42 protein-coding genes (2 of these 42 cut by a window edge) are annotated in these 57,671 nt (G+C 67.9%); 25 read left to right on the top strand and 17 right to left on the bottom strand.

Going from position 1 to position 57,671, the window contains the following annotated elements:
* The 6 genes from ACFYRH_RS24135 to ACFYRH_RS24110 form a co-directional block, all read right to left on the bottom strand.
* Positions 1 to 17, bottom strand: the beginning of a protein-coding gene (locus ACFYRH_RS24135; RefSeq protein ID WP_387779353.1) for an alpha/beta fold hydrolase. 817 nt of this gene lie to the left of the window's left edge; the window shows 17 of its 834 coding nt (coding positions 1-17); the start codon lies at positions 15 to 17; its stop codon lies off the left edge, out of view.
* A gap of 27 nt (positions 18 to 44) precedes the next feature.
* A complete protein-coding gene (locus ACFYRH_RS24130) occupies positions 45 to 467 on the bottom strand; it encodes a DoxX family protein (RefSeq protein WP_387779350.1) in 423 nt (140 codons plus the stop codon).
* A gap of 103 nt (positions 468 to 570) precedes the next feature.
* A complete protein-coding gene (locus ACFYRH_RS24125) occupies positions 571 to 1,416 on the bottom strand; it encodes an ABC transporter permease (protein WP_387779347.1) in 846 nt (281 codons plus the stop codon).
* Positions 1,413 to 2,378 (bottom strand): ATP-binding cassette domain-containing protein, encoded by a 966-nt coding sequence (locus ACFYRH_RS24120; protein ID WP_387779344.1) that lies wholly within the window; start codon positions 2,376 to 2,378, stop codon positions 1,413 to 1,415. The genes ACFYRH_RS24125 and ACFYRH_RS24120 overlap by 4 nt, the downstream gene beginning before the upstream one ends.
* A 101-nt stretch (positions 2,379 to 2,479) precedes the next feature.
* Positions 2,480 to 3,073: a PadR family transcriptional regulator gene (locus tag ACFYRH_RS24115; protein WP_387779341.1), complete on the bottom strand. Its 594-nt coding sequence runs from the start codon at positions 3,071 to 3,073 to the stop codon at positions 2,480 to 2,482.
* Between the two features lie 461 nt (positions 3,074 to 3,534).
* On the bottom strand, positions 3,535 to 6,978 hold the full coding sequence (locus ACFYRH_RS24110) for a putative Ig domain-containing protein (protein WP_387779338.1): 3,444 nt from the start codon (positions 6,976 to 6,978) through the stop codon (positions 3,535 to 3,537).
* A gap of 244 nt (positions 6,979 to 7,222) precedes the next feature.
* On the opposite strand from ACFYRH_RS24110, the gene ACFYRH_RS24105 reads away from it, so the two are divergent.
* From ACFYRH_RS24105 to ACFYRH_RS24085, 5 genes are read left to right on the top strand one after another with little or no spacing between them, the layout of a single operon-like run.
* Positions 7,223 to 8,533 carry an ABC transporter substrate-binding protein gene (locus ACFYRH_RS24105; protein ID WP_387779335.1) on the top strand — a complete coding sequence of 437 codons (1,311 nt, stop codon included), beginning with the start codon at positions 7,223 to 7,225 and terminating at the stop codon, positions 8,531 to 8,533.
* Between the two features lie 37 nt (positions 8,534 to 8,570).
* Positions 8,571 to 9,536 carry a carbohydrate ABC transporter permease gene (locus ACFYRH_RS24100; RefSeq protein ID WP_387779333.1) on the top strand — a complete coding sequence of 322 codons (966 nt, stop codon included), beginning with the start codon at positions 8,571 to 8,573 and terminating at the stop codon, positions 9,534 to 9,536.
* Entirely contained in the window at positions 9,533 to 10,429 is an 897-nt protein-coding gene (locus ACFYRH_RS24095; RefSeq protein ID WP_387779330.1) for a carbohydrate ABC transporter permease, read from the top strand. The genes ACFYRH_RS24100 and ACFYRH_RS24095 overlap by 4 nt, the downstream gene beginning before the upstream one ends.
* Before the next feature lie 26 nt (positions 10,430 to 10,455).
* The gene (locus ACFYRH_RS24090; RefSeq protein ID WP_387779327.1) at positions 10,456 to 11,463 is read left to right on the top strand and encodes a hydroxyacid dehydrogenase; all 1,008 of its coding nucleotides are present in this window, start codon (positions 10,456 to 10,458) and stop codon (positions 11,461 to 11,463) included.
* Between the two features lie 55 nt (positions 11,464 to 11,518).
* Entirely contained in the window at positions 11,519 to 12,583 is a 1,065-nt protein-coding gene (locus ACFYRH_RS24085) for a LacI family DNA-binding transcriptional regulator (protein WP_387779324.1), read from the top strand.
* Between the two features lie 14 nt (positions 12,584 to 12,597).
* Here the strand turns inward: ACFYRH_RS24085 and ACFYRH_RS24080 are convergent, their stop codons facing one another.
* Positions 12,598 to 13,155, bottom strand: a complete 558-nt coding sequence (locus tag ACFYRH_RS24080; protein WP_387779321.1) for a TetR/AcrR family transcriptional regulator — start codon at positions 13,153 to 13,155, stop codon at positions 12,598 to 12,600.
* Between the two features lie 97 nt (positions 13,156 to 13,252).
* On the opposite strand from ACFYRH_RS24080, the gene ACFYRH_RS24075 reads away from it, so the two are divergent.
* Positions 13,253 to 14,161, top strand: a complete 909-nt coding sequence (locus ACFYRH_RS24075; RefSeq protein ID WP_387779318.1) for an NAD(P)H-binding protein — start codon at positions 13,253 to 13,255, stop codon at positions 14,159 to 14,161.
* A 43-nt stretch (positions 14,162 to 14,204) separates the two neighbouring features.
* Positions 14,205 to 14,411, top strand: a complete 207-nt coding sequence (locus ACFYRH_RS24070) for a hypothetical protein (RefSeq protein WP_387779315.1) — start codon at positions 14,205 to 14,207, stop codon at positions 14,409 to 14,411.
* On the opposite strand, the gene ACFYRH_RS24065 is transcribed toward ACFYRH_RS24070, so the two are convergent.
* Positions 14,398 to 17,049 (bottom strand): family 78 glycoside hydrolase catalytic domain, encoded by a 2,652-nt coding sequence (locus tag ACFYRH_RS24065; RefSeq protein WP_387780663.1) that lies wholly within the window; start codon positions 17,047 to 17,049, stop codon positions 14,398 to 14,400. The two genes, ACFYRH_RS24070 and ACFYRH_RS24065, sit on opposite strands and share 14 nt — an antisense overlap.
* 191 nt (positions 17,050 to 17,240) lie before the next feature.
* On the opposite strand from ACFYRH_RS24065, the gene ACFYRH_RS24060 reads away from it, so the two are divergent.
* Positions 17,241 to 20,996: a S8 family serine peptidase gene (locus ACFYRH_RS24060; RefSeq protein WP_387779312.1), complete on the top strand. Its 3,756-nt coding sequence runs from the start codon at positions 17,241 to 17,243 to the stop codon at positions 20,994 to 20,996.
* Positions 20,997 to 21,068: 72 nt separating this feature from the next.
* On the opposite strand, the gene ACFYRH_RS24055 is transcribed toward ACFYRH_RS24060, so the two are convergent.
* Positions 21,069 to 23,246 (bottom strand): alkaline phosphatase family protein, encoded by a 2,178-nt coding sequence (locus ACFYRH_RS24055; RefSeq protein ID WP_387779309.1) that lies wholly within the window; start codon positions 23,244 to 23,246, stop codon positions 21,069 to 21,071.
* Positions 23,247 to 23,449: 203 nt separating this feature from the next.
* On the opposite strand from ACFYRH_RS24055, the gene ACFYRH_RS24050 reads away from it, so the two are divergent.
* Both ACFYRH_RS24050 and ACFYRH_RS24045 read left to right on the top strand, forming a co-directional pair.
* On the top strand, positions 23,450 to 24,604 hold the full coding sequence (locus ACFYRH_RS24050) for an imelysin family protein (RefSeq protein ID WP_387779306.1): 1,155 nt from the start codon (positions 23,450 to 23,452) through the stop codon (positions 24,602 to 24,604).
* Positions 24,597 to 25,742: a Dyp-type peroxidase gene (locus tag ACFYRH_RS24045; protein WP_387779303.1), complete on the top strand. Its 1,146-nt coding sequence runs from the start codon at positions 24,597 to 24,599 to the stop codon at positions 25,740 to 25,742. The genes ACFYRH_RS24050 and ACFYRH_RS24045 overlap by 8 nt, the downstream gene beginning before the upstream one ends.
* Before the next feature lie 18 nt (positions 25,743 to 25,760).
* Here the strand turns inward: ACFYRH_RS24045 and ACFYRH_RS24040 are convergent, their stop codons facing one another.
* Complete coding sequence (locus ACFYRH_RS24040; RefSeq protein WP_387779301.1) at positions 25,761 to 26,465, bottom strand: NUDIX domain-containing protein; 705 nt, start codon at positions 26,463 to 26,465, stop codon at positions 25,761 to 25,763.
* Between the two features lie 69 nt (positions 26,466 to 26,534).
* Between ACFYRH_RS24040 and nadC the strand changes: the two genes are divergently transcribed.
* From nadC to nadB, 3 genes are read left to right on the top strand one after another with little or no spacing between them, the layout of a single operon-like run.
* Positions 26,535 to 27,410: a carboxylating nicotinate-nucleotide diphosphorylase gene (gene nadC, locus ACFYRH_RS24035; protein ID WP_387779298.1), complete on the top strand. Its 876-nt coding sequence runs from the start codon at positions 26,535 to 26,537 to the stop codon at positions 27,408 to 27,410.
* On the top strand, positions 27,392 to 28,411 hold the full coding sequence (gene nadA / locus ACFYRH_RS24030) for a quinolinate synthase NadA (RefSeq protein WP_387779295.1): 1,020 nt from the start codon (positions 27,392 to 27,394) through the stop codon (positions 28,409 to 28,411). The genes nadC and nadA overlap by 19 nt, the downstream gene beginning before the upstream one ends.
* Positions 28,408 to 30,000, top strand: coding sequence for an L-aspartate oxidase (nadB, locus tag ACFYRH_RS24025; protein ID WP_387779292.1), 1,593 nt, complete (start codon positions 28,408 to 28,410; stop codon positions 29,998 to 30,000). Before nadA ends, nadB begins: the two co-directional genes overlap by 4 nt.
* On the opposite strand, the gene ACFYRH_RS24020 is transcribed toward nadB, so the two are convergent.
* The 3 genes from ACFYRH_RS24020 to ACFYRH_RS24010 are packed head-to-tail and all read right to left on the bottom strand — an operon-like array spanning position 29,929 to position 32,899.
* Complete coding sequence (locus tag ACFYRH_RS24020; RefSeq protein WP_387779289.1) at positions 29,929 to 30,873, bottom strand: TAXI family TRAP transporter solute-binding subunit; 945 nt, start codon at positions 30,871 to 30,873, stop codon at positions 29,929 to 29,931. The two genes, nadB and ACFYRH_RS24020, sit on opposite strands and share 72 nt — an antisense overlap.
* Entirely contained in the window at positions 30,870 to 32,246 is a 1,377-nt protein-coding gene (locus ACFYRH_RS24015; protein WP_387779286.1) for a sensor histidine kinase, read from the bottom strand. The genes ACFYRH_RS24020 and ACFYRH_RS24015 overlap by 4 nt, the downstream gene beginning before the upstream one ends.
* Positions 32,243 to 32,899 (bottom strand): response regulator transcription factor, encoded by a 657-nt coding sequence (locus ACFYRH_RS24010; RefSeq protein WP_387779283.1) that lies wholly within the window; start codon positions 32,897 to 32,899, stop codon positions 32,243 to 32,245. The genes ACFYRH_RS24015 and ACFYRH_RS24010 overlap by 4 nt, the downstream gene beginning before the upstream one ends.
* A 267-nt stretch (positions 32,900 to 33,166) precedes the next feature.
* On the opposite strand from ACFYRH_RS24010, the gene ACFYRH_RS24005 reads away from it, so the two are divergent.
* The 7 genes from ACFYRH_RS24005 to ACFYRH_RS23975 all read left to right on the top strand — a co-directional run bounded on the left by ACFYRH_RS24005 (position 33,167) and on the right by ACFYRH_RS23975 (position 48,676).
* On the top strand, positions 33,167 to 36,445 hold the full coding sequence (locus ACFYRH_RS24005; protein ID WP_387779281.1) for a LamG-like jellyroll fold domain-containing protein: 3,279 nt from the start codon (positions 33,167 to 33,169) through the stop codon (positions 36,443 to 36,445).
* 52 nt (positions 36,446 to 36,497) lie between these two features.
* Positions 36,498 to 42,668, top strand: coding sequence for an RHS repeat-associated core domain-containing protein (locus ACFYRH_RS24000; RefSeq protein ID WP_387779278.1), 6,171 nt, complete (start codon positions 36,498 to 36,500; stop codon positions 42,666 to 42,668).
* Between the two features lie 164 nt (positions 42,669 to 42,832).
* Positions 42,833 to 44,851, top strand: a complete 2,019-nt coding sequence (locus ACFYRH_RS23995; protein WP_387780660.1) for a TRAP transporter permease — start codon at positions 42,833 to 42,835, stop codon at positions 44,849 to 44,851.
* Positions 44,848 to 45,825, top strand: coding sequence for a TAXI family TRAP transporter solute-binding subunit (locus ACFYRH_RS23990; RefSeq protein WP_387779276.1), 978 nt, complete (start codon positions 44,848 to 44,850; stop codon positions 45,823 to 45,825). The genes ACFYRH_RS23995 and ACFYRH_RS23990 overlap by 4 nt, the downstream gene beginning before the upstream one ends.
* A gap of 57 nt (positions 45,826 to 45,882) precedes the next feature.
* Positions 45,883 to 46,875, top strand: a complete 993-nt coding sequence (locus ACFYRH_RS23985) for a helix-turn-helix domain-containing protein (RefSeq protein ID WP_387779274.1) — start codon at positions 45,883 to 45,885, stop codon at positions 46,873 to 46,875.
* A gap of 122 nt (positions 46,876 to 46,997) precedes the next feature.
* A complete protein-coding gene (locus tag ACFYRH_RS23980) occupies positions 46,998 to 47,825 on the top strand; it encodes an SAM-dependent methyltransferase (protein WP_387779271.1) in 828 nt (275 codons plus the stop codon).
* Between the two features lie 71 nt (positions 47,826 to 47,896).
* Positions 47,897 to 48,676, top strand: a complete 780-nt coding sequence (locus ACFYRH_RS23975; RefSeq protein ID WP_387779268.1) for a class I SAM-dependent methyltransferase — start codon at positions 47,897 to 47,899, stop codon at positions 48,674 to 48,676.
* On the opposite strand, the gene ACFYRH_RS23970 is transcribed toward ACFYRH_RS23975, so the two are convergent.
* Both ACFYRH_RS23970 and ACFYRH_RS23965 read right to left on the bottom strand, forming a co-directional pair.
* Positions 48,666 to 50,042, bottom strand: coding sequence for a M1 family metallopeptidase (locus tag ACFYRH_RS23970; RefSeq protein ID WP_387779265.1), 1,377 nt, complete (start codon positions 50,040 to 50,042; stop codon positions 48,666 to 48,668). The two genes, ACFYRH_RS23975 and ACFYRH_RS23970, sit on opposite strands and share 11 nt — an antisense overlap.
* Positions 50,043 to 50,175: 133 nt before the next feature.
* A complete protein-coding gene (locus tag ACFYRH_RS23965; RefSeq protein WP_387779262.1) occupies positions 50,176 to 51,147 on the bottom strand; it encodes an LLM class flavin-dependent oxidoreductase in 972 nt (323 codons plus the stop codon).
* Positions 51,148 to 51,321: 174 nt separating this feature from the next.
* Here ACFYRH_RS23965 and ACFYRH_RS23960 point away from each other — a divergent pair, with 174 nt between their 5' ends.
* On the top strand, positions 51,322 to 52,341 hold the full coding sequence (locus tag ACFYRH_RS23960; protein ID WP_387779259.1) for an alpha/beta fold hydrolase: 1,020 nt from the start codon (positions 51,322 to 51,324) through the stop codon (positions 52,339 to 52,341).
* An 18-nt stretch (positions 52,342 to 52,359) separates the two neighbouring features.
* Here the strand turns inward: ACFYRH_RS23960 and ACFYRH_RS23955 are convergent, their stop codons facing one another.
* A complete protein-coding gene (locus ACFYRH_RS23955; protein ID WP_387779256.1) occupies positions 52,360 to 52,797 on the bottom strand; it encodes a ribonuclease H in 438 nt (145 codons plus the stop codon).
* A 60-nt stretch (positions 52,798 to 52,857) separates the two neighbouring features.
* Positions 52,858 to 53,610 (bottom strand): polyphosphate--glucose phosphotransferase, encoded by a 753-nt coding sequence (gene ppgK / locus ACFYRH_RS23950; RefSeq protein WP_387779253.1) that lies wholly within the window; start codon positions 53,608 to 53,610, stop codon positions 52,858 to 52,860.
* Positions 53,611 to 54,021: 411 nt separating this feature from the next.
* On the opposite strand from ppgK, the gene ACFYRH_RS23945 reads away from it, so the two are divergent.
* The 4 genes in view from ACFYRH_RS23945 to ACFYRH_RS23930 are tightly spaced (at most 20 nt apart) and all read left to right on the top strand, a layout consistent with a single transcriptional unit that may run on beyond the window.
* Positions 54,022 to 55,584: an ABC transporter substrate-binding protein gene (locus ACFYRH_RS23945; protein WP_387779250.1), complete on the top strand. Its 1,563-nt coding sequence runs from the start codon at positions 54,022 to 54,024 to the stop codon at positions 55,582 to 55,584.
* A gap of 20 nt (positions 55,585 to 55,604) precedes the next feature.
* A complete protein-coding gene (locus ACFYRH_RS23940) occupies positions 55,605 to 56,549 on the top strand; it encodes an ABC transporter permease (protein ID WP_387779247.1) in 945 nt (314 codons plus the stop codon).
* Positions 56,546 to 57,439, top strand: coding sequence for an ABC transporter permease (locus ACFYRH_RS23935; RefSeq protein ID WP_387779244.1), 894 nt, complete (start codon positions 56,546 to 56,548; stop codon positions 57,437 to 57,439). Before ACFYRH_RS23940 ends, ACFYRH_RS23935 begins: the two co-directional genes overlap by 4 nt.
* Positions 57,439 to 57,671, top strand: the 5' end (the start) of a protein-coding gene (locus ACFYRH_RS23930; protein WP_387779241.1) for a serine hydrolase domain-containing protein. It continues 913 nt past the right edge of the window; the window shows 233 of its 1,146 coding nt (coding positions 1-233); the start codon lies at positions 57,439 to 57,441; the stop codon falls past the right edge of the window. Before ACFYRH_RS23935 ends, ACFYRH_RS23930 begins: the two co-directional genes overlap by 1 nt.

The following is a 57,671-nucleotide window of genomic DNA, read 5'->3' as shown; positions in this document are numbered from 1 at the left end:
AAGGCCATCTCGTTCATCTCACATCTCCGTTCGAGAGGTTTGTCTCAGCGCCTGAGCAGCGTGCCGACGACGGCCTCGGTGCGCGACCACCGCGTCCTTGCGATCACGGCCGCCACGACGAGTAAGGCGAGCGGCAGCCAAGGGCTCTGCTCGAGCACGAACTGATCGGTGATCACAGCACCGGTCAGCAGTGCCGCCAACCCAAGACTGGCCAGGCCCGCCAGAGCCGGGATCAGAAGTCCAACGCCTCCCGCGACCTCCAGCGCTCCGACCAGGTACCGGAGCCACTGGCCAGCCCCGATGTCGGCGAACATGTCCACCATGACCGGGTCGCCGGCGAGCTTCGAGATTCCGCCGCCGGCGATTACCGCCGCCAGCACGACTTGCAGGATCCAGACCCCGATGCTGCTCGCCCGCCCGGGCGTGTGCGCAACGGTTTCCGAGTTGTTCTTGGGGATGGTGCTCATTCGGCTCTCCTTGTCGTGTCCGGGCCTGGTACCGGTGATGGCGCTGGCCGAGTGGGCCGGGTTGCCGGAGTTGATTTCGACCAAGTGCTCGCGGGAGCGGCATCTACTTCTTGTTGCGGTAGAGGACCATGGTGATGGGACCGAAGACCGCGACGAGCAGCGCTGACGAGACGAGCACCCAGCCGATTTCCCCGGCGGGCACCGAGCCGTGCATCAGACCGCGTACCACGGTCGCCAGGTGGGTGATCGGGTTGACCTCGACGACCGCCTGCAACCACGCGGGCATCGTCTTCGGGTCCACGAAGATGTTGCTCCCGAACGTCAGCGGGAACATCACCATCATGCTGACGCCCGCCACCGAGTTCGGCGTGCGCAGGATCAGGCTGAGCATCGTCCACAGCCACGACAGGCAGAACGAGAACACCAGCAGCAGCACCACCGAGAGCGCCACCCCGACGGCGCCACCCTCCGGCCGGAACCCGAGGACCAGGCCGAGCGCGATCACGATCGCCGACCCGATCGAGTAGCGCACCAGATCGCCGAGCAGGGCGCCGACCAGCGGGGATGGTCGCCACACCGGGAGCGACCTGAACCTGTCGAACACGCCCTTTTGAATGTCGGTGTTCAGCGTAATGCCGGTGTTCATGGTGATCATGACGTTCGCCTGCACCAGGATGCCCGGCAGCAGGAACTGCAAGTACTCCTGAGTCGACCCGGCGAGCGCGCCACCGAACAGGTAGGTGAACATCAGCGTGAACATGATCGGGAACATGGTCACGTCGACGAGCTGCTCCGGGACGTGTTTGATCTTCAGCAAAGCGCGCCAGCCGAATGTCAACGAGGTGCGCACCGGGCCAGGCCGAGACGGCCGCTCACCGGCCAACAGCACACTGCGCAGCGCGTCCTCGGTGACCGGCGCCGACGCCTGTTCCGCGGTCGTGGCGGTCATGCGGCATCCTCCTCGGGTGTCTCCTCGGCGGCGTGTCCGGTCAGGGTGAGGAACACCTCGTCCAGGCTCGGCTGACCGAGCGCGAACTCGGTGACGCCGATGCCGCTGCGGGACAGCTCGGCCAGGGCGCGGGCGACCCGCTCGGGGTCGGAGATCCGCGCGGACAGCGCGGCCGGGTCGGCGGACGGCTCGGCCGGCACCTCGAGGACGCCGGCGAGGACCCGCTCTGCCTCGGCCCGCTGCTCGGGCGCACGTAGCCGTACGTGCAGCGAGCCGGCGCCGACCGACGCCTTGAGCTCGCCGCTCGAGCCCTCGGCGATGACCTTCCCGTGGTCGATCACCGCTATCCGGTCGGCCAGCTGGTCGGCCTCGTCCAGGTACTGCGTGGTCAGCAACACGGTGGCGCCCTCGGCGACCACGCCTCTGACGATCTCCCAGACCTGGTTCCTGCTGCGCGGGTCGAGCCCGGTCGTGGGCTCGTCGAGGAAGATCAGTTCGGGGGTGACGACCAGGCTCGCCGCGATGTCGATGCGCCTGCGCATCCCGCCGGAGTACTTCTTCACCTGCCGGTCGGCCGCCTCGGCAAGACCGAACGCGTCGAGCAGGTCGGCCGCCCGCTCCCTGGCTCGGCGGCGTGAATAGCCGAACAGCCTGGCGAGGAGCAATAGGTTCTCCACCCCGGTGAGGTCCTCGTCGACCGACGCGAACTGCCCGGTGAGGCCCACCCTGCTTCGCACCGCCCGGGCGTCACGCACGACGTCGTAGCCGAGCACTTGCGCCTCTCCGGCGTCGGGGCGCAGGAGCGTGGCCAGCATGCGGATCGTGGTTGTCTTGCCCGCCCCGTTCGGACCGAGCACGCCGTACACGCCCCCGGCGCTCACGGCCAGGTCGACACCGGCGACCGCGTGGGTCGCGCCGAAGCTCTTCTTCAACCCTCTGGTCTCGATCGCGAGCTTTCCCATGGGTTCGATTCCTTCTCTCGGTGTTGCGAACGGATCGGTGAACTAGTCAAGTTTGACTACTTAGCCAGAGCAGGCGAGGTCGAAACATCTAGTCAAGTTGACTAGGCGCGCATCTTGAGGTGATCGGGGACCGTTCGCCACGAACCCGGATCATCGGCCATGGTGTAGGCGCCCTCAGACAGTCGTTTGCTCAGGCTCTTCGCCCACTCCAGTTCGATGCGTGCCTGTCCCGCCCACAGCTCGGCCTGATCGCGGACATGTTCGGGAATGTCGGGGTTCAGGTTCTCCCACCCCTTGGCCTGCCCTACGAGCTCCGCTTCCAGGCGCGCGGCCCGCACGTTGACCTGCGCGATGGCGTCCGTCCTGGTCAGCATGGGCAACATGGCGATGGACGCGTTGAGCATGTCCGGGTCGTGGGTGCGCCGCAGACCGTCGCGGACCAGTTCGACCATTTCGTCACGTCCCCGAGTTGTCGCGCGGTACAGAACGCGCTCCGGCCCAGAGTTGCCCGGCTCGGCGTGTTCGGTGAGGAGGCCATCAGCCGCCGCCTTCTTCAGCGCGTGATAAATCGAGCCGGGCTTGATCTTGGCCCACCTCTCCGCACCCCAGCTCTGCAGTTCGGACCGCACCTGGTAGCCATGCGCGCCGCCGGAGAGGTGCACGATACCGAGCACCAGGAGCTTCGTCGCCGACACGCGTCCACCTCCGCTCAACCCTCTCGTCTCGATCGCGGGCTTTCCCATGGGTCCGATTCCTTCTCCCGTGCTGCAAACGGATTGGCAGAGACTAGTCCAGGTTGACTACTTGGCCAAGGTACTCGAGGAAGAAACGTCTAGTCAAGGTTGATTAGGCGCGCATCTTGAGGTGATCGGGGACCGTTCGCCACGAACCCGGATCATCGACCATGATGTAGGCGCCCTCAGACAGTCACTTGCTCAGGCTGTTCGCCCGCTCCAGTTCTAGTGCCTACGGAGTCGGATCTGGCAGGTCCGGATCGAGGTCAAGGCGTGTGGTCAAGGTGCGTGTTCCTCCTCGGACACACTCTGCGGGAGCGAGCCTGTGCTCGCTCCCGCTTCTGCTTTGTTCGTTGCGATCCTCCTCACCGCGCCAGCTTCGCGACGTTCGCCCTGGCGGTCCTTGGGGAGGTTGAATCGGGCTATGCGTCGGTCTTGAGGTCGCCGTAGAGCTCGACCTCGGAGAGGTCGCCGAACCAGCTCGTGGCGTTGTAGATCCGCAGGTACCGGAAGTGGTTGTCACCCGAGGAGGGCTGGTCGCTCCAGGTATTCGCCAACGCTCCGGTGAGCGATTTGGTGAGGTCGGTCCAGGTTTGGCCGTCGGTCGACCCCTGGACGACGGTTCCGTTGGCGCGTTGCGGGTGGCTGGCCCGCGGTAGGAGCAGCACCTCCTCGGGGCGTACGGTCGCGTGTGCACCGAAGTCGAGGAGGTAGTAAGCGCCTGGTCCGCTGTTCAGGTCGCCGTACGTGTCGGGATTGCGGTCGAAGAGTAGGTAACCGACCTTGTCGGCCCCCAGTCCGGTGCCCGGCCACTGCTTGTCGGAGGCGGTGACGGTCGCCACCTTCGCAACGTCGATGAAGTGTGCCGGGTCGCCGGCGATGTAGAGCTTCGAGCCGTCGGTCGTTCCGTACGCCGTCGGGCCCGCCTTGCCGTTCGCATCGACGTAGTCGACCGCGACCTGAATGTTGCCGGCCGCAACCTTGTCCAGCTTGACCGAAGCCTTCCAGTTGATTCCGTCTGCCGAGGTCGCCTTCGCCGGCAGGCCCTGGACGACGACCGTCACCTGCTGGAGCGGCTTCTTCGCGGTGACTGCGACGTCGACGGTGTCGCCGGTCATGATCTTGCCTGCGATGGCTTGAGCGGACGTGATCGAGGTCGCCTTCACCAGGTTGCCGATCTCGTGCCGTTCGCCATAGATGTGGAACTCGGTCATCTCGAACACACCACGCACGATCCCGTACAGGACGTCCGGTAGCTGCTTGATCATCTGGACCTTCAGGTACCGGAACTCGGCGTCCTGAAGGTCCGTGGCGACGTCGAGGGTGTTGTAGTCCTGCGTGAACGCGGTCACCCCGGGAGTGAGACGAGTCCAGGTGACTCCGTCGTTGGAACCGAACACGGCCGAGTTCGCGAGCCGGTCGGCGAAGATGTTGCTCTGGAAACCGAACTTCGTCGCGGACACGCGATAGTCCGGCCCGAAGTCGAAGGTGTGCGACAGGTTCACGGCCTGCGGATAGACGGTGCCGGTCTGCTCGTCACCGTCGACCATGTTGACGATCCGGTCACCGGTGGTGGAGGAAGCGACGAGGTCCGGATAGTCGAGACTGCCGTCCAGAGCGACCTTCGGCGAGAGTGCGCGCAATCCGTCGACTGCTCTCACGACGGCGGCCAGTGCGGCCTGGCACTCGGCGTCGGATCCCTTACCGCACGCGTTGTTCGCGGCCGTGACAGCGTTACCATACGCGTCCTTGGTCGCAGACTCGTACGCCGTCCGGGGGCTGTACCCGTTCTTCGCGAAGACCAGGGCGTTCGTGCGGTCACCTGCCGCAGTGAGGGTGATGCGGCGGGCTGCCACGCTGGTGCCGTCGTCGGCGGCGACCGTGACGGTCCAGGAGCCGGCCCGGGTCGGCTTCCAGGTGAGGACGCCGGTGGCCGGGTCGAGCACGGCGCCCGGAGGAAGCCCGGTCGCGGTGTACGTCGTACCGTCCGCGGCCGTCGCAGCGAGGTCGATCTTGGCCTGCGCACCCAGCCAGCCGATGGCGCGGTTCGCCGCGCTGTCGGGGTAGACCGGCCCGGTGAGCTCGGCCGCGGCATTGATGTTGATGTGATCGAGGTCGACGGTTGCGCCGTCCACCGCGATGAAGAGGATGTCGTCCATCGGTCCGTCGGTCGTGACGTACCGCCACTTGCCGCCGGTGTTCGGCACGTCCACGGGATAGTCCTGTTTCAGGGTGCGGCCGTTCCTGGCCGTGTGCAGGTGCATCACCGCGGCGCCGTTGGTGCGAACCCGGAAGCCGAGTTTCGGCCGGTCGGTCGCGCCGTTGAGGTAGGCGATCTTCGAGCCGGGGGCCATCCGTACGTAGCCGTCGCCGGTCGTGACGTCACCTGCCAGGTGCGTGTAGCGGTCCTCGACCTCGTAGAGGTTGGGGTTGTTGCCCAGCGGCCGGGTCGACTCTCCCGCCGCCGCGGCAGGCGCGAACAACCACGAGTCGCCGCCGCCGTCGACGCCGTCCCAGTAGTTTCCGACCACGCCGCCGCGCGAGTACAGCGGCCCGGGACGCTTGGCATAGGCCTCCGCGTAGTAGGGCGCCATCGCCTTGACGTCCTTGCCGAGCGTGAACTTGTAGTAGTAGTAGATCTCCCAGAAGCTCGCGGTCACGTACCGGCCCCGGTAGCCGTCCGCGATGTGGTTGTAGGTGTCGCGGATCGTGCCGTCCGGCGAGATCGCGTACGCCATCGGAGTCCATGCCGTGTCGTGGCCGAGCATGAACCGCCAGAAGTAGTCGGCGGCGCCGAGGATCCGGTTGTTGAGGAACTCGTACGGGCCGACCGCGTTCGCCGCGCCGGAGACGGTGCCGGTCACGGGGTCCACCTTCGTGCCCTGCGCCAGCAGCATCCGGGAGATGATCACGGCGTTGGTCAGGTCGCCGCCGCCGTGCGCCTGGTCACGGCCCATCTCGGCATGCTGGACGTGCGGGTCCTTGATCGGTTCGCCGGTCTTGTCGTCGTGGTCGACCCAGCGGAACAGCCGCGCGACCGAGCCGTTGAAGCCCTGGTCCTTCGCAGTGGCGTTGACGGTGAACCACTCGACCGAACGCTTGTAGAGGGCGGTGTCGTCCATGAAGATCGCGCCGGCCATCGCGCCCATCAGCGGGTAGTTGTGCTGGTTCATGAAGTGGTTGTTGTCGTTCTGGAACGTCTCGATGACCGGGACGACAAGGTTGCGGGTGAACGACTGCGTGTCCGCGTCGGTCCATGGGTAGGCCTCGTCGGCGCATGAGGTGTAGCGCAGCAGTTCGGCGGCCGACACCATCCGGTTGAGCGGGACGCCGGTATGAATGTGCGAGTCCGTGAAGTACTCGTACTTCGCCGGGTCCATCTGCTCCCAGATGCGGATGATGTCGAGCGCGTTCTTACGGTAGATCTCGTCGCCGGTCAGCACGAAGAGGACAGCCTGCGTGTAGGACTTCAGACCGTCGGCGATGAATCGGCCGTTGAAACCTTGGCTGTTGAACGCGTCGGAGGCGGGCTTGGTCGGGTCCGCGCTGCTCCGGTTGGACGATGTGACGGCGGTCCCGGCCGCGGACGACTGCTGCATCGCCCGGAACGACGAGGTCCACGGTTCAGCGCCCACGGCGATCTGCTGACGGGCGTTCTCGAGGATCGGCTGGGTCAGCGCGACACCGGGATGCGCGAACCCCTGCGGGCTGACCGTGGAGTGGAACGACAGGGCACACCCATCCAGTGCGCGGGCGGCGGCCGGCCGGGCGACGGCGAAGAGGAGTCCGGTGACAAGCACGAGGGCTGCGCTGAACGCGCCGAGTCGCCGGACCCGGCCGCGAACAGCGGCGGGAGTCGGATACACAGACAGCACCTTCTTTCCTGAGGCGGAGGCAGGAGAACTGCGGGGTAGCGCCCGACGCGTCGCAGCGAGAGCCGCTGGGTCAGCGTCGTAGTTAACGATTTCTACGCTAGACATCGCCTCGGGGTTACAGCAAGAGCGCAGAGCCTTGACGGTAACAAGTTCTTCTCCTAGTTTTCATAGAAATCGTTAACTATCGCGGCCGCCATCCACACCCGCTCCCCCTAACTCCCCCGGAGATCCACGCATGCCCAGAAACAGCCGTCGCGCCGTGCTGGCCGGCCTCGCCCTGTGCCTGGCCGCCACCACGGTCGCCTGCAGCAGCGACACCTCCACGAAGACAGCCACTGGACCGGTCGAGATCGAGTACTGGGCCTGGTCGGACGTCCAGCCGGTGGTGGACAAGTTCAACGCCACCCACACCGACATCAAGGTCAAGCTCGTCAAGCAGGCAGACCTTCCGACCACTGCCACCGGCCTGCGCAACGCCCTCGCGGCAGGCAGCGCGATTCCCTGCCTGTCGCAGAACTTCGGCGACGTGCCGGCCCTGCTGTCGGAGGGCTTGCTCTCCGACGTGACCGACTACGTGAAACCCGCGGAGAGCAAGTTCAAGGCCAGCGCGCTCAGCGGCGCCAAGGTCCAGGACAAGTACTACGGCATCCCGCTCGGCACCGGACCGACGTTCATGATGATCAACCGCGCGGCCTACGACAAGTACGGCGTACCGGTGCCGAAGACCTGGGACGACGTGATCGCCGCCGGTAAGACGCTCAAGCCCCACGGCGTCCAGGTGATGAACCTGGCCGGTGAGGACCCGAGCACGCTGGTCAACCTGATCGTCCAGGCCGGGGGAACCTGGTACTCGGTGCGGGACGACGCCTGGAAGGTCGACTTCCTGTCGCCCGAATCCGTTGCCGCGGCCAACATTCTGCAGCAGCTCGTGGACAACGGGCTCGTCGCCAACCAGACCTACCAGGACCGGCCTGCCCTGATCGCGTACTTCGACGAAGGCAAGATGGTCTCGTTGCCGACCTCTACCTGGCAGCTGACCAACTACGAACTGCACTTCAAGAAGACCATCGGCGACTGGGAGCCGATCGACCTGCCCCAGTTCGCCGGCGCCACGAAGTTCGCGACTCCCGCGCACGGCAACGCACTCCTGGTGCCGAAGGGATGCCAGCACCCGAAGGAAGCGACCGAGGTGGGGATCTGGATGAACACCACCAAGGACGGGATCGACGCCAGCTTCGACAAGTCGACCGGCGCCTACGCCTGGCCGGGTGCGATGCCCGACCCGTCGCCGTGGATCGACGCCGCCGTACCGCGGAAGCTGTTCGGCAGCCACCGCCCGGAGGCACAGACCGTGATCAACAAGGCTTCCGCGTCCGGTGTCGACAACTGGCTGGTCGGGCCCAACTACACCGGTGTCTTCAAGGAACTGCAGGACCAGTGGGCCCAGGCCGTCACGAAGAAGATCACCTTCCGCCAACTCCTCGAGAACATGCAGAAGTTCACCGTCGACGATCTGAAGGCCAAGGGCATCAGCGTCGCGAACTGACGCCGACGACCGAATACGAGGAGTACGAGGAGTACGGATGTCCCTGGATCTGAAACTGAAGCCGTCGACCGCGTCACCTGCCGACCGGGACGGGGACATCCGCTCCTCCGGCGGCCGCTGGCGCCGTACCGTCGCGCTCAAAGGCGCGTCGTTCACCGTGCCGTTCTTCGCCGGATTCATCGTTTTCACTGTTGTCCCGGTGATCATGGCGCTGAGCAAGAGTCTCTACACCGCAAAGAGCTCCGGCCTCGGGTTCGGCGCGAAGACCGTCACATTCAGCGGGTTGGAGAACTTCGACCGCGCGCTGCACGACGTGAAGTTCTGGGGCAGCCTGTGGCGGGTCGCGCTGTTCGCGATCGTGGTCATCCCGCTGATCCAGGCCACCAGCCTCGCGCTCGCGCTGTTGCTCGACTCGGTTCGCCGCCGGGTCGCCGGGAAGCTCCGGATCGCGATGCTCGTGCCGTACATGAGCCCGGGCATCGTTGCGACCCTGATCTGGATCTACCTCTACAGCCCCGCCGTCGGCCCGCTCACACCGTTCTTCAAGCTGTTCGGCATCGACGCGAACTTCTACAGCAGCGGGCTGATCTGGGTCTCGGTCGGCAACCTGATGGCGTGGGGCAGCATCGGCTTCAACATGCTGATCGTGTACGGCGCCCTGCAGGCCGTGCCGCGCGACATCTTCGACAGCGCCCGGGTCGACGGCGCGTCCGAATGGCGCATCGCCTGGTCGATCAAAGTGCCGTACGTACGACGCTCCCTGGTCCTGGTCAGCGTCCTCGGCATCATCGGAACCCTCCAGATCTTCAGCGAACCGTTGCTGTTCCGCTCGATGACGCCAGAGACCGTGACCAAGGACTTCACCCCGATCATGACCATCTACAACCAGGCCTTCGCGGTCGGCGACTTCAACTACGCCGCCGCGCTGTCCATCGTCCTCGCGCTCGTGGTCGGTCTCATCTCGGCGATCTTCTACAAACTCACGAACAAGGCTCCCGCATGACAACCACCACCGTCCGCAGACGCCGGCACGACGACGACCTGCCCGCCGGCCACCACCCGTCCAAGCTGTCCAGAACCCTGGTCTGGACCGGCCTGGTTCTCTTCCTGATCTACTCGATCGCACCGGTCTGGTTCCTCATCGTCTCCGCGACCAAGGACCAGCGCGACCTCTACACGACCAACGGCCTGTGGTTCGCCGACTTCCACCTTCTCGACAACGCCCGGGACCTGTTCACCTACCACGACAGCATCTTCCTGCGCTGGATGGCGAACACTCTGTTGTACGGCGTCGCCGGCACGCTGGGCATGACTGTCATCTGCGTGGCCTGCGGATACGCCCTGGCCATGTACCGGTTCCGTGGCCGCGGAATCCTGATGGGGTGCATCATCGGCTCGTTCCTGATCCCGGGCGCGCTGCTGACCATCCCTTCGTTCCTGCTGTACACCCGGTTGCACATGGTCGACACGCCCTGGGCGATCATCGTGCCGCACTTCTTCAGCGCCTTCTCGGTCTACCTGGCCAAGGTGTACGCCGAAGGCGCCGTCCCACCGGAACTACTCGAAGCCGCCCGCGTCGATGGAGCCGGCGAGTACCGCGCCTTCTTCACCATCGGAGCCCGGCTGATGACGACCGGCTCGGCAACCATCTTCCTGCTCGGCTTCGTCGGCTCCTGGAACTCCTTCTTCGGCCCACTCGTGTTCCTGCGCGGCGAACAGAAATGGACCATCATGCTCGGCCTGTACTCCTGGCTCAACATCAAGGTCGACTCGTCGGTCGACCTGACCGGGCTCGTCATCGTCGGTGCAATTGTCTCACTCATCCCCATCGTCGCCCTGATGCTGGCCATGCAACGGTACTGGCGCTCCGGCATCACGCTGGGCAGCCTGAAATAGCTTCCACTCATGAAACGGAGGAGCCCGTGGCTGACCGCCCCGCGGCACTTTTCGCCCTCGGCGCGCACCACCTGCCGGATCTGTACCCAGCACGGGCGATGCACCGGCTGCAGCAGCTTGTGCGCATCGATCAGACCGTCATCGCCGAGCGGTTCGACACCGTCGAGGTGATGACCGCCCTGGCGTCGGCCGAGTTCCTGATCACCGGATGGGGTTGCACACCGATCACCGAGGCAGTCCTCGACGCGGCACCCCGGCTGCGGGCGGTCCTGCACACCGCCGGCTCGGTCAAGTCGCTCCTGTCTCCGGCCTGCTGGGAACGGGGTTTGGCGATCACCTCGGCCGCCGAGGCGAACGCAGTACCTGTGGCCGAGTACACCGTCGCGGCGATCCTGTTCGCCGGCAAGAACGTGTTCCGGCTCCGCGACCAGTACCACGCGACCAGACATTTCACGCTGGCCGAAGTCCAGAGCGGAATCGGGAACTACGGCCGGACGGTCGGAGTGATCGGCGCTTCCCGGATCGGCCGACGCGTCATCGAACTGCTCCGTCCGTTCGATCTGGAGGTATGTCTGTCCGACCCGTACGTCGATGCCGCCACTGCTGCCGAGCTCGGCGTACACCTGGTCGATCTCGACACGCTGTTGCGCACCAGCGACGTCGTCAGCGTGCATGCTCCGGCGAATCCGCGGACCGATCGGCTCGTCGGGGCCGAACAGCTCGCGCTGATGCGGGACGGAGCCACTCTGATCAACACCGCACGTGGCAGCCTCGTCGACACCGACGCGCTGGTCGGGCACCTCGCGGCCGGTCGGCTGTACGCCGTACTCGACGTGACCGAACCCGAGCCACTACCCGCCGGCTCCGCGCTCTGGGACCTGCCCAATGCCTTCCTGACTCCGCACGTCGCCGGCTCGCACGGCAACGAACTGGCTCGGATGGGCGATTGCGTCATCGACGAGCTCGAGCGTTTCCTCGACGGCCGGCCGTTCGCACACGCGATCGTGGCCTCCGACCTGGACCGCGTCGCCTAGGACGTGCCCTAGCCTAGGGTTGACCCGTTCCTGTTCTCTCCGAAAGGGGCCGTGGGTGGCACGACAGCCGACCTCTGGCGAGCGTCCGACGGTCAAGGACGTCGCGGCCTCGTCGGGGGTGTCCGCCACCACGGTGTCCCGGGTGCTGGCCGGCAACTACCCGGTCTCGGCGGCGACCCGCGCGCGAGTGATGAAGGCCGTCCGCGAGCTCGACTACGTCATCAACGCCCAGGCGCGGGCGTTGGTCGGCGGGGGCACCAAGACGGTGGCGTTCATCGTGCACGACCTCGTCGGTCCCGCGTTCGCCTACGTCGGGCAAGGCGTGGAACAGCAGGCGACCGCGGAGGGCCGGCTGTGTCTGGTCTGCACGAGTCACGGCGATCCGGACCGCGAGCTGGAAATCCTCGAGCTGATGCGCGAGCAGCAGGCCGAGGCGGTGGTTCTGGTCGGCGGCGGTAGCGACAGCCCGAGCTACGTCGAGCGGATGGCCCAGGCTGCCCGTGCCCTGGACAAGTCCGGGTCCCGCCTGGTGCTCTGCGGACGTCCGCCGCTCGGTGCCGATGTCCCCGCGACCGTGGTCGAGTACGACAACGAAGGCGGCGCGTACGCGGTGACCAGCTACCTGATCTCACTGGGTCATCGCGACATCGCCTTCCTGGGCGGCGGCGTCACGAGCCACAGCACCATCGACGGACGGCTCCGCGGGTTCGAGCGCGCGCACGAGGCACACCGCCTGTCCACGACGCCGCACCGAACCCGCGCGGTCACCTTCGACCGCGAGTCCGGATACCAGGCGACTCGCGAGCTCCTGGCCCGCGACCGGAAGTTCACCGCGATCTTCGCTGCGACCGACGTCGTCGCCAGCGGCGTGCTGGTCGCGTTGCGAGAAGCCGGCCTCCGGGTTCCCGAGGACGTGTCGGTGGTCGGGTACGACGACATTCCACTGGCCCGAGACCTGACACCCGAGCTGACGACGGTCCATGTCGACTACGAGGAGCTCGGCCGGACCGCCGTACGGTATGCCCTCAATCGCGAGCGGCACGCGCTCAACCAGCACACCGTGATCGGTACCCATGTGATCATCCGCGACTCCGCGGGCCCGCCACCGGCAGCACGGTAAGACCCACGGCTGTGCTACTGGGCGCGGATGCCGTCCAACAGCAGCGCGACGTGCCGTCGCCAGTCCCGCTCGCCGGTCATGTTCGCCATGGCCCCTCGGGTCAGGAGCACGAAGTCGTTGCCGGTGACATCGTGCCGGAGGTGACCGGCGTCGGCCGCGCGCCGGATGATCCGCTCGACGATCTCGGCGAATTGCTGCTTCTCAGCGTTGATCTCGTGCCAGTCCGGCTCCTGCGGGCCGAGTAGGGCGAACCGAAAGGCCGCGTCGCCCTCGGCGGACTCCAGGTAGCCCATGAGCAGCGCACGGAAGGCCTCCCCCGGGTCGTCCAGTTGCTCCGCCGCGCGGGCGACGGCCGTCATCGCCGCGAAGCGGCTGGCCACGATGGCGGCAAGCAGGGACTGCTTGTCGGAAAAGTGCCGATACAGGGTGCCGACGCCGACCCGGGCACGCTCGGCGATCTCGTCGATCTGCACACCGTCGCCGCGTTCGGTGAAGAGCTCACGTGCAGCGTCGAGGACGGCCTGGCGATTGCGCCTGGCGTCGGCGCGCAAAGAGGTTCGGGCTTCCGTCATGGCGTCACCACAGTACTTGACCCGGCGTGGTGCCTGCGAGACTAATCCGGAACCGGAACTCATGTTCCGATTAGCACTTCTGAGAGGATTCATCCGGATGATCGTGGTTACGGCCCCCACGGGGCAGATCGGCAGCAAGGTCGTGCGTGAACTGCTCGAGCACGGACGGGACGTTCGCGTCGTGGTCAGGGACGCCTCGCGGCTCGAGGAGCGCGTGTCGCACCGTGTCGAGGTGGTCGAGGGGTCGCACGGTGACCGATCCGTGCTCGACCGGGCTCTGCTGGGCGCCGACGCATTGTTCTGGCTGGTGCCGCCGAACCCCGCCGCGCCCAGCACCCTTGAGCACTACCTCGCGTTCGCCCGCACGGCCTCGGGAGCTATCGCCCGCCAGCAGGTCGGCCACGTCGTCGGAATCTCCAGCGCCGGGCACGGCTGGACCAAGCCCGCCGGCGTCCTCTCCTCCGCCTTTGCGATGGATGCCGAGATCCAGACGTCCGGAGCCGACTACCGGGCGCTGGGAATGCCGTTCTACCTGGAGAACCTTCTGCGTCAGCTCGACGCGATCGTGTCCCGCGGTTCCTTCTCGCTGACCGGCGCTGCCGATGTTCCGGTGCCGACGATCGCGACGCGGGACATCGCACACACCGCCGTGGAACTACTCACCGACCTGAGCTGGGCAGGACAGGAGGACCTCCCGGTCTTCGGACCGGACCGGCTGACCCCAGATGACATGGCCGCCGTGATGAGCGAGGAACTCGGCCGGCCGGTCGGCTACCACCGGGTGAGCATCGACGAGTACGCGGCGATGCTCCGATCGGCCGGCGCCCCCGAGCAGCAGGTGACGGAGACCGTCCAGACATTCACCGCCGTGGACGAGGGTATCTACGACGCCGACTGGGCCCGGGCGACACCGACCGCGACCGGCTTCCGCACCTGGTGCCGCGAGGTACTCGTGCCGGCCGCGCGGTCGGCGTCTGCGCGAACTGGGTCCCACGCACGTCCTTGACCGCAGCGGCCACGGACAGCCGGCGGCGCCGACGGCGTACGACGTGATCGTCGACATCGTCGGCGGCCCGGAGCTGCCCATGTTCCTCGACCGCCTCGCTCCGAACGGTCGCCTGGTCCTTGCCGGCGCCGTCGCCGGCTTCCCGCCGAACGACTTCGGGATGTCACTGGGTCCGTGCGTTCCGGCAATCGCGCTCGTTCGCGACATTCAGTCTCGCGACTGCTGGCCCTTGGAGCTCAGCCGGCAGTGAAGGTCGACGGGCCGGGGGCGGCCCGATAGGTGGCAGCGGTTGCGGTTCTGCTGACGAGCACGGCGTCCACCGGGGCGGCGACGTGTACGGCGGGGCTCGCGAGTGGGACGACGACCGTGGGCTTGGTGTTCAGAGGCGTGGCCACGGTCAGCTCGAGCCCGGCCGAGGTACGGCGCCAGTTGGACGTGATGCGGCCGCGGACGGTGTCGATCGAGGCAGCGACGTACTCGAGACCCTCGGGTGTGCGCGGTGCGATGGTGACGGTCCGGTACGCCGGTGATGTCAGCTGGATGCCGGCAAGCACGGTGTAGAGCGCGGCGTTGATACCGGCGAACATCGCGTGGTCGTGAGTGATCATCCCCGCGTCGTACGACCACTGCTCCCAGCCCGTGGTCGCGCCCTTGTCGATCTGGAACCCGAAACCCGGGTACGTGCGTTGCTGGAGGATCCGCATCGCGAGATCCAGCCGGTCGATCGCGGCGAGCGCGTCCACGAGATAGCGCGTGCCGAAGATGCCGGTGTCCAGATGGCCGGAGTCCTTGGTGGTGATGGTTTCGGCCAGCTTCGCTCCGACCTCCTCGAGCCGATCGGCAGCGACGAGTCCGAGGGCCAGCGGGAGCACACTGGTGGACTGTCTGCCGGAGCTGTAGGTGTTGTCGGTGTTCAGGAATTGCCTGTTGAAGGCCGACTTGATCGCTGCGGCCAATTCGTCGTAGCGAACACCGTCCGCCGTCTGCCCGAGTGCGTTGGCCGCCTTGGCCAGATCGACCGTCTGCTGATACCACAGCGCGGTGTTGACCAGCGATACCTCGCTGAAACAGTCCCCGGCGTTCGGGCTGCCCATCCCGCCGTTGGCCTCAGGCCCGTGATCCGGCGGGCACCAGTCCCCGAAGCCCTCGTCGCCGGGCCAGATGAGGCTCGGCTGGTCCTGGGCGTTCTTGTCCACAAACGCCTTCATGGCCGGGTACGTCGCTGCCAGCGTGGCGCGATCGCCGTACTGCTCGTAGAGATGCCAGGCCAGCGAGACCTGTCCCCCGGCCATGTCGGGGTACTGCGCCTTCGCGGCGTCACTGGGTAGCGCGGTCCCGGGCGGCAGGTCGCGCAAGTACTTGGCGAAGAAGCGGTTCATCCCGAACTCACGGATCGCCGCGTCCCGGTAGGCCTGGACGTCCATCGTCGGTGGTGTCCGCTCGTCGCGCACCGGCGTGTCGGTCGGCAGGCTCATCGAGTTGTTGAGGATCCCCCAGCGGTTGTTCCGCCAGATCGTGTTCAGCAGCTCTTCGGAGGAGTGGAAGGTACCGGTCGAGACCACGTCGGCATGGACGACTCGTCCTTCGAGCGCGTTCTGGTCCGGGCGACCTGGGTAGCCGGTCACTTCGACGTACCGGAAGCCGTGGTACGTGAAGCGCGGCTCAAAGGTCTCGAGGCCGGCGCTGCCCTTCAGGATGTAGGTATCAGTGGCGGCGGCGGATCGGTTCGTCCGAGTGTCCAGCAGGCCGTCGGCGCCGAGTTCCTCGGCCGTCCGAAGGCGGACCGCTGTGCCCCGCGGGCCACTGACCCGCAGCCGTGCCCAACCGGCGATGTTCTGGCCGAGATCATAGACATGGACGCCCGGCTTCGGCTCGGTCAGACCGATCGGACGCAGGGTCTGCGTGACCCGGACGGCCGGCATGGTGTTCGCGGCCAGCACTGCGCTCGGCGCGGGCGTGGTGCGGACAGGCTCCCAGTCGCCGGCGTCGAAGCCGGGGCGGTCCCAATCCGGCTGTTCCGCGCGGGCGTCGTACGTCTCGCCGGCATAGATGTCGTTGGCAACGATCGGGCCGGTCGACCAGGTCCACGATCCGTCGGTGCCGACCGCCTGCGAGGTCCCGTCGGCGTAGGTGATCGTGATCAGCGCGATGGCTTGTTTCGGTCCGGTCCATCGGAAGCCGTACGGGTTGTACCGCGCCCCGTAGCCGTTGCCCAGCCAGATCCCCGCGGTGTTCGCACCATGCCGTATGTCATTCGTGATGTCGTAGGTGTCGTACAAATTGTGCCGCTCGTACGGCGTACTGGCAGGGGTCAGCACCTGGTCACCGACCTTGGACCCGTTGAGCCGCAGCTCGTAGAAACCCAGTCCGTAGACAGTTGCCCGTGCGCGGACGATGCTCTTGCCGACGGCGAAGTCCTTCCGCAGCATCGGTGCCTCGGGCTCGCGGGTCATCAGCACCGGTTCGCCGGTGTCAGGCGTGATCCACTGGGCACCCTGCCAGGCGGCGTCATTCAGCAGGCCGGTCTCCCACCAGGCGATCTGCCTCGAGGCGGCACGACGACCCCGGGTGTCCCAGAGCTCGACGGTCCAGTAGTACCGCGTCGACGACGACACCGCCGGCCCGTCGTACCGGATGCCGATCGCCTCATCGCTCGCGATTCGCCCGCTGTCCCAGACGTCGGGTCGCCCGCTCCGAAGCCGCGCCGGGTCAGTGGCGACCAGGATCCGGTACGCCGTCTGTTGCGTGCTCCCGGTGAGCTGCCAGCTCAGGGCCGGTGTCAGGTTGTCGATGCCGAGCGGATTCACCGCGTTGTCCACCCGGAGCTCACTCGCCCGCACCGCACCCTCACCAGCACCCGCAGCGGCTGTCGACGAGTCGGCGATCATCACCGGCGTCAGAATACCAACGAGCGGCTTCCGGGCAGCCGCATACGGCACGAGACGGCGTACCGAAGCAAAGTTGGCCGTGGGCCCATTTGTGCCAAATCGCGGGGTTCGTGGCGAAAACGGGCAATTCGTTTACATCTGTCTTCCGGTGCTGATCAGATTCGGTCACTCCTGACCACTGAGAGGACACCATGCGTTCTTCCGCCCGAAGGCTGCTCGTGCCGGGTGCCGCGTTTCTCCTGGTCGTCGGTCTTGCCACTCCGACGGCCGGCGCCGAACCTCCCCCACAACTCCCCACCGCCGGCGGCGCGGCCGCGGCAGGCGGGACACCTCTCGACCTCACCCTCATCACCGGCGACAAGGTGACGGTCGCTCCCGGCACCGGCCGCGCCGTGTCGGTGCAGGCCGTCGAACGCGCCCCGCGGTCGACCGGACCGGTACGGGTCAGCGTCGAGAACGGCGACACGTACGTTTACCCCGGCGTCGCGATGCCATACCTCGCGACCGGGCAGCTCGACAAGCAGCTGTTCAACGTCAGCGAGCTGGTGGCCGAGGGGTACGACAACACCCGGAGCAAGGATCTCCCGCTGGTCGTCACCGGCTCGCCCGGCGTGGCCGCCAAGTCCGCGCGCCGTTCAGCGCTGCCGGGCACGACCACCACACTCGACCTGCCGTCGATCGACGGCGCGGCCGTCAAGGCTCAGAAGGCGGAAGCAGCCACGCTCTGGTCGGCACTGACCGGGCAGAACGGTGTACGGGCGAAGGCGAGCGCCGCCACGGCGCCCTCGTTCGCGGCAGGGATCGGCAAGGTCTGGCTCGACAGCAAGGCCCGCACGATGCTCGCTGACACCACCGAACAGATCGGCGCGCCCGCAGCCTGGGCGGCCGGCGTGACGGGCAAGGGCGTACGGGTCGCGGTGCTGGACTCCGGTGTCGACCTGGGACACCCGGACCTGGCGCCGCGGGTCGTGGCCACCAAGAGCTTCGTGGCCGGTGAGGACGTCGTCGACCGCAACGGTCACGGCACGCACACCGCGTCGACCGTCGCCGGTACCGGCGCGGCTTCGGACGGCAAGGAGCGCGGCGTCGCACCGGACGCCGATCTGATCGTGGGCAAGGTGCTCGGCGACAGCGGCTCCGGTCCGATCTCCGGCATCATCGCCGGGATGGAGTGGGCGGTGCGGACCGAGCACGCCAAGGTCATCAACATGAGCCTGGGGACGCCGGCCTGGCACACCCAGGACGACCCGGTCGCCCAGGCCGTGAACGAACTGAGCGCCGAGACCGGTGCCCTGTTCGTGATTGCCGCGGGCAACTCGGGCAGCAACCCGTACAGCGTCAGCTCACCGGGTACCGCGGACGCCGCCCTGACTGTCGGCGCGGTGGACGGTTCGGACCAGCTCGCCGACTTCTCCAGCGTCGGCCCGCGGCTGATGGACGACGGCCTCAAGCCCGACCTGACCGCACCCGGCGTCAACGTGCTGGCCGCGCGGTCGCAGTACACGAACGACGGCGGCGAGGGGTACTACCGGACGGACAGCGGTACGTCGATGGCGGCTCCGCACGTCGCCGGCGCGGCCGTCCTCCTCGCCGCGCAGCACCCGGACTGGACAGGGCAGCAGCTCAAGGACGCGCTGATGAGCACGAGCAAGCTGACGCCCGCGTACACGCCGTACCAGGCAGGGACGGGACGCGTCGACGTCGCGGCAGCCTCGCAGCACGGCCAGCTCATCGCCAGCGGATCGGTGGACGCCGGGCTCGTGCCGTGGTCGCCGACGCCGGCCCGGACGCCGGTCGAGCGGCAGATCACCTACCGCAACACCACGGACAAGCCGCTCACCCTGCAGCTGTCCACCGACCACGCCGGGATCTTCCGGCTCGCCGCGACCCAGGTGACTGTGCCCGCGATGGGCAGCACCGCCGTCGGTTTCACGGCGGACCCGAACGGTCTGGCTCCCGGCCAGTACGCAGCCCAGGTCATCGCGACTTCTTCGACCGGCACCGTGCACACGGCCGTCGGGCTGGCGGTCGAGCCGAAGAAGTACAACCTCGACGTCCAGCTCAAGGACCAGACCGGCAAGCCGGTCAGTGGGGAGGTCGAGGTCACCGGCGCGGACGGGAAGTCCACGGTGCTGTGGGCCGCCGACGGCAAGCTCACCAGCCGCTTCGCCCCCGGCTCGTACACGATCGTCTCGGCGCTGGACGTGCCCGGCAGCCACGGCCCGCACTCGCTCGGCCTGGCCTTCCTGACCGCCCCCGAGGTCGACCTGACCGCGGACCGGTCCGTCGTCCTGGACGCTTCGAAGAGCCGTCGGATCAAGGTCGACACGCCCAAGCCGACGACCGTCACCACGAGCCGGTTCGACCTCTTCCGGTCCTTCAACTCGGTCCAGCAGGACCCGAACGACACGACGGCGCTGCACGAGATCTACCTGCCGCCGCCGGACTACGACAGCTTCTGGGCGCTGCCGACCAAGAACAAGGTCCGCACCGGCAGCTTCGTGCTGACCACCCGGTTCCGGGCCGAGCAGACGCCACTGACGATCAGCTACGACGGCCGTACCCTCGACGACTCGCTGCTCGTCCAGCCCGGCTCCCCGGCGTTCCGGGCCGGCAGGACCCGCGTCCAGGCGGTCTTCGCCGGTACCGGCACACCCGCCGAGTACGCCGGACTGGCCGCGCGCGGCAAGGCGGTTGTCGTCCGCAACAGCATCGACGTACCGCCCGCGGACCGGGTCGCCGCGGCGCGGGCCGCCGGTGCGGCCATGCTGCTCGTGGTCAACGACGGCGTCGGCCGCTACAACGACTGGTACGGCGCGGACGACGGGCAGGGCCTCGGCCCGATCCCGACGGCGTCGCTCACACTGGACGACGGCGAGGCCCTGATCAAGAAGCTCAGCACCCGGCGGACGGACCTGACCGTCACGGCCAACCCGGTGCCGTCGTACCTGTACGACCTCGCCGACTACCATCAGGGCAAGGTCCCGGACGACCCGTCCGCGGCCACGGACCCCGGCAGCCTCGCCCGGATCGACAACGACTTCGCTCCCCCGAACGGGCAGCCGGTCCTGGAGAGCCGCGAGGACAGCCCGGCGTACGAGCACTGGCCGGCCGCCTTCCCGTACGCCGTGTTCGGCTCGATCCGCGCCCCGCGGTTCCCGTCCGAGCCCGCGGTGGGCCATCGGACGGACTGGGTGTCGGCGGGCGCGAAGTGGCAGCAGTACGCGGCGATCGACGGCTGGCGGACGTTCACCGACATCACCAGCTACCAGCCGCGCAGCGTGCAGAGCCAGCGCTGGTTCGGTCCGCTCGTGCGGCCGCGGATGATGGACTTCGAGCTTCCGCACCGGGTCGGCAACGCGATGGGCGGCATGATCGCCGGGTTCGGTGACGGCGGGTCGGCACACAGCGGCGACGGGTTGATGACGCGGAGCTTCGGGTTGTACCAGGGCGACGAGAAGCTGGTCGGGAACGGCCCGCGGCCGGACTTCGGCGTGGGCGACCTGGCGCCGGAGAAGCGGCCGTACCGGTTGGTGGCCGACACCGTCGGGAACGCCGAGCTGACGCCGTACTCGACGAGCACGCACACCGAGTGGACCTTCACGTCCGGTGAGGCGGACAACCAGCCGCTGCCGCTGGCCCAGCTCGACTACGGCGTGGACGTAGACGCGACCGGAAGGGCGAAGCGGAACTCGGTCTTCGCCGTCAAGCCGGTGGTGCTCGGCAGCACCGCCCGACAGGACGCGGTGTTCTCGGTCGGGCTCGAGGTGTCGTACGACGACGGCGCGACCTGGCAACGACTGCAGCTGAAGGAGAGCAAGGGCAGCTGGGAGGCACGGCTGCAGGCGCCGCCACGGGCCGAGATGGTGTCGGTGCGAGTCACCGCCAAGCAGCGCAACGGCGGCGGCATCACCCAAACAATCACCCACGCCTTCGGCCTCAGATAACCCAGGCGATGTGCCCGCGGTCCGGTGGGAGCGCGGGCACATCGCGGGCGGTTCGGTGCAGTGGGCGCAGGATCAGATCTGGGCGGTGCGGCCGGCGTACCGCTGGGTGAAGTCTGTGGACTCCTTTGCGGTGATGACCACGTCGTAGTAGCCGTCCTCGGTCGGCCAGGTGATGACGCTGTGCTTGCCGGCGGGGACGACGATGGTTGTCTTCTTCCCGGTGAAGTCGTTCGGGGTCAGCGTGTAGGTCACCGCCCGGCTGCCTGCCGCGGTCAGGGTGAACTCGACGGCAGCGTTCCGGCCCTTGACCAGCCGGACGTCGACCCGTGGCTGGGCCGAGGTCTTGTCGCCGGCCGCTACGACCGTGCCGGCGAAGGACCGGATGAAGTGGTCGGGCCCGTAGAAGGTGAACGCATAGCTGCCGTTCGTCGCCTTGGTGTCCCAGGTGTACGACTTCGGCCGGCGGTTGCCGGCGGTCAGCGGCAGCGCGTCCTGGCCGATGCCGAGCGGCTCGGCTCCCGCCAGAGCAGGCACGTATTTGTCGGCGAGCCCGACCAGGTTGACCGCCTTGCCGCTCGGACCGCCTTCGACGGTGAAGGTGGCGGTGACGGCCCCGGTCACGGGGTTCTCGACGAGGACGCCGTTCGGCTGGAACGACAGGGGGCTCCGCTTCGCCTTGCCGGTAATCGGCTGGGTCGGCATGACCTGCCCACCAACGGCCGGCTGCGGCACGGGCGGCAGGCCGGCATCGGTGACGACCGACTTCAGCAGGTCAGCCGGCTTCGGGAGCTTCGGGAACGACGTGTCGTAGTTGCCGAAGTCGATCGCCGAGAGCAGGTTGCCGGAGACGCTGCGCCGCCAGTCGTTGATGTTCTCGCAGATGGCCGGCCGGCCGAGGCTCTTGGTCCACTCCTCGATCAGCTGGATCGTCGACGTGTGGTCGAAGACTTCGGAGTTCACGTAGCCACCACGGGTCCACGGCGAGACCAGCACGAAGGGCACGCGACCACCCATACCGGGCTTGATTCCGGGCGCCCGCTCGCCGACGGTGCCGGCCTCCGGGATCGGCGGTACGACGTGGTCGAAGAAACCACCTTCACCGATGCGGTTCGCGTGGTCGGGCTCGTCGTAGTTCAGGATGATCAGCGTCGACTCCCACAGCTCGGGGTTGTCGTGCACCGCCTGGATCACCCGGTCGGTGTAGACCGCGCCGTTGTTCGGAGCGTACGTCGGGTGCTCGGTCCACGCCGCGGGAGCGACCACCCAGGACACCTCGGGCAGATCGCCCGAGGCACAGTCGGCGATGAAGTCCCGCAGTACGTAGTCGACGTTGGAGGTGTCGTTCTTGATACCGGCGGGCTGCGTGGTGTGGGCGTACACCACGTTGCCGCGGGCAAGCAGTCCCTGGCGGGGCAGGGTGTTCTCCGGGTTCGCGTTCTTCGGGTCGAACGCCGCGAACGACCGGACGGTGTTGTCGGTGTAGTCGCCGAGGAAGTCGTCGTCGGTGTCGTTGTTGACGTAGATCTGCCAGCTGACGCCCGCGTCCTGCAGCGTCTCCGGGTACGTCTTGAACTTGTAGGCGTAGCCGTAGTCGCCGTTGTTGTTGATGACCGGACCGCCCTGCGTTCCGGCCGCGTCGTTCGTACCGGCCCACATCATGATGCGGTTCGGGCTGGTGCTGGTGTCCAGCGAGCAGAAGTAGTGGTCACCGATGGTGTAGGCCTTGGCGATCGCGTGGTGCCACGGCACGTCGGCTTCCATGAAGTACCGGTTACGTGCGCTGGTGTTCTGCGCGTTGTACCTGAGGCTGTCGGCATGGTACGGCAGCAGATAGCCCTCGGCGCGGCTGTTGGGGTCGTAGTAGATCGTCCGGCCGTTCTGCCAGGTCAGCACCTGCTTGTCACCGAAGCCGCGAGCACCGGCCAGGTCGAGGGTGCCGAAGTAGTGGTCGAACGACCGGTTCTCCTGCATCAGGATCACGACATGCTTCAGGTCCTTGATCGTGCCGGTACGGCGCGGGTGCCGCGCCGTGGTCGAGCCGGGCTTGCTGTCAGCAGTGGCGACCGTGCCGACCGTACCGGGCGCACCGGTCGCGTCCGGTGCGGCGCCGGCCGGGGCGGTCGACAGCCCTCCGGCGGCGGCAACGGCACCCGCGGCGCCCGCGGCCTGCATCAGCCGGCGGCGGCTGATGCGGTTGCGCTCCGCGGTCGCCTTGATGCCGTCCGGGGAGGCCGAATCGTTGTCAGACATAGGTTTGCTACCTAATCTCTCGTGGCGGGGATCCCCCGAAGTCAACTGCCGGAGGTCCGGACCGCGCGAGCATCGCCTGATGAACATTCCCTGAAGACTCAGGGAGTCCGTCATCTCGGCCCGCGCGGCCGGTCACCCGCTGTTCACCGGCAGGTCGTGGGCAGCATCGGATCCGTTCACCACCGGCGCCGAGCGTGGGCCCGGTGAGCAGTACGACGACCTCGGCCGCACCGGCACCGCCGTCGAGCAGCCCGCAGCCGATCGTCCTGATCGTTGGCTCGCCCTACGGCATCGACGACTGGTTCGGTGGACCGGCCGGCCGCTACGAGTTCGTCTTCGTCAACAACGAGGGCGCCGGTGCGGAGGTCTACCTGGAGGATCCCGCGACCGAACGGATCTACGTCGAGGTCGAGCACTTCGGCCGTGGCGTCAGTCGTGCGGTCACGGCATCGGTACCGCCCGGAACGTACCGCTGGGTCTGCATCACCGACTACACCATCAAGTACAGCCGGCCGGTCGTCGTCACCGGTGACCCACTGCCGTACGACGTGCACGGGATCATCCCCGTGACCGCCCTCGACCTGCGGGTTCCGATCAACTCCTATGTCGGCTGGATCACCTCACAGCTGCCCACACTCACCCACCAGGTCGAACGGCTGCGCAGCGCCCTGCAGGTCGGTGACTCGGCGACCGCCCGACGCGACTGGCTGACCGCCCACCTCACCTACGAGACGCTGGGCGGCGCCTACCGCGCGTACGGCGAAACCGGTGACGACATCAACGCCGACCCGCCCAGCGGCGTCGCCACTGACCGCCTCGCGGACGCGGACTTCCCGGGTTTCCGCAAGATCGAGGCGATGCTGTGGCACGATCGGCCGGCGGCGGCGATCGCGCCGTACGCCGACGCACTGCTCGGGGCGGTCGGACAGCTCACCGATGAGCTGGCGCTGCCGAACGCGATCACGCCGATCGACATGGGCCGGCGGGCGCACGAGATCCTCGAGGACGCGCTGCAGTGGGACCTGAACGGGATCGGTGACGCCGGCAGCGGGACCGAGCTGGCGACCGTGGATGCGAACATCATCGGGGTCTGGCAGGCGCTGGACCCGCTGCGTCCGATCCTGCGCAAGCAGAACCCGTACCTGGAGCAGACCGACGAGCAGCTCCGGCGCACCCAGCAGTTGATTCGCAGCCACCACCACGACTCCGGCTGGGTCGGATTAGCGGCTCTGTCCGTCCGGCAGCGGGCCGCGGTCAACGCAGCGGTGCAGCACAGCGTCGAACTGCTCTCCCACACCGCGGCGATTGTCGACCCGCGCAACGCCACCCGCGACCGAGGCCCGATCACCCATGACTGACATCGCCGTACCGGCAGTCCACCAGGCGGGCATTCTCGAACCTCCGCAGAGCGCCGCGATCGTCGTCGCGTTCCTCGTGACAGCAGCAGACCGGGCGGCGCTGCGCCGGATGTTCCAGACGTTGACATCGACGATCCGCTACCTGGTCGACGGCCTCGGTACCCCGACCGGACGCGGCAGTGACGACGGGCTCGTGTCGACGCCGTACGAGAACGGCGTCCTCGGCCCAGGCACGGTGCCCGATGGTCTCACCGTCACGGTCAGCGTGGGCGCCGGGCTGTTCGACGACAGGTTCGGGCTTGCTGACGTCAAACCGGCCCGGTTGCGGCCGATGGACGAGTTCCCGAACGACGCGCTCGACCCGGACCGCTGTGAGGGCGACGTGCTGCTGCAGATCTGCGCCGATCACCGTGACACCGTGCTGCACGCGCTCCGCATCCTGATGCGGGCGACCCGAGCCGACCTGCAGGTGCTGTGGCAGCAGGAGGGCTTCACCAGTCCCCCGCGGCCGAGCGGAACGCCGCGCAACCTGTTCGGCTTCAAGGACGGTACGGCCAACCAGGAGTTCCTCGACCGGCCCGATCTGCTCGATCAGCTGGTGTGGACGAAAGCAGGTGGCGACGAACCTGACTGGGTGACCGGCGGTTCGTACCATGTGGTCCGGCTGATCCGGATGTTCGTGGAGTTCTGGGACCGGATCTCGATCAACGAGCAGCAACGGATCTTCGGCCGTGACCGCGACACCGGCGCACCGCTGTCCGGCCGCCCGGGCGAACGAGTACCCGGCCAGGAGGAGTTCCAGCTCCCCAGCTATTACCGGGACGCGCACGGCAACACAGTGCCGCTGACGGCCCACGCCCGCCTCGCCAACCCCCACGACGGCACCGCCGACGACCGGCGCATGCTGCGCCGCGGCTTCAACTACAGCGCCGGGATCGAGCCCAACGGCCAGCTCGACACGGGCATGATCTTCATCTGCTTCAACGCCGACCTGGACCGCCAGTTCGTCGCCGTTCAGACCATCCTCATCGACGAACCCCTGGTCGACTACATCTCCCCCGTCGGCGGCGGTTACTTCTTCGCCCTCCCCGGCGTACAAGATCCCGACGACTGGCTGGGCCGCGGCCTGCTCGGCTGAACGACACCGCAGCCGGCGTCAGCGTGGTGGGCGCAGTACCGCGAACGGATCGGTGACGGTCAGCTCGCGGGCTACGAACTTGTAGACGGTCGCGGGGCGGCCGCCGCTCTGGCCGGGGCTGGCTCGCCGTTCGGTCGGGTCGATCACGTGCCGGCGGGTCAGTACGCGGGTGAGGTTCGTGGCGCCGAGCTCATAACCGAGCGCGGCGCCGAACAGATCACGTAGCTCCGCAATGGTGAACTCCAGCGGAGCCAGCGCGAACCCGATGTTCGTGTACGACAGTTTCGCGCGCAACCGCGCCACCGCGGCCTCGATGAAGAAATGATGATCGAACGCGGTCGGCGGCAGCTCGTCGACGGGGTGCCACTGCGTGTCGGCCGGAAGCTTCGGCTGTACGTCGGACGGGACGAGTCCGAGGTAGCCCGTCGCCAGCACGCGGGCCCGCGGATCACGATCGATCGCACTGTGCGTGGCCAACTGTTCGAGGTGCGCGACGTCGCGCACGTCGACCTTCGTCGCAAGATGACCGGTGATGGCGTCCCGGAGCCGCTCGGTGGGCTCGACCCCACCGCCGGGAAGCGCCCAGCGGCCGCGGTACGGGCTCCGTGCGCGTTTCCACAGCAGCACGCACAGCCTGCCGTCGCGCACGGACAGGACCACGGCGAGCACCTCGTGCGGGTAGCTGGGGAAGTTAACCGGATCACCTTTCTTGGCAGTAGGCACGAGGCCGATGGTAGCGTGCAGCTAGTTATCGCCTCGGAAGCGAAAACATCACGGAGAGCAGGACAGCAGATGCAACTGACGACGGAGACGGTCCGGACCGCGGTGGCGGCCGCGCTGCTCGAGGACCAGGCGGCAGACGATGTCACCACCCGATGGAGCGTCCCGGAGGCGCTGGAGGTCGAGGCGACGATGATCGCCAAGCAGTCGGGTCGCGTGGCCGGCCTGACCGCTGTAGAGGAGGTGTATGCCGCCGTCGATCCCACCGTGAAGGTGCGGGCGGCTGTTGCGGACGGCGATGCGGTTGTCCCCGGGCAGCCGCTGGCGTGGATCAGCGGCGCGGCGCGGTCGATCATCACCGGCGAGCGGGTGGCACTGAACTTCGCGCAGCGGATGTCGGGCATCGCGACCCTCACGTCGGCCTTCGTAGCCGCGATCGGAGCGCGTCCGGTCGCGCTCCTCGACACCCGGAAGACAGCGCCCGGCCTCCGGGCGATGGACAAGTACGCCGTGAGCTGCGGCGGCGGCACCAACCACCGGCTCGACCTGTCCGCCATGGTACTGCTCAAGGAGAACCATCTCGCCGCGGCCGGCGGCGTCCTTCCGGCCGTTCACCGGGTCCGTGAGGGCATGTCCGCGGACGGCAGCGCCCTGGCGATCGAGGTCGAGGTCACCACTGCCGACGAGGCCCGCGAAGCGCTGGACTGCGGGGTCGAGTGGATCCTGCTGGACAACATGCCGGTCGAGCAGATGGCCCTGATCGCCGAATGGCGCAACGCCTGCGGATCCGCCACCCGGCTCGAGGCCTCCGGCAACATCACCCTGGAGACCGTCGCGGAGATCGCCGGCGCCGGCGTCGATGCCATCTCGGTCGGCGCCTTGACCCACTCCCCCACCGCACTCGACATCAGTCTGCTGGTGACCTCGTCATGTCCAGTTATCGCTTAACAATCGAAAACTTCCCGAAAGAAGGACCTGCTGTGACCACGGCAATCAGCTGGCAGGACGAAGTACGGCGCCTCGCCGCGGAGCAAGACGCGGTGATCCTCGCTCACAACTACCAGGAACCGGCGATCCAGGACGTGGCGGACCACGTCGGCGACTCCCTCGCACTGTCACGTATCGCAGCGAGCACCGATGCGTCCACGATCGTGTTCTGCGGCGTGCACTTCATGGCGGAGACCGCCAAACTTCTCAGCCCGGACAAGACCGTGCTGATCCCGACGGCGCAGGCGGGCTGCTCGCTGGCCGACACCATCGACGCCGACCAGCTACGGGCCTGGAAGGCCGAGCACCCCGACGCCGTGGTTGTTGCCTATGTCAACACCAGCGCGGCGGTGAAGGCCGAGGCGGACGTCTGCTGTACGTCGTCCAACGCGGTCGAGGTGGTGAACTCGATTCCGGCGGATCGGCCGATCCTGTTCCTGCCCGATCAGTTCCTCGGAGCGCACGTCCGGCGACAGACCGGCCGGGACAACATCGAGGTGTGGATGGGCGAGTGTCATGTGCATGCCGGCATCAGCGCGGCCGACCTGCGCGCTCAGGTAGCCGCCGACCCAGAGGCCGAGGTCCTCGTCCACCCCGAGTGCGGCTGCGCGTCGTCGGCGATCTGGCTGGCCGGCGTGGGTGATCTGCCCGCCGAGCGGACCCACATCCTGTCCACCGCCGGCATGCTGGACACCGCTCGCGGACTGACCTCGAAGACCGCTCTGGTGGCGACGGAGATCGGCATGCTCCATCAGCTTCGCAAGGTCAACACCCAGACGACGTTCCTGCCGGTGAACCCGAAGGCCTCATGCCGATTCATGAAGATGATCACCCCGGAGCTGCTGGTGCGGTGCCTGCGGGAAGGGCGCGACGAGATCCAGCTGCCGCCCGAGGTCGTCGAGAAGGCCCGGCGGTCGGTCGAGCGGATGGTGGCCATCGGCAAGCCTGCGGGTGCCCGATGACCCGCGTCCCCGATGTTCCCGAGGTCACTGACGTCGTCGTCATCGGCTCCGGTGTAGCGGGCTTGTCCACCGCACTCGGTCTCGCGGCGACCCGCGACGTACTCCTGCTCAGTGCCGGCGACGGCAGTACACCCTGGGCCCAGGGCGGCGTCTCGGCGGCGTACGGCGAGGACGATCCGCTCGACCACTCGCACGACACCCAGGTCGCGGGCGCGGGATTCTGCGATCCGCGCAACGTCCGTGCGCTGGTCGAGGAGGGGCCGCAGCGTCTTGCCGAACTCATCGCGCACGGGGCACGCTTCGACCGGAACGGCGACGGCTCGCTGTCGCGGACCCTGGAGGGTGGCCACAGCCGTCCCCGGATCGTGCACGCCGGCGGTGACGCGACCGGCGCCGAGGTCCATCGCGCGCTCGTGACTGCCCTGCGGCAAACCAGCGTGCGGACGATAACCGGGCGGACCGTCGGCCTGCTCCAGTCGGAGTCCGGAGGCATCGTCGGGGTGCTCGTCGAGGCGGGCGGCGAGGTCACGCAGATCGAGGCTCGCGCCGTCGTACTGGCCACCGGGGGGATCGGCAACGCCTACCTGGCGAGCACGAATCCGTCGATGGTGCGCGGCGACGGCATCGCGTTGGCGCTGCGAGCCGGCGCGTCGCTGGTGGACATGGAGTTCGTCCAGTTCCACCCGACGGCGCTCTACACGGGCGAGACCAGCGGTCAGTTGCCGCTGGTCACCGAGGCGGTCCGGGGTGAAGGCGCCGTACTGCGTGACGCCCACGGCCGCCGGATCATGGCCGGACGTCATCCACGAGCCGACCTGGCGCCGCGGGACATCGTCGCGCGGGCGATCGAGGCGACGATGCGCCGCGACGGATCCGGCCATGTCTGGCTGGATGCGACAGATGTCGCGCCCGACGTACTCCGGAAGCGGTTCCCGACCGTGCTGGCTTCCTGCGCACGCATCGGCGTCGACATGCTTTCGGAGCAGATCCCGGTCGCGCCGGCCGAACACTTCTTGTGCGGCGGCGTCCGGACCGATCGGAACGGCGCAACCGACGTACCCGGCCTGTACGCGGTCGGCGAGGTCGCCGCGACCGGCGTCCACGGGGCCAACCGGCTCGCCTCGAACAGCCTGCTGGAAGGACTCGTCTTCGGGCGACGTGTCGCAACGGCCCTGACCCTCGACCTCCCTCCGAAGGACCTCGGCCGTGCCCACCAGCTCATGCTCGGCGATGATCGTCAACCGGAGCGGATCCGCTCGATCCTCAGCAGGTACGCCGGAATCCGTCGCGACGGCGCCGGTCTGAACGCCGCCGCGGACGAGCTCGATGCCCTGGGCACCGGACCGCTCGCGACGGTGGCGCGGGCTGTCGTCGTCGCCGCGACCGCCCGGCGGGACAGCCGCGGATGTCACTGGCGTTCCGACCATCCGCAGGCCGACGAACGATGGGACGAGCACATCGTCGTACGGCTCGACCGAGAAGGCCGCCCGACGACGGTGCCGTCCCCGGATGCCCGCTCAGCCGTGGACACTGCGGTAGCGCTCGGCCGCGCCCGGGTGGAGCTTCAACGGGCTGGTACCGATGAGTGAGTTCGGATCAAGGTAGTGCGCGCCGACCGCGGCGGCCGGCACGAGCCCGGCCGCATGCTTGACGAGCACGTCGACGATCTTCGACGCGACCGCACGCGGGACTTCGGGCCGGCAGACCAGCAGGTTCGGTACGCCGATCGTGCTGACCTGCTCGACACCGCTGTAGGTGCCGGCCGGGATCTGCGCTCGCTGGTAGACCACGCCGTACGCCGTACGCAGCGTGGACAGCCAGCGATCGAGAGGCAGCAGGCGGATCGGCACCTGAGCGGAAAGATCCGACAGCCGCCGGGTCGGTACCCCACCGGACCAGAACATCGCGTCGATCCGTCCGGCGGCAAGGGCGTCGGCGGCGTCCGACAGATGAAGGTTGGCGATCACGGGGGCACGCTCGGCGTGCATGCCGGCCGCGCTGAGGAGCCGGTCCGTGGTCAGTGCGGCACCGGCGCCTGGTGGCCCGCAGGAAACCCGCTTGCCGACGAGGTCAGGCAGTTGGCGGACGGGTCCGGCCGCGCGGACCACGCACTGCAGATAGTTCTCGTACACCCTGCCGAGAGCGACAACCTCGCGCGACTGCGCCGTGGCATCGGCGAGGCAGATTGCCAAGTCTGTTTGCCTGAGACGCAGGAGCTCGAGGTTCTGCAGGCTGCCCTCGGTCGACCGCACGTCGACGGTCCGGGCGACCTTTGCGGCCGTGAGCTGGGTGGCGAGGAGCTGTGCGAACTCCAGGTAGAACCCGCCACGCTCACCGCCGGCCACCACCATCCGGTCCACGAGGGGGCGGTCAGAGCTGCAGCCACCGGCGAACGACGCCAGTCCGGCAGCTAGCAGAGCCCGCCGGGACAAGCGCAGCATGTTGCCTGCTTTGGCGCTCATGTCGCCGTCCGCAGATCGACGTGAACCGCCAGGCCGTGTGGCGTCACCGCCTCGATCGTGAGCGTCCCGCCCGCCGCGCTCACCAGTTGGTCGACGATGGCCAGACCGAGACCGCTGCCTCGCGACGACTGGTGCTGATCGGCGCGCCAGAACCTCTGCGATGCCAGCTCACGTTGCTCCTCGGGCAGTCCTGGCCCGTCGTCGACGACAGTCAGCCGGACACCGTCCACGCCTGCCTGCTCGACCCGGACGATCACCCGCGCTCCGTCGCCGGCGTACTTGATCGCATTGTCGACCAGGGCCCCGACGATCTGCCGTAGGTCGGTTTCGCTGACTGCCACCGGCGGTACAACGGCGAGATCGGCTTCCAGGTCGACACCGCTTTCGGCAGCGAGCAGCCGCCACGCCCCCACTTCACCGGGCAGCACCTCGGACACCACTGACCGACCGGCCACGGCATCCGGGCGCCGGCTCTCGGCCTCGGCAAGCCTGAGCAGATCGTTGAGCAGCGCCTCGAGCCGATCCAGGTCCTGCTGGATGCCGGCGAATCGCGGGCTGAACGGATCGCGGAGTTCCGAGGCCAGGGCGTCGAGCCGGAGCCGCACGGCCGCCAGCGGGTTCCGCAACTGGTGCGACGAATCGGCCACCATCCGGCGCTGCATCTCCAGGGATCGGGTGACCGTGGCCGCCATGTCCGCGAACGATCGGGTCAGATGGCGCAGCTCCGGCGGGCCGGACAGCATGACGGCCGGGCCCGTCGTCGGTGTCTCGGCAAGGCCGACGACGGCCTCCTCGAGCCGCCGGACCGGAAGGACCACCCAGCGGGTGAGCAGCATCGCCAGCACGAGGAGGAGCAGCTCGACGGCGATCGCCCCGGTCACGATCAGCGCCCAGTCACGACGGACGCCGGAGATCGCCCGGCCGGCGTCGACGCGCAGCACGACTGCGCCGGCCAGCTCATGAGGGGTACCGACGGGACGGGCCAGCAGATGCCGTGGCTCGCTCCACGGCCGAACCGGGTCGAGGGTCGTCTGCGCGAGGTTGCGCGATGCGGATGCCAGGGTCTCCCGCACCCCCGGATCGTCGAGGTCCAGCGATCCGGTGGACATCAAAGGGTGCCCGCTCGGGCCTACCAGCAGCAGGTCTTCGCCGTACACCTCGGTCATCCGGGATGCTTCCGCCTGCACGGCGGCCAGGTCGCCGGCATCCTTCATCTCCCTGGCCAGTCCGGCGAGCCGGTCGAGTGTTGCGACGCGGCTGAGCAACAGCGCCTGCGTGCGGGCCTGAGACGTGGTCGCGAGCAGCGGCAGGACCAGCCCGGCGACTGCGACGAGGGAGAAGACCGTCAGCACGATCAGAACTCGGGTCCTCATGAGCCGAGTCGGTATCCGAAACCGCGGATGGTGGTGATCAGGCCGGGACTGCCGAGTTTGACGCGGAGCTGGGCCAGATGGACGTCGAGCGCCCGCGAGCTCGCCAGGAAGGCATCGCCCCACAGCTCGTCGAGGATCACCTCGCGGCTCACCGCGGCACCTGCTCGGCGCGCCAGCGCCCCGAGCAGGTCGAACTCCTTCGGAGTGAGTGTGATCTCCCGCTCGCCGACCCTGACCCGTCGAGCGGTCAGGTCGATCACGACGGCACCCACCTCGACCACCCCGGCCGTCCGCGAGCTCCGGGCGCGACGGGTGACCACCACGTCGATCCGGGCCAGGAGCTCGCCCAACCGCACGGGCTTCACCAGGTAGTCGTCCGCGCCGAGCCGCAGGCCACGCACCACCGACCTCTCGTCACCGCGCGCGGTGACGACCAGCAGCGGTACTTCGCTGACCAGGCGCAGCTTTCGCAGCACGTCCAGCCCGTCCCCGTCGGGCAGGCCGAGGTCCAGCAACACGACATCGGCCGAGCTGTGCCGAAGCAGCACGTCGGCGCCTCTGGAGACCCGATGTGGTTGGTGACCGTGCGCGCCGAGGACGTCGACCAGCGCCTCACCCACGCTGTCGTCGTCCTCGGCGATCAGTATCCGCACGACGTCAATGTCGTGACAACCGCCGCACCGCGCAACCCCGGGCGCCGAATCCTTACGTGGCCTTGAGAACAACCCTGGGGTGCCGATCGACACGCGCACGCCTGTTGTCGCTACGCGCAGGATCGTGGATGGCTTCGTGGACGCGACAGGGCCAGACCATGTTCCTTGACACGGAGGACTCAGTTCTTCCTTCGTCGCCCCGTGGAGGCTGTCATGTCGTCTCGTACTCTTCAACGCTCGCGTAAGGCCGGTTGGTTGGCGGTGGCGATGAGCAGTGTCCTCGCCCTCCTCGGAAGTCTGCTGGTCGTCATGGCTTCGACGCCGGCCGAAGCCGCGACGGTACTGGACGAGGCACAGGCGCGCGATGTCGCCGCCAGGACCGGACGCCAGGCCGAGGTCGACACGCTGACCACCGAGACAGCGCAGGTGTTCGCCAATCCGGACGGTTCGTTCACCCGGCACGAGTCGGCGTTGCCGGTACGGGTACGCGGCTCGTCCGGGTGGGTGCCGGTGGATATGACGTTGCGAGCCAGAACAGACGGAACGGTAGCGCCGGTTGCCGGCCCGCTCGATCTGGCGTTCTCCGGGGGCGGCGATACGCCACTGGTGCGGCTTCGCCGGGACAGCCGTGAGCTGGCTGTCGGCTGGCCGGGCAGCCTGCCCCAGCCGGTGTTGTCCGGCGACACCGCGACGTACCGGGAGGTCTTTCCCGGTGTCGACCTCGTCCTGACTGCCGCGACGACCGGACTGTCGCAGATCCTGGTGGTCAAGAACGCGGCGGCCGCGATGAACCCGGCGCTCGGATCGCTGCCGTATCGCCTGACAGCCAAGGGGCTTGTGGTTCATTCCACGGGAGCCGGTCTGACCGCTACGGATCCGGCCGGCGAGGTCGTGTTCAGTGGACCCGCGCCGTACATGTGGGACTCCTCCGGTCACGGGTCCGCCGTACAGCCCGGTGGCCGGGTCACGGCAGTCGGCGCCCGGGTCGCCGGGGATCAGCTGTCACTCGTGCCGGATCGGGCGATGCTGACCAGCAAGGCCACCCGGTTCCCGGTCTACATCGACCCGTCGTGGTCCGGCGTCAAGCAGGCCTGGACCCAGGTGTGGAGCAACTACCCGACCACGTCGTTCTACAACGGCGCGAACCTCGGCACGTCGGAGAAGGTCGCCCGGGTGGGCTATGACGGTGAGGACAAGAAGCGCACGCGCTCGTTCTTCCAGTTCGACACCACCGGCGTGAAGTACAAGCACATCCTCAAGGCCACCCTGCAGACCTTCTCGAACTGGTCGTGGTCCTGCACGGTGCGCGAGGTGCAGGTGTGGGCGACCAATCCGATCTCCTCGGCGACGACCTGGAAGAACCAGCCGACGTGGGCGTACCAGATGGAGAAGAAGAGCTTCGCGAAGGGCTTCTCGTCGTCCAGCTGCCCAGCCGGCGGCGTCGAGTTCAACGTCACCAGCCAGATCACGAACGCCGCGGCCAACGGCTGGTCCAACGTCACCCAGGGACTTCGGGCGTCGACCGCGGCCGAGAGCAAGAGCGATGCGTACTCGTGGCGGAAGTTCGCCAACAACCCGAGTATCACCATCGACTACAACACGATTCCCGACAACCCCGCCAACCTCACCACGGAAGGCTCGGCGTCGTGTGTGACGGGCTCCGACCGCCTGGTCGTCTCCACGGTGACGCCCACGCTTCGAGCGACTCTGCAAGACGCCGACAACTCGGTCCAGGCGCACTTCGAGTGGTGGGCGGTCGACGGCTCTGCTCCTGCCGGGGAGTACGTCTCGCCGACAGTCGCGGGCGCGACGCCGACGGTGGTGGCGACCTCCGTTCCGTCGGGTGCCTTTGGCAACGGCGCGGTCGGCAAGTGGCGGGTGCGGGCCGAGGACGGCATCGACGTCAGCGCGTGGAGCCCATGGTGTGAGTTCGCCGTGGATGCCACCGTGCCGGAGGCGCCGACGGCGGTGTCGTCGGGGTTCCCGGACAACGGAGCCGGCGACGCGGTGATGGGGACGAGCCTGCCGGTGACGTTCGGCGCGAACGGGGAGTCCGATGTCGTCAGGTACGAGTACGCCCTGAACGGAGCCTCGACTGCGCTGAACCTGACCGCGACGCCGTCGGCGCCGGGTGGCGAGGTGACGGTCTCGGTCGTGCCGGACCGGTACGTGAACTGGGTGCATGTCCGCTCGGTCGATGCCGGGGGCAACCGTTCGGCGGTGGTGACGGCAGTGTTCTACGCCGGCCCGGCGCCCGGGCCGGTCGCGGACTGGGGGCTGGACGAGACCGGTGACGGCACGGTGGCCATCGACTCCGCGCAGGGCGGGCACAGCGCCACCCTGGGTGGCGGCGCGTCCTGGGGCGACGGCCGGCAAGGTGGTGCCCTGACGCTCAACGGCACGACGGGGTACGCCGCGACGACCACGCCGGTCGTCAACACGCTCAACTCGCTGTCCGTGTCGGGCTGGGTGCGGCTGACCGACATCTCGCACAACGCGGTGGTGGCCACCCAGGTCGGGAACCAGGCCGGCGCCTTCACGTTGTACTACTCGAGCTCGTACCGGCGGTGGATCTTCAACCGCACCTCGGCCGACGTCGCCTCGCCGACCTACGTTCGGGCGATCTCCACCACGGTGCCCGCGGCGGACGGCAGGTGGGTGCACCTGACCGGCGTGTACGACGCGCCGAACGCCGAGATCCGGCTCTACGTCAACGGTGTTCTCGAGGCCACGACGCCGTACACCACGCCGTGGAGCGCGGCCGGCTCGTTCCAGATCGGGCGGTCGAAGGTCAACGGCGTCTACGGCGAGTACTGGCCGGGTGATCTGGACCAGATGCAGGTGTACAACCGGGTGTTGCTGCCTGGCGAGATCCAGCAGATCGCCCGTCGCGACGGTCACTGGCTGATGGACGAGAGCTCCGGTACGACGGCCGGGGACGCCGCCGGGGCGCATCCGGCCAGCTGGTCGGCCGCCGGTGTGTCACGGGTGGCCGGCAAGAGCGGCAACGCGGTGCAGCTGAACGGAACCACCGGTGTGTTGACGGCGTCTGGGCCGGCGGTCCGCACCGACGGTAGCTTCACGTTGGCCGCCTGGGTGAAGCCGTCCGCGGTCGGCAAGAACGAAGTCGTGATCAGTCAGGACGGCTCGCAGGTGAGCGGATTCAGCCTGGGATACGTCTGGGACGACATGTACGGCGGTTACCGCTGGTCGGTGTCGATGCCGGTCGCGGACTCGGCGTCGGCGGAGGTGCACTCCGCGGTCAGCCCCTTCGACGAGCCGGTGGCCGGTGGGTGGACGCACGTCGCGGGGGTGTACGACGCGAAGGATCAGACGCTGCGGCTGTACGTGAACGGACAGTTCGCGGCCGAGGCGTATCACCGCAGTGCCTGGAACGCTGCCGGAGCGGCGCGCTTCGGAGCGGCGTGGACGTCGGCCGGCGGTCTCGGTGGCTTCTTCACCGGCGCAATGGACGACGTACAGATGTACTCCGGTGTGCTCACGGATCAGCAGATCGCCGACCTGTACTTGCCGTCCCAGCTGTGACCCACCAGCTCGTGGGAGTAGTTCCGCCCCGCCCAACGAAAGGAGTGGCGCCATGCTGGTGCCGTTCACCGGAATAGTCACGGCTGTCGCGCTCGCCGCCGGCAGCCTGGTCGTCGCGCCCGCCGCGCGGGCCGATGTCGGTACGTCGGATGCGTGGCGGCCCGCGGCGCAGACCGAGTGGTCGGTGCCTGGGCACGATTCCGCGCCCAGGTCGCGGCCGCCCGATCCGAAAGCGGCATCCGTGCTGCACCAACCTCCACAGGTGAGTCGTCCGGAGCCGGGTGCGGCGGAGGTGTCGCTCCCCATCGACGGCACTACTGCGCAGGCCGGCCGCCTGCCGGTTCGGGTCGGTGCGGTTCGGGTCGGTGCGGGCCACGTCCAGGGCGCGGCGCCGACGGCCGTGAGCCGGGTACGCGTTCAGCTGCACGACCGTTCGGCTGCCGAGAAGGTGGGCGCTTCGGGGATGCTGTTCAGCGTCGGTCGCGCCGATCAGGTCGCGAGCAACGGGCAGGTGAAGGTCGAGGTGGACTACTCGGCGTTCCGTTCGGCGTACGGCGGTGACTGGGCAAGCCGCGTGCGCCTGGTGCGGCTGCCTGCGTGTGCGTTGACCACACCAGGCAAGGCGGGGTGCTCGGACGGGCAAGTACTCACGTCCAAGGCGACCGGGGACAACCGGATCGCTACGGAGATCGCCGCGTCGCCAGAGGCGACGGTGCTGGCGTTGTCGTCGGCGCCCGCGGGCAGCGCGGGTAGTTACAAGGCGACTGCGTTGTCGGCGTCGGCGTCGTGGAACGCGGGCGGCTCGTCAGGTGTGTTCACGTGGGCCTACTCGATGGACGGCCCGGACGGTCTCGGCGGCCCGGAACCGGATCTGAATCTCGGCTATTCTTCCGGTGACATCGACGGCCGGGTGGCGTCGACGAACAACCAGTCGTCGTGGGTCGGTGAGGGCTGGGGCCTGGACGAGGGGTTCGTCGAACGGCGGTACACCTCCTGCGCGGACGAGGTAGCGACGGCATCGAAGCCGCAGGACCTGTGCTGGGAGACCGACAACGCCTACCTGGTGTTGGGTGGGACCGCGTCCGAGCTGGTTCGTGACGACGCCACCGGTACCTGGAAACTGCGGGACGACGACGGTTCGCGGCTGGAGCGGTTGACCGGTGGGGTGAACGGCGACAACGACGGCGAGCACTGGCGGCTGACATCGCAGGACGGCACGCAGTACTACTTCGGTCTGAACCGGCTCCCGGGGTGGGCCGCGGGTAACGAGGAGACCGGTTCGGTCTGGACGGCTCCGGTGTTCGGCAACGACGCGGGCGAGCCGTGTCATGGGGCATCGTTCGCGGCGTCGTACTGCACGCAGGCCTGGCGCTGGAACCTGGACTACGTGGTCGACCCGAACGGCAACGCGATGTCGTACTTCTACGGCAGCGAGACGAACTACTACGGCCGGAACCTGACCGCGACCGCCGGCACCCAGTACGTGCGCGGCGGATACCTGAAGCGGATCGACTACGGCCAGCGGTCCACGTCGATGTATTCGGCGCCGGCTCCGATGCGGGTGTCGTTCACGGTGGACGAGCGTTGCGCCGCGGGTGCGACCTGTGGCACCGGCGACATCACGTCGGCCACTGCCGCGAACTGGCCGGACGTGCCGTACGACCAGAACTGTTCGGCGGGTAAGTCGTGCACCGGCTTGTATTCGCCGACGTTCTGGACGCGCAAGCGGCTGACATCGGTGACGACTCAGCTGTGGGTGTCCGGGACGACCTACCGCGATGTCACGTCGTGGGCGTTGGGCTATGAGTTCCGTGACCCGGGTGACGGCACCTCGCCGGCGCTGTGGCTGGCGTCGATCACCGCGACCGGCAAGGTCGGCGGGACCGCGACGCTTCCTTCGGTGTCCTTCCAGGGTGTGCAGCTGGCCAACCGGGTGGACGCCGCGGAAGGGATTCCGCCGATGAACAAATGGCGGTTGACCGACGTGTACGACGAGGCCGGCGGGCACGTCCACGTGAACTACTCGGCGGCGGAGTGTACGGCGGGTTCGTTGCCGGCCCCCGACCAGAACACCAAGCGGTGCTTCCCGCAGTACTGGCAGGCCGACGGGTCGGAGTCGTTGACGCTGGACTGGTTCCACAAGTACGTGCCGATCACGGTGCTCGAGGACGACCAAGCCGGCGTGGCCGGGATCGAGCGCACCGATTACGAGTACGTCGGCGGCGGCGCGTGGCACTACGACGACAACGAGCTGACGCCGGCGAAGTACCGCACGTGGGGAGAGTGGCGCGGCTACAGCCGGGTCCGGGAACTCCACGGCGATCCCGGTGAGACGCGCTCCCAGGAGGAGACGCTCTACCTGCGCGGCATGGACGGCGACAAGCTCGCGGCGGGCGGCACCCGCTCGGTGACCGTCACCGACTCCCTCGGCGGCACCATCACCGATCAGCCCGCGCTGGCCGGGTTCGAACGCGAGTCCCTCACCTACACCGAGGCCGGCGGCAGCGTGCTGGAGGGCGTGATCACCGACCCGTGGATCTCCGCCGCCACCGCCACCCGGGCCACGGTCAACGGAACACTCAAGGCCTACATGGTCGACGAGGGCGCCGAACGAACCCGCGAGGCCCTGTCGTCCGGTGGATGGCGCAACACCGAGACCCGCACCACCTACGACTCGTACGGACTCGAGGTCGAGAAGAACGACCTCGGCGACACCGCCAAGACCGGCGACGAGGAATGCACGCGGACCACGTACGCCCGCAACACCTCGTCGTGGCTGATCGATTTGGAGGCCCGCGAACAGACCGTGTCCGTGGCCTGCACCGTGACACCGTCGTACCCTGCCGACGCGGTGTCGGACGACCTGACCTTCTACGACGGATCCACCACTCTGGGTGCGGCGCCGACGAAGGGCGACGAGACCCTCTCCAAGGAACTCGCCTCCTACTCGGGCACCACGCCGGTCTACACCCAGGAGGGACGCACGACGTACGACTCCTACGGCCGGCCGATCGAGACCTACGACCAGCTGGACCGCAAAACGTCGGCCACCTATACCCCGGCCAGTGGCGCGGCCGTCACCGACGTCACCGTCACCAACCCGGCCGGGCACGTGACCACGAAGACCGTCGAGCCCGGGTTCGGTGAGTCGATCGCCGAGGTCGACCAGAACGGGCGGCGTACCGACACGACGCGGGACCCACTCGGCCGGATCACCGCGGTGTGGCTACCGGACCGGTCCAAGGCGGCCGGGAAAACCCCGAACACCAAGTACTCCTACCTGATCCGCCAGGACGCGCCGTCGGTGATCACCACCGAGGAGATCCGCGACGACGGCACGTACGAGGCCGGCTACGACCTCTTCGACGGGCAGCTGCGCGAACGGCAGACCCAGGACCCAGCGCCTGACGGCGGCCGGGTCGTGACCGACACGTTCTACGACTCACGCGGCCTGGAGGTGAAGTCCAACGGCGCGTACTGGAACAGCGGCACCGCCGGTACGACGCTGCTGACGGGGGTGACCGATGCGGCGGTGCCGGGCCAGGACCTGACCGTCTACGACGGTGCCGAACGCGAAACGGTGGAGATCTTCCGCTCGCACGGGTTCGAGAAGTGGCGCACCACCACCACCTACGGTGGAGACCGCGTCAGCGTGGACCCGCCGGACGGCGACACAGCCACCACGTCCATCACCGATGCCGACGACGCGGTGGTAGAGCTGCGCCAGTACACCGGCGGCTCGCCGACCGGCCCCTACGACACGACCACCTACACCTACAACAACCGTGGCGACATGGTCAGCACGACCGACCCGGCGGGCAACAGCTGGGACACCACCTACGACCTGCGCGGTCGTGTCACCCAACGCGAAGACCCCGACACCGGGACGAGCAGTTTCACCTACGACGACGCCGGTCAGCTGCTCACCAGCACCGACGCGCGCGGCACCACCCTCGCTTACACCTACGACGCCCTGGGCCGCCGCACCGGTATGTACGACGGGTCCACCTCCGGCGCCAAACGTGCACAGTGGACCTACGACACGCTGGTCTCCGGCACCAGCGTCAAGGGCATGCTCGCGACGTCGACCCGCTTCATGAACGGCAACGCGTACACCAAGTCGGTCGACGCCTACGACATCCGGTACCGGCCGCTGACCAGCACGGTCACAATTCCTGCCTCCGAGGGCGAGTTGGCCGGGTCGTACAAGACCAACACCGGCTACACCGCCACCGGGCTGCCGTCGCTGGTGTCGTATCCGGCGGCGGGCGGGCTCGCGGCGGAGACGCTGCGGTACGGCTACGACGTGGCCGGGCGGTTGCAGACCGCGAGCAGTGGTCTCGGCACGATGCTCACCGCGGCGACGTACACCCCTTACGACGAGGTCGCCCAGTCGACCCTGTCCGCCGCGGCCGGCAAACAGCTCGTCCACACCGCGTTCTATGACGACGCGACCCGGAACCTGGACCGCGTCCTCGTCGACCGCTCCACTGCCCCCGAGCACCTGGCGGACGTGAAGTACACCTACGACCCGGCCGGCAACGTCACCAAGATCGCCGACACGCCCCAAGGCGGTACGAGTGATGTCCAGTGCTTCAGCTACGACTACCTGCGCCGGCTGACTGAGGCATGGACACCTGCTGCCGACTGCGCCACCCAGCCCAGCGCCGGCGCGCTGTCCGGACCCGCGCCGTACTGGCAAGGCTGGACCTACGACAAGACCGGCAACCGGCTCAGCGAGACCAACCACGACCCGGTCACCGGCGCCGCCACCACCTCCACCTATACCTATCCCGCCGCTGGAGCATCCCGGCCGCACGCGCTGGCCGGCGTCGCCACCGGCGCCCGGAACGACTCCTTCACCTACGATGCCGCGGGCAACACCACCGCCCGCAACGTCGCCGGGAAGGCTCAGACACTGACCTGGGACGCCGAAGGTAACCTGGCCACCCTCACCGAGAACGGCAAGGCCACCAGCTACCTGTACGACGCCGACGGTGAGCGGCTCATCGCCCGCGACACCGACGGCACCACCCTCTATCTGGAAAATTCCGAGCTCCACCTCAGCCCCACCGGCACGGTGACAGCGACCCGCTTCTACGACCTCGGAAGCACCAGCGCGGTCCGCAACGAGTCGGGTCTCGACTTCACCGTGGCCGACCGCAACGGCACCAACACCCTCTCGGTCAACGCCACGGACCTCAGCCAGGAGCAGCGCCGCTTCACTCCCTTCGGCGTTGCCCGCGGCAACAAACCAGCGAGCTGGCCCGACCAGCACGGCTACGTCGACGGCGTCGACGACCCGACCGGACTCACCCACCTCGGCGCCCGCGAATACGACTCCGCCCGCGGACGCTTCATCTCCACCGACCCCGTCGCCGACTTCGACAACCCGCAACAGCTCAACGGCTACGCGTACGCCGACAACACCCCGATCACGGCCAGCGATCCCGACGGCCAATGGCGCGTCCTCCCCGGCGGCCACTACTGCGACGGCTGCGGCGGCTACAACCACTCCCCCAAGAAAAAGAAGAAGGCCAAGAAACACAAGAAGGCCTCCAAGAGTGCTGCCGCCCATCACTACTGCGATGGCTGCGACTACCAGCGCTACCTCGCGAAGAAGAAGCGGGAGAAGATCGCGGCGGCCAAGCGGGCCGCCAAGAAAGCCGCGGCCAAGAAGGCGCGTGAGAAGGCGGCCAAGCTCAAGAAGAAGAAGGCCAAGAAACACGCCAAGAAGCCCAAGAAGAAGGAACACCGCAAGGCGAAACACCGCCCCAAGAAGAAGGGGAACTCCATCCTCGGCGGCGAGAACTACGCGCTGGTGAAGGTCGCCGGCACCGGCTACGCGGTCTGCCGCTTCATCAGGGGCACCCCGGCGAACACCTGCGCCGTCCTCGGCTCGTCGCTCGCGAAGGGGGAGGCCGACGGCGGCCAGTGGTACGCCGTCAAGTGGTACATCGTCGCCCGTGGCAGCTGGACCCTCTACCGGACCGGCGAGATCTGGAAGAAGGGCGGCGTCACCCCGCGAGGGCAACTCGGCAAGATCAAGGGCGAGTTCAAAGCCGATGGAAGAGCCTTCAGACGAGGCCTCGGCCTGTGGTTCCTCTACGACATGCTCGGCGGCGACACCCGCTCTCCACATCGCAACGACAAACCCAAGCAGAAGACGAAGTGCGTGGTCTCGTGGAAGGTCTGGGGCCACAACGTCTTCAGCATCTGCTGACCCGCCGAGCCCGACGACCAGCGTCGACGACACTTTGTCGTCGACGCTGGTCGTTTGTTGTCCAGCGATTCTTCTTAAGGCGAGGTAAGGATGCGGCGGCCGGGGTTGTGGGGCAGCTGCGAACTGGAGATTCTTTGCGAAAGATCATTCACAGGAGGCCCTTTATGACAACCAGCGCCATATCGGTTGACACCGGCCCCAGCGCAGCGGAGTTGGCTGCTTTCGAGCAGGAAAGGCCGGCACGGAGGCTGAGTCCGGCCCTTGACCGCGCCATCTCGGTGTGCTGCGCATTCATCAGCGTCGGCGTTCTGGTGCAGGTATTCTTTCCAATTCCCGCAGGGACGCAGTTCTACCTGATGCTGTTTCTTGCCGCGGTGTTGCCGGGTGCGCTGCTGTGTTACCGCGGTTGGCGTGTGCCGGCGTTCCTCAACCCGTTCCGCGGAGATCGACGCCGCGACGACCCGCCGGTGACGGACTGGATCCTGGCATCGGTCGCGCTGGTGGTCTCGCTGTATCCGTTGCTGGACTTCGATGCGTTCCTGGAGCGTCGGCAGGCTCCTACGCAGATCGATCTGCTGGCGGGGTCGTTGCTGCTGGTGCTGGCGTTGGAGGCCTGCCGGCGTACGACGGGCTGGGTGTTGCCCGTGGTGAGCCTGTTGTTCATCGCCTACGCCTATTACGGCGGCTATTTGCCGTACACCTGGTCCTTGGCGCACCAAGGTTTCGACTTCTCGGCGATCGTGGCGCAGTTGTTCATGGGTACGGCGGGCTTTTACGGGACGCCGTTGGCGGTCGCGGCAAGTTACATCGTCCTGTTCACGATCTACGGCGCCGTACTGGACGCCTCGGGTGCGGGCAAGTTCTTCATCGACGTGTCGTTCGCGGCTTTCAAGCGCAGCCGCACGGCGCCTGGTCGGACCGTCACACTGGCGGGCTTCCTGCTGGGCACGGTATCCGGTTCCGGTACGGCGACAGCGGTGTCGCTGGGTACGGTCGCGTGGCCGATCCTGCGCCGCGCGGGCTACCCGTCCGAGCCGGCGGGCGGCATGCTGGCAGCGGCCGGTATCGGCGCGATCCTGTCGCCGCCCACGCTCGGCGCGGCGGCGTTCATCATCGCGGAGTACCTCCAGGTGAGCTACCTCGTGGTGCTCGGCTACGCGACGGTCCCGACCGTCCTGTATTACCTCGGCATCTTGCTGGCGATCGAGATGGACGCCCGGCGGCACGGCACGGAAGCGGCCGAGCCGTCGACCCGATCGGCGCGGCGGCTGCTGCTCCGGTTCGGGTACCACTTCGTGTCGCTGTTCCTGATCATCGGCTTCATGGCGATGGACATCCCGCCATTCAAGGCCGTCGTCTACGCCACGTTGCTGCAGATCGGGCTGTCGTTCCTGGACCGTGAGCACCGGTTGACACCACGCCGGCTCGGCCTGGCGCTCGCGCAGGGCACCCGCTCGGTGCTGCCTGTCGTCGCGACCTGTGCCGTCGCCGGCATCATCGTTGCCGTCGTCACCCAAACCGGTCTCGGGCTGAACCTGGCCGAGATCATCGTGTCCGCCGCATCCGCGATCTCCGACAACCACACCGTGGTGCTGATCATGACCGTCACGCTGTCGGCGTTCGCGGTCATGGTGCTCGGGCTGGCGGTGCCGGTCACCGCATCGTTCATCATCGCCGCTGTGGTGATCGCGCCGGCCCTGTTCCAGCTCGGCGTGGCCCCGGCCGAGGCGTACATGTTCATCTTCTACTACGCCGTTCTGTCGGAGGTCTCGCCGCCCACCGCTCTGGCTGCTGTCGCGACGGCGGCGATCACCGGCGGCCGGGCGATCCCGACGATGTCGCAGGCATGGAAGTACACGCTGCCGGCGTTCCTGGTCCCCTTCGCGTTCGTGCTGACGCCGAACGGCGCCAACCTGCTGGGCCTCGAGGGCCTGGGAGGCGCGGCGTGGACGCTGGCGGTCTCGGCGCTCGCCGTCGCCGCGCTGGCGGTGGTCACCGGCGGATGGATCGCCGTCCGGACGGGTCGGCTCGAGCGCCTCCTCTGCTTCCCGGCCGCATTGTTGCTGCTGTATCTCGCACCCGCCACGATCGGCGTCGGCCTGGGGCTGCTCGGGATCGCCGTCGTCATCAACCTCGCACGGCGTCAGCGCCTGCGGGACACCACGGAAGGGCTACCCACATGAGACTCCGTTCTTTGTCCACTCTGGTGGTCGCACTCACGTTGACGGTCTCGATCGCCGCCTGCGGCGGGCAACGCAAGGCCGAGAAGGGTGACGGCGCGGGAGGTGGTCGCCTCACCATCGCCACCGGTAACACCACCGGCGTGTACTACCAGCTCGGCGGTGCCATGGCCGCACTGATCTCGGACAACCTCGAGGGTTACCGCGCCACCGCCAGCGAGACCGGCGCCTCCGTACAGAACATCCAAGGACTGACCGCCGGGAACTACGACATCGCCTTCTCCCTGGCCGACACCGCCGCCGACGCGGTCGCGGGCAAGGACAGTTTCTCCACGCCGCAGGACGTCGTGGCGCTGACCCGGCTGTACTCGAACTACACCCAGGTCGTCGTGCGGACGGCGGCCGGCATCACGAAGATGTCCGATCTGAAGGGAAAGCGAGTCTCCACCGGTTCACCGAACTGCGGCACCGAGGTCATCGCGCGGCGCCTGCTGACCGCCGCCGGCGTCGACCCGGTGAAAGACGTCACTGCCCAGCGGCTCGGCCTGCCCGAGTCGGTGGACGCGATGAAGAGCGGACAGATCGACGCGCTGGTCTGGTCCGGCGGCCTGCCCACCAGCGGCATCACCGACCTCACCACGTCGATGGGCCCCAAGGTCCATTTCATCCCTCTCGGCGACGTGCTGCCCGCCCTGCAGAAGGAACACGGCAAGGTGTACGCCGCGGGCGTGATCCCCGCCGCGGCGTACAAGCAGCCGACCGACACCCAGACGATCATCGTGCCGAACCTGCTGCTGGTACGTAAGGACATGTCGGACGACCTGGCCGGGAAACTCACCAGTCTGCTCCTCCACAACAAACAGGCCCTCGTGCAAGTCAATCCCGCGGCCAAGGGGATCGACCTCGAGAACGCCGCAATGACCGACCCGGTGCCGTTGCACCCGGCCGCGAAGAAGGCCATCGACGCACTCGATTGACGAGCCGTAAGAAGCGACCGCCCAACGCTCTTTGCACCAGAATAAGGTGAGGCCCGGATGTCAACCGCGATTTCGTCCTGTTCGATCGACTCGTGGACGACGGACGACGTCAGACCACCGGAACGTGTCGAGTACTGGATGAGTGTCATCAGCGCGGCAACCCGTTACCGGGTGGATCCGACCTGTTCGCCAGGGACGTTCCGGGGCCGGCTGCTGCGCATCGGCACGGTCTCCTACACGCTCGGCCGGGCGTCGGCCGACTGTGCCCAGGGACATCGAACCGCGGCGATGGCATCCGAGGACCCGCACGACATCCGCACGCTGATGGTGACGATCCGCGGGCAACTGCTGATCAGCCAAGGTGACCAGCAGTTCCGGGTCGGCCCAGGTGGGGCGTTCCTGGCGTCGTCGAACTCGCCGTTCGAAGCGAGGCTCGACCACGCCGACATCGCGCTGCTGACGATCCCCGGGGCGGAGATGGACAACCGCCTGCGCCCCGGGGCCCGCCGGTCGGCATCCCGGGTTCTCGACGTCAACCGCGGTCTGGGCCGGGTCCTCGTGGGCATGTTGAGCGGACTGTTCGCTCAGCGGGCGTACCTGTCGGCAGCCGAGTTCGATGCGGTCTGCGATCGACTCGTCGACCTGCTGTGCATGCTCTCCGTCGGTGACGACCGCCCGGACACCGAGGGCGGCCTGGGCGAGGTCGAAGCGATGGTCAGACGCTACGTGCGAGAGCATGCCACCGACCCAGGGCTGACCGGAGCCACGGTGGCACGAGCCCTGGGCTGGTCGCTGCGGCAGGTTCAGCTGGCCATGCAGCAGGCAGGTACGACGCCCCGGGACCTGATCCGGGAACAACGACTCGCGCTGGTGCACGAACGCCTGCGCAGCCCGGGTCCCATCGTCATCGGCGACCTCGCCCACACCAGCGGTTTCTCCTCCAACAGCGTACTGAGCACCGCTTTCCGTCAGCGTTACGGCATGAGCCCTCGCGAATTCCGAGCCCAATATCTGCTCGACGCCTGCGTCACGACCGTAAGAAACGGCTGACGAATCAGATACTTGGTGAATTTTCGGTCAGTTGTTTCCGACAGGCCGCAGGTGGGCGCGACGTGACTTCCGTCTCCCCTAGGATGACAAAAGGTTCCTCTCCCGACATGAAGGCTGCGCCAATGGCCCCATCAGAAGACCCGGACTACAATCCGGGTTTCGACACCTCCCAGCCGACCATCGCCCGCGTCTACGACGCGCTGCTCGGTGGTAAGGACAACTTCGCTGCCGACCGCGAAGGCGCCGCGCTGTACTTGAAGTACGTGCCGGACGCCGGACGCTGCGCGATCGACAACCGTGCCGCTTTGGTCCGGGGGGTGCACTACCTCGTCCGTCAGGCGGGGATCGACCAGTTCCTGGACATCGGCAGCGGGCTGCCGACCCAGAAGAACACCCACCAGGCGGCGCAGGAGATCAACCCTGACGCGAAGGCGGCGTACGTCGACAACGACCCGATCGTGCTCGCGCACGGCCGCGCTCTGCTCGCGACCAACAACAGCACGATCGTCGTCACCGCCGACCTGCGGGAGCCGCAGTCGATCCTCGACAACGAGGAAATCAAGAACCATCTGGACTTCTCGCGTCCGATCGCGCTGATGATCGTCGGTCTGCACATGCACTTCCACGACGACGAGAAGCCCGACGAATGGGTCCGCACCCTGATGGACGCGCTCGTCCCGGGCAGCTACTTGTTCATCACCGACTTCGTCGACACCGGCGAGCCGCTGCAGAAGTCGATCGAGCGGGCCGGCCTCGAGAGCCTCGGCAACGGCTGGATCCGGACCCCGGAGCGCATCGAGCAGCACTTCCTCGGGATGCCTCTGGTCGAGCCTGGCATCGACTTCCTGGCGCGGTGGTTCCCGGAGGAGCCGGACGCCGACGTTCCGGCCGTGGAGGACCTCGCGGAGTACCAGCGGATCCTGATGGCAGGTATCGCGAAGAAGGTCTGATCGGCGATGGCGCGCAGCCCGCAGGGGCTGCGCGCCGTTGCTGTGTCGATCAGCGTTCTAAGCTCTGCCGTGTGACGGACAGCTTTGATCCCGTGGCGTACAACCGGGCCGCCTGGGACCGCGAGGTGGAGAACAGCAACGAATGGACCCAGCCGGCCGGGCCGGAGGTCATCGCGCGAGCGCGAGCCGGCGATTGGTCCGTCGTACTGATCGGGTACCAGGCAGTGCAGCGCGAGTGGTTCCCGGCTGAACTGGCCGGCGCCGAGGTGCTGTGCCTGGCTTCCGGTGGCGGGCAACAGGGCCCGGTGCTCTCGGCAGCGGGGGCGGCCGTGACGGTCCTGGACAACTCGCCACGGCAACTGGACCGCGACCGGGAGGTCGCCACCCGCGAGGGACTCTCCGTCCGCACCGTGCTCGGCGACATGCGCGACCTGAGCGTGTTCCCCGACGGCAGCTTCGACATCGTCTTCAACCCGGTGTCGAACGTGTTCTGCCCCGAACTCGCACCAGTCTGGCGAGAGTCGTACCGCGTGCTGCGCCCGGGCGGCATTCTGATGGCCGGGTTCCTGAACCCTGACATCTTCATCTTCGATGCTGCGGCCATGGACGAGCGGGGCGAGCTCGTGGTGCGCCACCGGCTTCCGTTCAGCAGCCTTGATCTTTCGGAGGCCGAGCGGGCGCGCTCCTACGGGACGGGCCCGATCGAATACAGCCACTCACTCACCGAGCAGATCGGCGGCCAGCTCGCGGCGGGCTTCACCCTGACGCACTTCGAGGAGGCCCCGCACCACGCGGATGCCACCGCCCAGTACATGCCGGGCTTCTTCGCCACCCGCGCCGTCAAGGCGTGACGGCGGGAAGGGCCGGCTTGCCTGGCTGGTAGAGCCAGGTGTGGAAGAACGCGTCGAGATCGCGGTGTGTCAGGCGCTCGACGAAGCGGATGAAGGTCTGCGTCGAGACGTTGCCGTACCGGTACGTCGCCGGCCATTGCTCGAGGACGCGGAAGAAGGCGCGGTCGCCGATCTTCAGGCGGAGCGCCTGCAACGTCATCGCGCCGCGGTTGTAGACCAGGTCGTCGAAGATGTGGTCGCGGCCCGGGTCGGCCACCGTGCCGGTCCAGTCCTTCTCGTCGGCGTAGGTCTGCGCGAAGGACTTCGCTACCGGGATGCCGTTGAACTTCTCCTGGTAGAGCCACTCCGAGTACGTGGCGAAGCCTTCGTTCAGCCAGATGTCCGACCAGTGCACCGGGGTGAGACTGTCGCCGAACCACTGGTGCCCGAGTTCGTGGGCCAGCAGGTCGCCGTCGACGCGGCTGGTGCTCTGGTCGTACACCGGCCGACTCTGCGTCTCCAGCGCGTAGCCGACGCCGACGTCGGCGAGGATGCCGCCGGTCGAGTCGAACGCGTAACGCCCGTACATCGACTCCTCCCACTGGACGATCTGCGCCGTGGTCTGGTTGAACACCTTGCCCTGACCGGCAACGGTGTCGATCGACTTGCCGATCGCGGTGATGTTCGGGAGGCCGCCGGCGGTGACGCCGCGAGTGACGTCGTACTTCCCGATCGCGAGCATGGCCAGCTCGCTCGCCATCGGCCGGTTCATGTGCCAACGGAAGGTGGTTCGGCCGTCGTGCGTGGTGGTGGGCCCTGGTTCACCGTTGGCCAGCACGGTGAGTCCGCTCGGGACCGTGATCGTCTGGCTGTACGTCGCCTTGTCGTCGGGCGTGTCGTTGACCGGGAAGTACGTCGCCGCTCCGATCGGCTGGTTGAGCGCAACGGCACCGTCCTTGGTGGCGACCCAGCCGGAAACGCCCAGCGCCGGGTCGTCGATCTTCCGCGGAACGCCCGCGTAGGTCACCGAGACGAGGAACCTACTCCCCCGCCGCAGACCGTGTCGTGGAGTGATCACCAATTCCTGTGCACCGCTGCGGGCGAACGACGCGTCGCGCCCGTCGACCAAGAGCTTGCTGATCTGCAACGGTCCCTGGAAATCCAGGTCGAACCGGGACAGGTTCTGCGTGGCCCGGGCAAGGATCGTCGTGGTCGCGCCGATCGCCTTGGTCCTGGGGTCGAACGTCAACGTGATGTCGTAGTGGCTGACGTCATAGCCGCCGTTGCCCATGTCGGGGAAGTACGGATCCCCGGCACCTGGTGCGCCGGGCGAGAAGGCCGGCCCCCTTGCGGGCGCGGCCTGCGCCGTCAGGTTCGGCGCAGCCACCACTCCAACGGCCGCCACTCCGACGGCCGCTGCGCCAACGAGCAACAGAGAACCGAGGCGACGTCCCACAATTCCTCCCCTGGTAGTCCTCCACCGAAAGTAGTCGTTGCTCTCGGCAGAGGTCCAGGCTTTGTCACAAGCGGCTGATCGTCTCGGAAATCTGCTCGCCAGGAAGACCGAAGGGGGCAACGAAGGCGACATCATCCGCGTACTTCAGCCAGGCCCGGGTCAACTCGGGTGCCTCGTCGTACGTGCCGAAAAGCAGTACGTCGTGTGCCAGCCGCTCGGCCGCGACCGGGAGGTGGGCGTCGCGTGGGTCGGGGTTGGCGTCCAGGAGAGCGTCGAGCTCGCGCTGGTACCCGTGCTCGCGCAGCATCTTCGGATACACCGGACCCATCCGGGTGGCGTAGGTGACCAGCCAGCGTACGGCGATGCGCGCCGCACGGTCGCGGTCCGGGGCAAGGGCGATCGGGACGGACGCGGTGACGGTCGCGGCGTCGGTGCGACCCGAACTGGACGCAGCTTCGGCCATCAGTTCGCGACCGGCATCAAGGCCCGCGGGCGGGAGCAGGAAGGGCAACCACTGGTCTGCGAGGGCGCCGGCCAGGCGGATGCTGGGCGCGGTGACCGCGGCCAGCGCGATCGGCACCGGTACCGTTGGCGGGCTTCCCATCCGCAGCGGTCGGACACCGTCTTTCGGTGCCGGGAGCCGCTCACCGGCGAGCAGCGTACGGACCGCTACGACGCTGTCGCGCAGCTTTCGCAACGGCGTCTGCCAGTGCCGGCCGTGGAAACCCTCGGTGATCGGCGCCGTGCTGGCGCCCAGCCCGAGAACGAACCGGCCCCCGGAAGCACGCTGTAGTTCAGCGGCTGTGAGCGCGAGTGTGGCCGGGGTGCGGCCCCACACCGACAGGACACCTGTCACCAGACCGATCCGCTCGGTGCGCTCCGCGAGCCGGGCCAGCACGATCGGCGCGTCGAGCGTCATCGCCTCGGCGACCCCGACCGACTCGAGTCCCCGCTCCTCCGCCAGCATCGCCGCCCGCTCGATCACCTCGAACCGGTCCTCGAACGGAGTGAATGCGATCCCCACCGTGCCTGTCATCTCTGGTCCCCTTTTCGTAGCCGCCCCGTCCTAGTGCGGGGCACTTCTTTCCACCATCGTCACGGGCCTCGCCGAGGCCTGTCAGGCGTGGAACTACCCCACTCTCGGCCCACCTGTGCTGGCGTCAGGAAGTGACTTGCAGGACGCTGGACACCTGGCGAAGGGAGGGGCCAGGTGGAACAGCGGCTGGATTCGACCCGCCTGCCGAACGGAACGACAGTGGCCTATGCGACCGCCGGAACCGGGCCCCCGCTCCTGTTCATCGGCGGATGGCTCAGCCACCTCGAGCTCAGTTGGGCGCTGCCGGCCGAGCGCCGCCTCTTCGAGGGACTCGCCCAGGGACGGACCGTACTGCGCTACGACCGGCCCGGATGCGGACTGTCTGATCGCGCCGGGGCCGTGCGCGCGTCCCTCGAATCCGAGCTGGACAACCTCGACGCCGTCGTCACCGCGGCGGGTCTCGATCGGTACGACGTGATGGGCAGCTCACTCGGCGTGCCGATCGCGATCGAGTGGGCGGCGCGACACGCCACGGAGGTCGACCACCTCGTGCTGTACGGCGGGTGGGCACGCGGCGTGGACATCGCCCCCGCGCCGGTACGCGAGCACGTCGTCGGCCTGGTGCGCAGCCACTGGGGACTGGGCGCCGATGTGCTGACCGACATCTTCGCGCCGGAGGCGTCGACCGGTACCCGTTCCGCGCTCGCCGACTACCAACGGCAAGCGTCCTCGGCCGCGACCGCCGCTGACCTGTTGACCCTCTGCTACCGCGTCGACGTGACCGGCAGCCTGGCGACGGTACGCGCGCCCACGCTCGTCGTACACCGCGAACACGACCGCGCCGCACCGCTCGACCAGGCCCGGCTGGTCGCCGACGGGATCCCAGCGGCGACGCTTCGCATCCTGCCCGGACGCTCACATCTGCCGTACGTCGGCGACGTCGACGCCCTTCTCACGGTGATCCGGGACTTCCTTGGCCTCCCCGCGCTGCGCGGCACGGCTGCTCCGCACCTGACCGCTCGCCAGGGACAGGTCGCAGCCCTGGTCACGCGAGGGCTCACCAACCGAGAGATCGGCGTACGACTCGGCATCGACGAACGGTCGGCCGAAGGACACATCGAACGCATCCGCATCCGGCTCGGAGTCCGCTCGCGCGCCCAGATCGCCGCCTGGTGGGTGGCGACGAATTCCTGATCGACCGGCAGGTGAGGGTCAGCGGCGGGGGACGCAGGCGGCGACGGCCAATTGGTCCACGAAGTCGTTCATCCGATGGCCGGAATGGCCCTTCACCCACTGGAAAGCGACATCGCCGCGTTCGGTCACCAGCTCCACGAGCGGCTCCCACAGGTCTCGGTTGGCGACCGGCTTCTTCGCCGAAGTCAGCCAGCCGCGCGCGAGCCAGCCGACGTACCACCGGTCGCGGAAGCAGTTGACGACGTACGTCGAGTCGGAGACGACCAGCAGCGGACCGGCGTTCGCCCGGACGGCTTCGAGCGCGGCGCGGATCTCCATCCGCTGGTTCGTCGAGGCGGCCTCATGACCGGAGGCGTACTTCGTCGTCGACACCGCCCACGCCCAGCCTCCGGGGCCGGGGTTGCCCGAACAGGCGCCGTCGGTGAACACCGACAGCGCGTCGACGGGGACTGTCATGTCAGGAGGCCGCGGACGGCGAGCACGAATGGAAGGCATCAGCCCGAAATCGTACGCCGTCTATTCGGTGAACTTCTCGTGTGCGGCCATCGCCGCGCCGACGATTCCGGCGTTGTTGAGCAGCTGAGCCGGTTTGATCGGGGTGGAGATGTCGAGCAGCGGCACCCATTTGTCCGCGTGCTTGCTGACCCCACCGCCGACGACGAACAGGTCAGGGGTGAACAGGTTCTCCACGTGCCGCAGGTAGCGCTGCACCCGCTTGGCCCACTGCTTGTACGACAGGTCCTCGTTGTCCTTCGCCGCCGAGGATGCCTTCGTCTCCGCGTCGTGCCCGTCCAGCTCGAGGTGACCGAGCTCGGTGTTGGGCACAAGCCGGCCGTCGATCAGCAGCGCGCTGCCGATACCGGTGCCGAACGTGAGCAGGATGACCACGCCGTCGACGCCCCTGGCAGCGCCGAACCGGGCCTCGGCGATGCCGGCCGCGTCGGCGTCGTTGAGCACCGTCACCGCACACTGGGTGCTGTCGGACAGGACCTTGTCGACGTCGGTCCCGATCCAGCCCTTGTCGACGTTCGCGGCGCTCTTGGCGACGCCGTGGTTGATCACGGCCGGGAACGTCGCACCCAGCTCACCGGTCCACCCAGCCTGCGTGACCAGCCGGGCCACGACCTTGGCCACGGCCGCCGGGGTGGACGGGCTGGGCGTCAGGAGCTTCACCCGCTCCGTGGCCAGGTCGCCCTTCTCCAGGTCGACGATGGCACCCTTGATCCCGCTGCCGCCGATATCGACCCCGAACGCGGTCGACGTACTCATCCTCGGCACCTGACCTCTCCTCCTCGCGCAAACTGCCGCACCGTCCGAGCAGCTTCGGCACGGCTGACCACCGCCAGGTTATCGAGCCGACATCGGACCCGCTGGCATCAAGAACCTGTTCGAACGATCACACAAGCCCGGAAGGCGCAACTCGAGCACCGCCGACACCGTCATCAACCAGACCGTCTGGGCCCACTGGGACTCGTCGTCCTCCCGGGCTGCTGACCTGCGCCTCCGAGCCGGCTCTGTTCGAGATCAGCAGAGCCCAAGTATGAGGCGCGGAGATCACGCCGGAGTTGGAGTTGGGTTGGGAAAATTACCTTTCGGATGGCGGGTAGGGAAGAAATTGACCTAGGGTCGTCAGGGCGCCGTTGAGTGGGCGTTCGATTGCAGCAGCACACCCCTGATGCCATGGAGGTCCCCGTGTTCAAGGTCAGCCGTCCCGGGCGCCGCGCGTTGAGTGCCGGCGCCGCGGTTGCCAGCGTCGTCCTGTTGGTCGCGGGATGCTCAGGCAGCAACTCTTCGGGCTCCGGTTCGGCCGGCTCCGACTCCACGCTGGTCTTCGGGATCACCGCCGACCCGACGCAGATGGTCCCGTGGACCAGCACCTCCGAGCAGTCGATCCAGGTGCTCTCGCAGATCTACTCGACGCTGCTGGACACCGACGCGGACCACAATCCGATCGCGGGCCTCGCGGATCTCCCGAAGGTCTCCGCCGACGGTACGACGTACACCTTCACCCTCAAGAAGGGCCTGAAGTTCACCAACGGCTCAGCGCTCGACTCCACCGACGTGAAGTACACCTTCGACAAGATCATGGACCCCGAGTCCAAGGCCAGCTCGAAGTCGTACTTCGCCTCGGTCGCCGGAATCCAGGCGCCGGCCCCGCAGACGGTCGTGGTCAAGCTGAAGAAACCCGACGCCTCGTTCCCCGTCGGGCTCACCGGGGTGAACACCGGGATCGTGCCGTCGGACATCGCCGTCGACAGCCTGGAGACGAAGCCGATCGGCTCGGGCCCGTACCAGTTCGTCAAGCGAACGCCGAACGAGTCGATCACCCTGCAGCGCAACCCGGACTTCGCCGGCGGCAAGCCGGGCGCGGCCAACCTCGAGTTCCGGATCATCCCCGACGACCAGTCGATGGTCGCGGCACTGAAGACCGGATCGGTCGGCGTGGCCGTCTTCGACAACCCCGTGACCGCCAAGACCGCGACGTCGGACAAGGTCAAGGTCGACACCGTCTCCTCACTGCAGTACCACGTGTTGCAGCTCCGGGCGACCTCGCCGGCGCTCACCAACGTCAACGCCCGGCTGGCGATCCAGTGCGCGATCGCCCGCAAGGAGGTCGTCGACTCCGCGGCGCTCGGTGCGGGTGACATCACCGGCCCGATCACCTCCCCCGAGTTCAAGTCCGACCCGAACGCGCAGCCCTGCGCCACGCAGGACCTCGCGAAGGCGAAGGACTACCTGGCCAAGGCGGGCAAGCCGGGCGGTTTCGCGCTGAACCTGATCACGTCCCAGGGCTTGTACTCAACCGCAGTCAACGAGGCCCAGAACGTGCAGGCGCAGCTCGGCAAGGTCGGTATCAAGGTCACCGTGCAGACGCTGGACTCGAACACCTACGTGCAGAAGTGGCTGGCGGGAGACTTCGAGGCCGCCATCGCGCAGAACGGCGGCAGCGCGGACCCGAACACCATGTACGCGCGATACTTCACCTCCACCGGCAGCTACAACAAGGTCGCCGGCTACAGCTCGCCGGAACTCGACAAGTTGTTTGCCGAAGGCATCGCGACCACCGACATCACCAAGCGGCAGGCGATCTACAAGCAGCTGTCCGACCAACTGGTGAACAACGCGGCCTGGGTCTGGTTGTTCACGCCGAAGGAATTCATCGCGGTCAACACGAAGGTGAAGAACTTCGAGGCGCGCAGCGACGCCGGCCTGTCGACGCTCTGGAAGGCCTCGCTGTCCTGATGAGGTACCTCCGTCACCCTATGACCCGACGGTTCGGTGAGGCCGTACTGACGCTGGTGGGTGTGTCCGTGCTGACCTTCGTACTCCTGCGAGTTGTGCCGGGCAATCAGATCACCGCGTCGTACGGCACAGCCGCCGGTGAGCTCTCGCCCGAGCAGGTCCGGTCCCTCGAGGCCTACTACGGCCTCGACAAGTCATTGCCCGTCCAGTACTTGGACTGGCTGCGCGGCGTCCTCACCGGCAACCTGGGCGTCTCCGCAACCTCGCATGTGAGCGTGGCGCAGCTGACCGCGCAGGCCCTGCCGAACACTCTCGAGCTGGCGATCCTGTCGATCCTGGTCGGCCTCGTCCTCGGGGTGCCGCTGGGTGTGATCGCCGCGAGCCGCCCAGGCAAGCCGCGGGACAGCCTCACCCAGCTGGGCAGTCTGCTCGCGTTGTCCGTTCCGTCGTTCCTGCTGGCCACCGTCCTGGCCACCTGGTTGGCGAACACCCTCGGCTGGTACCCGAACGGTGAGGGCTTCCGTACGCTCACGCAGTCCCCCGGGCTCAACCTGGAACAGATGATCCTGCCCGTCCTCGTGCTCGGGATCAGCATCGCGCCGCCCGTCCTGCAGACCACGCGCACCGCGATCCTGGCGATCCGCGAGGAGGACTACGTCCGCACGGCCCGGGCCAAGGGCGTGCCCGAACGACGCCTGCAGACCAGGCACATCCTGCGCAACGCCTTGATCCCGGTGGTGACGATGACCGGTCTGCAGTTCGGGTTTCTGCTGGGCGGCGCCTTGGTGGCCGAGCAGATCTTCGCCATCCCGGGGATCGGCCGCCAGGTCCTGCTCGGCCTCAACCAGAAGGAGTACGCCGTCGTGCAGAGCACCGTGCTGATCATCGCCACGATGTTCGTGCTGGTGAACCTGCTCACCGACCTCGTGTACCGCCTCGTCGACCCGAAGGCGCGGGTCCGATGAGCGCCGCGACCGAGCTGAACAACGTTCCGGACGTCCCGATCGACGCGACCCGGCGCAAGCGCGCTTGGCTGGGCGCCTTCCGGACACCGGCCGGTATCGTCGGCGTGGTCCTGACGCTGGTCGTTCTCATTGTCGCGCTGCTCTCGCTGTTCGGCCTCACGCCGTACGACCCCGCGCACCAGAACGTCGCGGACTCGCTGAAGTCTCCCGGCTCAGGCCACCTGTTCGGCACCGACCAGTTCGGCCGGGACATCTTCTCGCGGGTCGCGTCCGGACTCGCCAACTCGTTGCGAATAGCAATCGTCTCGGTGGCCGCGGCCGCGATCTCCGGCACGATCCTCGGCGTGCTCGGCGGGTACTACCAAGGGGTCGTCGACCGGATCGTCGGCGTCGTCACCAACGTGCTCTTCGCCTTCCCGTCGCTCCTGCTGGCGCTTGCGCTGGCCGCGACGCTCAAGCGCAGCTGGCTGACGGTCAGCATCTCGATCGCCATCGTGTACCTCCCGATCTTCGCCCGTGTCGCGCGCGGACCAGTGCTGACCCTGCGGACCGCCGACTACGTACTGGCGTCGACAGCGATCGGTCGCAGCCGATTCTCGACCCTGTTCGAGCACGTTCTCCCCAACATGCGCGGCATCCTGGTCGTCCAGGTCACCCTTTCGCTGTCGTGGGCGATCCTGACCGAGGCATCGCTGAGTTTCCTGGGCTTCGGTACGCCGCCGCCGGCCGCCTCGCTCGGTGGCATGGTCTACGACGCCCAGACGCTGACCAGCGTCGCGCCGTGGATGCTGCTGTTCCCGGGCATCGCGCTGATCGTGGCCGTCATCGGCCTGAACCTTCTCGGCGACAGCCTCCGCGCTGCCCTCGACCCGAAGAGCGAGGGCCGTTGATGACCGCGCTCGGCCACGTCGTCGACCGGCTCCTCGGTCTCGGTGACGAGCACCACCGACCGGCGAGCGCGGTCGTCGGCGTCCGGGTCGGCTCGGACACCCAGGTCGAGGCCGGCGGCTGGGCGGTGCTTCCGGGTCCCGGCACCACCGGCGTCCCGATGACTCGCCGGCTCGCCCTCGACCTTGCCTCGGTCACCAAGGTCGCCTCGACGACCACGCTCGCCATGTCCCT

It is taken from the genome of Kribbella sp. NPDC004875 (assembly GCF_042873375.1).
In the GTDB taxonomy this organism is placed as follows: domain Bacteria; phylum Actinomycetota; class Actinomycetes; order Propionibacteriales; family Kribbellaceae; genus Kribbella.
The sequence above is the reverse complement of the archived record's forward strand: the minus strand, read 5'-3'. Positions and strand labels throughout refer to the sequence as shown.

Coding starts and splice junctions, on each gene's coding strand:
- ACFYRH_RS23990 (WP_387779276.1), top strand. CDS start 44,848: ATGAGACTCCGTTCTTTGTCCACTCTGGTGGTCGCACTCACGTTGACG.
- ACFYRH_RS23940 (WP_387779247.1), top strand. CDS start 55,605: ATGACCCGACGGTTCGGTGAGGCCGTACTGACGCTGGTGGGTGTGTCC.
- ACFYRH_RS24000 (WP_387779278.1), top strand. CDS start 36,498: ATGCTGGTGCCGTTCACCGGAATAGTCACGGCTGTCGCGCTCGCCGCC.
- ACFYRH_RS24045 (WP_387779303.1), top strand. CDS start 24,597: ATGACTGACATCGCCGTACCGGCAGTCCACCAGGCGGGCATTCTCGAA.
- ACFYRH_RS24080 (WP_387779321.1), bottom strand. CDS start 13,155: ATGACGGAAGCCCGAACCTCTTTGCGCGCCGACGCCAGGCGCAATCGC.
- ACFYRH_RS24055 (WP_387779309.1), bottom strand. CDS start 23,246: ATGTCTGACAACGATTCGGCCTCCCCGGACGGCATCAAGGCGACCGCG.
- ACFYRH_RS24130 (WP_387779350.1), bottom strand. CDS start 467: ATGAGCACCATCCCCAAGAACAACTCGGAAACCGTTGCGCACACGCCC.
- ACFYRH_RS24105 (WP_387779335.1), top strand. CDS start 7,223: ATGCCCAGAAACAGCCGTCGCGCCGTGCTGGCCGGCCTCGCCCTGTGC.
- ACFYRH_RS23955 (WP_387779256.1), bottom strand. CDS start 52,797: ATGACAGTCCCCGTCGACGCGCTGTCGGTGTTCACCGACGGCGCCTGT.
- ACFYRH_RS24060 (WP_387779312.1), top strand. CDS start 17,241: ATGCGTTCTTCCGCCCGAAGGCTGCTCGTGCCGGGTGCCGCGTTTCTC.
- ACFYRH_RS24075 (WP_387779318.1), top strand. CDS start 13,253: ATGATCGTGGTTACGGCCCCCACGGGGCAGATCGGCAGCAAGGTCGTG.
- ACFYRH_RS24095 (WP_387779330.1), top strand. CDS start 9,533: ATGACAACCACCACCGTCCGCAGACGCCGGCACGACGACGACCTGCCC.
- ACFYRH_RS23995 (WP_387780660.1), top strand. CDS start 42,833: ATGACAACCAGCGCCATATCGGTTGACACCGGCCCCAGCGCAGCGGAG.
- ACFYRH_RS23985 (WP_387779274.1), top strand. CDS start 45,883: ATGTCAACCGCGATTTCGTCCTGTTCGATCGACTCGTGGACGACGGAC.
- ACFYRH_RS23965 (WP_387779262.1), bottom strand. CDS start 51,147: ATGACAGGCACGGTGGGGATCGCATTCACTCCGTTCGAGGACCGGTTC.
- ACFYRH_RS24005 (WP_387779281.1), top strand. CDS start 33,167: ATGAGCAGTGTCCTCGCCCTCCTCGGAAGTCTGCTGGTCGTCATGGCT.
- ACFYRH_RS23945 (WP_387779250.1), top strand. CDS start 54,022: ATGGAGGTCCCCGTGTTCAAGGTCAGCCGTCCCGGGCGCCGCGCGTTG.
- nadB (WP_387779292.1), top strand. CDS start 28,408: ATGACCCGCGTCCCCGATGTTCCCGAGGTCACTGACGTCGTCGTCATC.
- ACFYRH_RS23935 (WP_387779244.1), top strand. CDS start 56,546: ATGAGCGCCGCGACCGAGCTGAACAACGTTCCGGACGTCCCGATCGAC.
- ACFYRH_RS24020 (WP_387779289.1), bottom strand. CDS start 30,873: ATGAGCGCCAAAGCAGGCAACATGCTGCGCTTGTCCCGGCGGGCTCTG.
- ACFYRH_RS24015 (WP_387779286.1), bottom strand. CDS start 32,246: ATGAGGACCCGAGTTCTGATCGTGCTGACGGTCTTCTCCCTCGTCGCA.
- nadA (WP_387779295.1), top strand. CDS start 27,392: ATGTCCAGTTATCGCTTAACAATCGAAAACTTCCCGAAAGAAGGACCT.
- ACFYRH_RS24120 (WP_387779344.1), bottom strand. CDS start 2,378: ATGGGAAAGCTCGCGATCGAGACCAGAGGGTTGAAGAAGAGCTTCGGC.
- nadC (WP_387779298.1), top strand. CDS start 26,535: ATGCAACTGACGACGGAGACGGTCCGGACCGCGGTGGCGGCCGCGCTG.
- ppgK (WP_387779253.1), bottom strand. CDS start 53,610: ATGAGTACGTCGACCGCGTTCGGGGTCGATATCGGCGGCAGCGGGATC.
- ACFYRH_RS23980 (WP_387779271.1), top strand. CDS start 46,998: ATGGCCCCATCAGAAGACCCGGACTACAATCCGGGTTTCGACACCTCC.
- ACFYRH_RS24065 (WP_387780663.1), bottom strand. CDS start 17,049: ATGATCGCCGACTCGTCGACAGCCGCTGCGGGTGCTGGTGAGGGTGCG.
- ACFYRH_RS24125 (WP_387779347.1), bottom strand. CDS start 1,416: ATGACCGCCACGACCGCGGAACAGGCGTCGGCGCCGGTCACCGAGGAC.
- ACFYRH_RS24100 (WP_387779333.1), top strand. CDS start 8,571: ATGTCCCTGGATCTGAAACTGAAGCCGTCGACCGCGTCACCTGCCGAC.